A 57,671-nucleotide genomic window follows, 5' to 3' on the forward strand; every position below is an offset into this window, starting at 1 on the left:
AGCAAGGCCTAAACCTGTTCCACCGTGTTGACGACTTCTCGCTTTATCAACTCGGTAAAAGCGTTCCCCAAGATTCTCCAAATGCTCTATATCAATGCCAATTCCTGTATCTTTTATTTTCAATTCACAGTAATCATCGATTTGCTCTAAATTTATAACGATATTTCCGTTTTGATTTGTATACCGTATCGCATTATCTAACACATTATGAAGCACTTGTTGCATACGATCCTCATCAATCATGACAATGATCTCTGGATTTAAATTGGTTGAAATATGAAGTTCCTTTTCTATAAACTTAATCTCATACGTATCTAATACGTCTTCAATCAGCTGTGAAAAAACGATAGGTTGCTTCTTTAACGGAAAGTGCTCACCTTCTAATTGTGCTAAGTCTAACAAGTCATGAACGAGACGCTGCATACGACCTGCTTCTTTATGAATTAGCTGCGTTACTTTTTCCTGCTGCGGTCCCTTGGCAACGCCATCTAAAATAGCCTCGCTATACCCTTTTATATAACTAAGTGGTGTTCTAAGTTCATGCGAAACATTTGCTAAAAATTCCTTACGCTTTACATCTTCTGTTTCTAATGAATTGGCCATTTTATTAAATGCTTTTCCTAACCGTCCAATTTCATCCTCTGAAGAAACTGTAATCCGCTCCGAGAAATCTCCCGTAGCCAAATGATTTGCAACCCGTTCCATTTGCGAAAGTGGCTTCGTAATTGCAATTATAATTTTTCTTCCAACCCATATAGTAATTAAAATCATAGCAATTGCTAACGGTGCTAAAATAAGACCCATATCATAGATTAAATCTTTTATACTTTTTAAAGGAATATACGAATAGACAATTCCGACTAATTTTTTATTTTCCAATACAGGGATGACAACCCCCATAATATTACGGTCAAAATGTTCTTCATATCCTATTTTTGTCACAGTTTTCCCATCTAATAGCGTTTGCCTATCTCTTTCACTTATAAGGGAATGATGATGCACATCAAAAGGCAAACATGCACTTAAATCACGCGGATTAGACACGAAAATAACGTCTGAACTAGATATTTGATCAAACGATCTTACTTTCTCTTCAAAAGTTGATATTCCTTCGTGCTTATCATATTGGGCAGCAAGATTTTTTCCTTCCATTACTAATGAACCTTTTAAATTATCAACGTATAGTTTTTCATACGAGTATAAAGATACGAAATAAAGAAAGGACACTGTTACACATACTGCACATACTACTGTAAGCCAAAGTTTTTGTACCATTGTAAACATACGTTACACCTCGAATTTATAGCCTACACCCCAAACAGTTTGAATGTAGTTTCCACTTTCTCCAAGCTTCAAGCGCATCGTTTTCACGTGCGTATCTACTGTTCTTGTACTTCCGGCATAATCATATCCCCATACCTTTTCAAGTAATTGCTCCCGGCTAAATACTTGTCCTGTATGCTGGCAAAGAAAATATAGTAAATCAAACTCTTTTACAGTAAGAGAAATCGACTCACCATCCGCCTCGATTCTTCTACTTTTTTCATTGATAAGAATTGGTCCAAATTGAATCTCTTCTTGCTGTTCTTGTTTTGTATATCTTCTTAGCACAGCTTCCATACGGGCAACTAATTCACCCGGACTAAACGGTTTTACAATATAATCATCTGCTCCCATACGTAAGCCGTTCACCCTATTCCACTCTTCACCTTTTGCGGTTAAAAATATAATCGGCACATCTGACGTTTTTCTAATTTCTTTACAAACTGAAAGTCCATCCATTTCTGGCATCATTATATCTAATACAACGAAATCATAATGATCCGTTTCTAGTTTTTTAAGAGCCTCTTTTCCATTCTCAGCTTCTCCCCACTCATATCCAAAGTTATCCAAATACATTCCAACAAGCTGCCTCATATCACTTTCATCATCTACAACTAGTACTCTATATTTATTCATTGTCCTTCCCTTCCCTCTCTATGAGTTGAAACGGTCCTTTTCCGACTTTAATTGTTTGTTTTATTTTCAAATTCTTCATATCCATAACGCACACTTCATCACTATCATAACTTGCTACATATCCTTCTGCTCCGCTCTCCAAAAATGCAAATGGATTTGATCCTACTTCTACAGAAGCTATTTCTTTATATGTGCTAATATCAAACTTTCTAAGTGTATTCGACCCATGACTTAATGCATATACGTACTTACTATCCTTCGTTATATTCACAGGCATAAATGGAGCATGTAAAGAACGTACCATTTCTCCATCCTGCAAAGAATATACTAACACTTTCTCATTTACTTGATTTCCATCACCATGTCCGCCAATCCATATTTCTTTCCCATCAGGACTAATCGTTGCTCCTGTTGATGCTGGTGGAATCATAAAGGATTGAACAACCTCTTTTTTCTTCGTATCAATTGTCGTTAGTTTCGTATCATAAAAGTTTAATACAGATAACCGATTATGATACTCTACCATCGTTATAGGTCCTTTGCCTGTTGAAACATTTCCTGTCTCTTTCCCATTTATCGTAAAGAACCTTACCTTTTGAACATTTTGATCGGCAGCAAATAATTGTTTTTTATCTTCTGATACGACCACATTTACAATGCCCTTTCCAGTTTTATATTTTCCCACTTGCCTTCCTTCCGCTAGTGAATATACATACATATATTCTAATTGCTTACCGTATACAAGTATTTCCTCACCATTTGGAAGCAGTGTGATTCCGGCCATTGGCTCATTTAGTTCCCATGTCGTGATTAACTTTTTATCTTTTTTATCAATAAAACTAATACTGCCTTCTTTTATATTCGTTGTTATAATAACATTTTTATCTTTAGCAATTGGTGTATACGAACTTCCTTGACACCCTACTAATAGAAATAAAAAACAGAGAAGAAAAACATACTTTCTCAAAAGATTCCCTCCATCTTCGGATGATTTCGTTATAATTGTAAAATAACAAATAAATGTGTGGAAAGTGTGAAATTTTCCTTTCTTACTCAATTTACATATATAATGTACAACAAATAGAATTTGAGGTGTGTCAATTATGCTATTTCCTGATTTAGCGAATAAAATTGTACGAGAAGTACGCAGACTAATTACAGAAAATATTATTATCATTAATATAGAAGGCGTTATTATCGCAAGTACAGATACAGAAAGAATTGGTCAATTTCATGAAGGTGCACTCCGCTGCGCCAAACAAAAGAAAACCGTCATCATTACAAAAGAAGATGAAAGGCGATTGCAAGGTGTAAAGGCTGGGATGAATCTTCCTTTATTATTTCATGATGAAGTAATTGGTGTCATTGGAATTACAGGAGAACCTGAAAATATTTCACGCTACGGCGAAATATTGCGTAAGATGACCGAATTATTAATTCATGAAAACTACTTTTTAGAGCAACTAGAACTTGAGCACCGTTCTTATGAAGCTTTCGTCTTTGATTGGCTTCAAAATACAGAGTGGTCCCCGAGTTTTCTTGATCGCGCCAAAACACTTGGCATTGATTTATATAAGAAAAAACAACTTATTTTGTTTTCTATTGGCAAAAATGACACGATGCTCCAGCGTAAAATATGGCAACACATACGTAATATTTTAACAAAAGAGCATCTATTTGTTCGTTGGGGAAATGATCGTTTTATTTTATTTACAGCAACGAGCTCCAAAGAGCAAACTTATCAATTTTTAAAACGGTTAAAACAAGACTGCGAAACTTTATTTTCTATTCCTTTATATATCGGGATTGGACAAACAGTTACCTCAAACAATATGAACATATGTTACGAACAAGCATTACGCGCTCTTTCTGTATCATTGGAAACGAAAAAAATTGTATTTAATGAAGATTTACGTTTAGAAATGTGTTTACAAGATATTTCTGCCGAAACGCGTGAACAATTTCTAGAGCGTACCATCGAAAACTTATTATCATTTCCTGAGCTTATGCATACTTTGCGCTTATTTATCGATTATAACCAATCTTATAAACAGACGGCTAAACAATTACATATACACATTAACACATTACATTACAGGCTAAAAAAGATTGAAGAACATACAGGACTTGATCCAAAACAATTCAAAGACTTAAACGTTTTATACTTCGCACTCCTCCTATTAGATGATCATACAAAAAAGAACGATAAAACAGATTAATCTTTAGATGATTATACATAGAAAGAATCCCTCGACTTTTTTATCATTATAATGAAAGCACTGTTACCACGTTGTTTATTATAACTAAACACGTTAACAGTTTGAGGGGGATTTCCAATGTTAGAAAAACAAATTATTCATTCATTCGTATCTATTGTTGGCGAAGATAATGTAGATACATCCAATATGGGGCGTTTAACTTATAGTTATGATGCCACTCCAAACTTCCAAGCAATGCCTGATGCAGTCATTGCTCCTCGTAATACAAATGAAGTAGCTGAAGTGTTAAAAGTATGTAACACTCACAAAATCCCTGTATATGTGCGCGGGTCTGGAACAAACCTTTGCGCAGGTACATGTCCACTTGAAGGCGGTATCGTCCTTATTTTCCGCCATATGAACAATATTTTAGAAATTGATGAAGAAAACTTAACAATTACTGTACAAGCTGGAGTCATTACACTTGATATTATTAAAGCGGTAGAAGAAAAAGGTTTATTTTATCCACCAGATCCAAGCTCGATGAAAATTTCTACAATCGGCGGCAATATTAATGAAAACTCAGGTGGATTACGCGGTTTGAAATATGGCGTAACACGTGATTATGTAATGGGGCTTGAACTTGTCTTACCAAATGGCGATATTATTCGCACTGGTGGTAAATTAGCCAAAGATGTAGCTGGTTACGATTTAACTCGTTTATTTATCGGTTCTGAAGGAACACTTGGCGTGGTAACAGAAGCTATATTAAAACTTGTTCCTATGCCTGAAACAAAGAAAACAATGCTTGCATTATATGAAGATATTAATGAAGCTGCACGTGCTGTTTCTTCTATTATTGCAAATAAAATTATTCCAGCAACACTTGAGTTTTTAGACCAACCGACAATTGAAGTTGTAGAAGAGTTTGCACAAATCGGTTTACCAACTGACGTAAAAGCAATTTTATTAATCGAACAAGACGGCCCACCCGAAGTAGTCAATCGAGATATTGAAAACATGGCTAACGTTTGCCGCTCTATGAATGCAGTTGATGTTCGCATTGCAAAAGATGAAACAGAAGCAGATGCGCTTCGTACTGCTCGCCGTAGTGCTCTATCAGCGCTCGCACGATTAAAACCTACTACAATATTAGAAGATGCGACTGTACCACGTTCACAAATCGCTCCAATGGTTGAAGCTATTAATGCCATTGCAAAAAAATATAATATTCCTATTTGTACGTTTGGACACGCTGGTGATGGTAACTTACATCCAACTTGTATGACAGATGCTCGTAATGCAGAAGAAATGCACCGAGCTGAACAAGCTTTTGCTGAAATATTTGCGAAAGCAATTGAACTTGGTGGCACAATTACTGGTGAACATGGTGTTGGTGCAATGAAAGCTCCATATTTAGAAATGAAATTAGGTAAAGAAGGTATTGCAGCTATGCAAGGAATAAAGCAAGCTTTCGATCCAAACAACATTATGAACCCTGGAAAAATGTTCGCGAAAGACACTCGAAAAAGGGTGGTGGTTGAGCGATGACCACATTAAATAAAGAAAATATTCAAAAAGAATTTAAAGAACGATTAAGTGAAGATGAGCTACTTAACTGTATGCGATGCGGTTTTTGTTTACCTACTTGTCCTACCTACATTCAATCCGGATATAAAGAGTCACATTCACCGCGCGGACGTATCGCATTAATGAAAGCAGTCGTTGATGGTTTAATCGAACCAGATGAAGATGTTGAAAATACATTAAACGTTTGTCTTGGTTGCCGTGCTTGTGAGCCTGTTTGTCCATCTGGTGTAAATTATGGACATTTATTAGAAGAGGCTCGAGATATTATTAATCAAAATAAAAAATTCTCAATGCCAGTGAAAGCTGTTCGAAAAGTCGTTTTTGAAGGATTATTCCCCCATCAAAATCGAATGCGAACATTAACCGGACTAATCGGATTTTATCAACGTTCTGGTTTACAAACGCTAACACATAAAACAGGTATTATGAAGTTATTCCCTGAAACACTTACAACGATGGATCTCGTTTTACCAAAAGTCCCTAAAATGAAAGCAATGAAAGATCGTCCTTCATTTTTACCTGCAGAAAGTACAAAGAAAAAACAAGTTGCATTCTTCACAGGCTGCTTAATGGATACGATGTTTTTAGAAACAAATAACGCAACGCTGAAACTTCTTCAATTAGCTGGTTGTGATATTGTTATTCCGAAAACACAAAGTTGCTGCGGTGCATTGCATGGACATGCTGGTGAAAAGAGTGGAGCAAAAGAATTAGCAAAGCGAAATATAAAAGCATTCGAAGATTTAAACATCGACTATATTATTACGAATGCAGGGGGTTGCGGAGCTTACCTCGTAGACTATGATTATCTTTTAAAAGATGATCCGAATTGGGCTGAACGTGCTAAGCAGTTTGTTTCTAAGATTAAAGATGTTACTGCTATACTAGTAGAACTAGACTTCCATAAGCGAACTGACTTACGACTCACGCCGCAGGTTATTACGTATCAAGACTCTTGTCATTTACGCAATGTTATGCGCACATCTTCTGAACCTCGTATGTTACTAGAGGCTATCCAAGGTGCAACATATCGAGAAATGAAAGATGCGGACCGCTGCTGTGGCTCTGCTGGTATTTACAATATTGTTCATTCAGAGTTATCAATGGAATTTCTAGATTACAAAATGGACCGTGTGCATGAAACAGACGCAGCAACCATTGTTACTGCAAATCCAGGTTGTTTATTACAAATGAAATTGGGTATTGAGCGAGAAGAGCTTTCTCATAAAATGAGAGGAATTCACATTGTGGATTTATTATTAGAAGCAATTGAAACTAACTCGTAATAACTCGTAACATACGTAATATTAGGAAAACGGCTATCTCCTTCGTCTATGTAAAGAGATAGCCGCTTTTTTGTCTGCTACAACATTAAAAATATGTTACTTTATTATAAAAAAGAACAACAGAAACATTACAGTTTTGTAAAAATCAATCCATTATATTCCTCAAAAAATCGCTCAAACCATTGATACAATAGGATTCTTTATTTTCTATTTAGGTAAATTTATCCAAAAACCCCCTCTTAAAACCAAGTATAAAAACACTATAAATTCCTTTTATACTCTATATTTCTCTTATTTTTGCTCCCTTCTTCTCTTAGGATAAATTAGGTAATTTTAAAGTCTATGAATTTTTTTCCATCTTTTTTCTCGCAAATTGTATGCTACGATGAATTTGTCAGTCAGACAGGCTGTCAAAAACAAATCGTGTGAAAACAAATTAAAACTTTATATAGGGGGACACACATCATGAAAAAGCGTGTTTTATTATCTGTAGCTGCTGCAACAGCTCTTACTTTAGGAGTATCTTCTCTAGATGCACAAGCTGCAACAGTACAACCATCTAACATAAAGGTTCAAAATATTCAGCATTCAAAAGTGATGATGAAGCAAATGAGCCAACAAGAACTACAAGCATTCTTACAATCTATGGGAGTTGAATCATTAGCACAATGGCAACAAGGAAACTTCCAACCAAACTGCTTCATTCCTGGTCAACAACCTACTGAAAATGTTGTAACTGAGCAACCAACAGCTAAGCCAGAAACTCAAAAGCCTGCTGAGCAAAAACCTGCCGAGCAAAAGCCTGCTGAAGAAGTTCAAAAAACAGAAGCTCAAAAGCCTGCTGAAAACAACAATACGCAAAAACCTGCTGAACAAAAACCTGCTGAGCAAAAGCCTGCTGAAGAAGCAAAATCTTTAAGCGAGTTCGAACAACGTGTTGTTGAATTAACAAACGCTGAGCGTGCAAAACAAGGTTTACCAGCACTAAAAATCGATACTGAATTAAGCAAAGTAGCACGTATTAAGTCTGAAGACATGCAAAAAAACAACTACTTTGATCATAACAGCCCTACATACGGGTCTCCGTTTGACATGATGAAGAAATTTGGTATTTCTTATACATCTGCAGGTGAAAACATCGCTCAAGGCCAACGTACACCTGAAGAAGTGGTACAAGCTTGGATGAACAGCGCTGGACACCGTGCAAACATCTTAAATAACGGCTTCACTCACATCGGTGTTGGTTATGTAGAAAGCGGCAACTACTGGACACAACAATTTATTACAAAGTAAATAGATTAAAAGAGTCTTCTCATAATGAGAAGACTCTTTTTTAAGTTTCATAACTTTCTATTATGTATGAATAGAAAATATATAACATAAATAGCATAGATCCACAGCTTATTACACTAAGCAATACATAAAATCCCCACTCTAAGTTCAAAAACAATGAAAACAATATGCCACATGCCATCACTTGAAAAATCCGTCTACTTACTAAACGAATTTTTTGTAATTTAATTGGGTCTTTTTCTTTGCCTTTTATTTTCTTAAATTCTTTACTTAGCATAAAAAGAAACATACTAATCCCAATCGTTAATCCTGTTTGAAAGGATATCAAATCCTCAAAATTAATAAAGAGGATAAGCATATGAATAAACAACATAAATAACGTAATTTTCTTTATAAATCCGTCTATAATACCATGCTCTCTTTCATTAAACTTAAATATATTATGTGAAATAATATACAAAAATCCATATGAAAAAATAATAAAACAAGGAATAAATGCTACAACAACTTGTTTACTCATAAACTCGTTTGGCTCACCATTTACATTCCAATGTACTGCCATACGAGTTGGTAAATAGGGATAGAGACATAGAGTAACTAAAAGACAAGCGAAAAATATTCCAAGTACATACTTATATTTGATCAAGTGATTCTCACCTCTCTTTTCTCTTAACGGCTTCGCTCCTTTTAGAGAAATCCCTGCAAAAATCTACTTTTTTCAAATTAAAACTTATACTTTACGCATTTTCTTTTTGAAATTCTCTTATTTTATTATCTAACTTTGTAGGAAACGGCACATCAACTTCAATCGCTTCTTTCGTAATTGGATGCAAGAAATTTATCTTCATCGCATGCAATGCTTGACTAGACATATATTTTGTTTGTCCACCATATAATACATCCCCAACTAGTGGATTACCATTATGGCTCATATGAACACGAATTTGATGCGTTCTACCCGTTTCTAATTGTAACGTTACGAAAGTCGTGTTTTGCTTCTTAAAATACTTTTCTACTTTATAATATGTGATAGCTTGGTCACCTTTTGGAGAAATACGACGCCTTGTAGCATGATGGCGATCCCTTCCAATAGCAGCATCAATCGTTCCTTGTTTCTTCTTTACTTTCCCTTCAACGAGCGCTGCGTACGTCCTTTTAATTTTTCGTTCCATTAATAAACGATCCATAATTGCACCAGCAATTCTATGCTTAGCAAATACGACACCACCTGTCGTATCTTTATCTAAACGATGAATATGACGCACCTTCGCCTCTAAACCTTGCATTTGAAAATGAAAAGCAACAAGATTTGCAAGCGTCCCGGTTCCACCTTTTTCAGCAGGATGTGTGTCCATTTTCTCTGGTTTATTTACGATGAGTACGTGATCATCTTCGTATACTACATGCAATTCACCATATTCTGGATCCACACCGTACTCTTCCTCCGCAAACATATGAACTTGTAACTTATCGTTCTCTTTTAAAAGCTCATTCCATCTTCTTTGTTCTCCGTTAACCGTAACACCTTTTTCCATACGAAGCTGATGTAATAGCTTTTTCGGTATTTCCCATTCTACTTTTAATACCGATTCAATACTTATACCATTCCATTTAGCTGGAACGGTAATTTCACACCATTCGCCCTTTTTCTTTGTTTCCATACTGTTTATCACCTTATTTCTATTGATTCTCTCATTGTAACGGAAAACACACTTTGGTGCACCGTCAAAAATAGAGGACAGTCTTATAATAGACTGCCCCTCAAGCTCTAAGTCTTTTCATTTCTAACAATACTTCTTCAGCTTTTTGTTCATACGATAAATCTTTAAAGAAATCCGCCAACCTTTTATAGTCATTGTAAGCATCTAATAAATCGTCCATCCTTTCTATTTTCATCACTTGTTGTTTTTGTTTCATTTTTACTGGATAACGATAACCTGATACTTCTTGTATTTTGTAATACTCATCCTCTACTTGAACGACCTTTACAAGTTCTTCCTCCTCTGCATCCATCGTATACCCGTCAAATTCTCTAAGTAGTTCATAAATGATATGAGTCCATTCATCTTTTGGATAAAATCCCTTTTCTAACCGATAACCGACAATGCGATACATATGCCCATCGTTTTCTGCAAACTGTACTGTATCATTTAACTTAAACTTAAAATAACGAAACATTGCCTTCACCTACTTGTATGTAATGTTCTTATCACATACTATTTGCAAAATGTAGGTCTTGCTATTCATAAAAAAATGCTCATCAATATGATGAGCATTTTTTTACGATGATTTTTCTCGTTTTTTTCGAAATGGTAACCACCAATTCCAGTCTCCAAATAACTTCATTAAGCTTGGAACGAGCATAAGACGAATAATTGTTGCATCAAGAAATATTGCTAATGCCACGCCAAGCCCCATCTGCTTTACTGGTAAAATATCAGTAAATGCGAATGCACCCGTTACAACAATCATAATTAATGCAGCTGATGTAATGATTCTACTTGTTGAAACGAGCCCTTCTAACGTTGCTTGATCGTTATCTCCTGTTTCTTCATAGAGCTCGTGAATACGTGAAATAAGAAATACTTCATAATCCATACTAAGCCCAAATACGAGGCCAAAAATGAAGATTGGTAAGACAAACAGAACCGGACTCGCTTCTAAACCGAAATGACCACCTTCAAATAACCAAACAACAATTCCAATGGTTGCACTCAAACTAAGTATATTCATAATAATTGCCTTAATTGGAATGAGTATAGATCGGAATGCAAATAATAATATAACAAAGGTCGATCCAAATATAACAGACATACCAATTACAACTTTATCTTTAATTTCATCTTCTAATTCTTGTTGAAACGTCGTCATTCCGCCTAGATAATACGTAACATTCGTTTCTTTATAGTTCTTTTTAAAGTCACGCACCCACTGTTTTGCAGTCTCTGTACGTGGTTTTGTTTTCAAAAAAACTTCTATCGTCGTCTTATTCCCTTTTGTGTATGCTTCAAATACAGGAGTTAGTTTTGCTGCTTCTGGCGACTGCAATATTCCAGCAACTTGATCTGCTTTCATTCCAGTTAACCCGTCGTATAAACTTCTTACTTCATGTACTTTTTTATCATCTTTTAACTTTTGAATGACTTCTTCTATCTTTTGTAGACTTTCTTTTTCTTTCATATCTTTTTTCGTCTCTACAACTAACGTAACATCAGCGTGTGTTTTGACAGTTTTATTAAATGCTTCTTCATACTTTTCATATGCAATCCTTGTATCACTCTTTTCAGGTAAAGCTTCAACACTAGGGAACTGCAAATTAGCTGTACGTAACGGTAATAAGCAAATAACAATAAATGTTGTAACAACAACAATCATTGCAATTGGATGTTTCATCACAAATTGTGCAAATTTACGCCATGCATTTGCCGGCGTATGTGCTACTTGATTCTTTTTTAATATTTTTTTACCGATTAACGATAATAACGCTGGAAGAAGTGTGAGTGAGAATAAAATGCTCATAATCACAACAATCATTCCGCTAATTGCGACAGATTGAATATAATCTATCTTAAAGAAAAACAAACCGGATAACCCAACAAATACGCATAATCCTGAAAATACAATTGCACGTCCTGCCGTCTGATATGTAATTGCTATCGCTTCTTTTACCGTTCGTTTAGCAACTTCCTCTCGAAAACGGTTCACAAATAATAGCGCAAAATCAATAGATAGTGCAAGTCCAATCATCGGTGCAACGTTTAACACGAAAATAGATAGTTCTTTATCCACACCGATGAAATACAATATACCCATCGTGCTAATAACACTAAGCGCTCCATTCAAAATCGGTAAAATTGATGCCAAAAGGCTACCAAACGAAAATAGTAATACAAGAAACGCAATTGGTAATCCAATCATTTCTGCTACTTTTAAATCATTTTGCGTTCTTTCATTAATTTCTTGATTAATTTTCGGAAATCCTGTAGGTGTTACTTTTAATGCTACATTACTTTCTTTCTCAATCTCATTAGCAAATTGTAATGTCTTTTCCATTCTTTCTTTATTTGTTTTCCCGGAAAATAAAATTGTCGCATAACCGATGTCATCTTGTAGCATTTCTTTATTTTGGATTGGGTGATGGAAAGATTCATAGTTCTCTTTCTCTTGAACATTCTTTACAATTTCATCTATTCGCTTTTTAAATTCCTCATGCGAAGCATCTTTATTTTTCTCAAAAACGAGCAGAAGCGTATCTTGAGACTTCTTAAAATCTTTATCTAAAATTTCTTTTGTTTTTTGATAGTCTCCTTCCGTTTGGAAACCGTCACCACCTAATACTCCCGGTAGCTTTGGAGCAAAAATCCCAAGTGCGATTGCAAGCAACAGTAACGCTACAATTACTGTATAACGAAATTGATACAAAAAAGCTCCTAACTTCCCCCACTTATCAACTTTATGAACATTTGTCTTCACACATTTTCACCTACTTTAAATAATTCAATTGTCACTTATACTGTATCATATCTTTATACAAACAAAAAACGCCTAGGAACACTATAATGATAGTTTTTCCAGGCGTTTTTTCTATCTCTCTTTATTAAGCCCCAATCTCTCAGTAAGTAAACGATGATAGTAAATAGCGATAACTAACAAAATACCACCTACGCAGTAACCAGCTAAAATATCAGTTGGGTAATGTACATTTAAAATGACTCTACTTAATCCAATCGATAGGATTACTATACCCATCAAAATCGTTATGACACATTTCCCAGCTATGCTTTTCAAATTAGCAGCAATGATATAAGCAAGAAATCCAAATGTCATAATCGATAGCATTGCATGTCCACTAGGAAAACTATATCCAAGTGCATCTAACGCTTCATTTAATGATGGACGTTCTCTCTTTACAATCTCTTTTATCCCTTTATTCACAAGATGTGTTATTAAAATTCCCATTGGATACACAATCATCGCAGCATAATAACGCTGCTTCCAAAAAACAAGCAAACTTATAACGAGCGTAGCAGCTATCCCAATTGCTGACCCCAATTTTGTAAAGTACGAGAAAAATGTAAGGGAACTTTCCGTTTGTAGCCCTTTTACTAATCCGCGGACATATGTATCCATTACTGTAACGCCACCTGCATGTACGCGCCAAGCAACAATACTAAATACAGCAAATAATAAACCGATACATATTACCTCATACTGATGTAACTTCTTCTTCAAACGATTTCCTCCTACTATGAAAAAATGCGATTTCTACTTTAGAAACCGCATTTTCTTACTTATTTACCTTTTGTTTTTAGCTCTGTCCAGTAACGATCATAGTCTTTTAACTTATCGTCTACATCAACAAGCCATTCTGTACGATCTAACTCTTCTTTCGTTAAGAAAATCATGTGATTATCACGGTATTCTTTACTATGAAGAGGATGAGCTTTTTCATTTGGATTACTGTAACCAATTGACTCGTAGTTTTTCACACTTACTTTTTCATCAAGTAAGTAGTTCATAAACTTCTCAGCAAGCTCTTTATGTTTTGCACCTTTTGGAATTGCTAACGTATCAGCCCAAATTGTGCCGCCTTCTTTTGGTACAACGTATTCTACATCTTTATTATCTTTTGCGATAAATGCTGCATCTCCAGACCAAACTGTTCCGATCCAAGCATCTTCTGTAATGAATTTTTGTTTAATGTTATCTGTATCAAATGCTAATAAGTTTGGAAGCAGCTTCTTTAAATCATCTGCTGCTGTCTTTAACTCTGCATCTTCTTTCGTACTGTTTGAGAACCCGTGCTTCTTAAGACCCACTCCTAATACTTCACGAGAATCGTTTAATAACGTTACATGTCCTTTATATTTCTCATTCCATAAGTCAGCCCAGCTTGTAGGTGCTTCTTTCACATACTTTTTATTGTATGCAATCCCTGTTACACCCCAAGTGTACACTAAAGAATATTTATTCTCTGGATCAAACGCAGGTGTTTTGAAATTAGAAACCATGTTTTCGATATTTGGGATATTCTTTTTATCTAACGGCGCTAATAAATCCATTTTTGCCATTGTTTTAACCATGTAATCAGATGGTTGAATTAAATCATACTTTGCGCCACCAGCTTGTAATTTCGCAAGCATTTCTTCGTTACTTGCGTACTTATCATAGTTAATTTTCACATTATACTTCTTTTCAAAATCTCTTAGCACTTGCTCATCAAAATTGTCAGCCCAGCTATAAATATTTAATTCTTCTTTCTTTTCACCACAACCAGCAAGCACACCAGCAACAAGGCTAAAGCTAATTGCTGCGCCAGCTATTCTTTTCATTAATTTCATCGGTTTATTACCCCCTCGTACTTTCTATATCGTTCGTATTATAAAGGAAGGTGTCCTCCAGAGTTTTCTTCACCATCTGCACCTTTGTTACGGAAGATTTCAGATAGAACCATTAATCCTACGATAGCAACAATTAAAATTGTAGAAAGAGCATTAATTTCTGGTGATACTCCGCGCTTAACCATACTGTAAATGTATAATGGCAATGTTGTTGATCCTGGTCCTGATACGAAGAAACTAATTACAAAATCATCAATTGATAATGTGAATGTTAATAATGCTGCTGAAATAACTCCCGGTGCAATTGCTGGGAACGTTACAAAACGAAACGTTTGCCAAGGCGTTGCTCCTAAATCATTTGCAGCTTCTTCTAAGTCACGTCCCATACTTGAAAGACGCGCAGCTAAAATAACAACAACAAACGAAATACTAAATGTAATATGTGCAATAATAATCGTTGTTTGTCCAAGTTCCATTCCTAGCTGACTGAAAAGAATTAGTAAAGATAATCCCATTAAAATATCAGGAATTAAAATTGGTAAATATACAAGGCCATTAATAGCCCCTTCGAAACGATATTTATAACGATGTAAAGCAATCGCAAAGAATACACCAAGTACCGTTGTCACAATCGTTGTTATAACTGCAATCGTAATACTATTTACAAATGCATCAATAACATCTTGTTTTTGAAATAAATCTGTATACCAATGTAATGTAAAACCTTCCCACTCCGCATTAATGCGAGAGTCGTTGAAAGAATAGACCATTAAAACCATCATTGGAAAATACAAGAATAACAAAATTAACCAAGAATAAGAAACTAAAAACTTCTTCATCTTTGCCTATTCCCCTCCGTTCTCATTATATTTATATACTTTCGTTGCACGATAATATAAGTAAATTAACAGAACAGAGAATAGAACAACGATAATCGATAACGCAGATCCAAATGGCCAGTCACGTGCACCTAAGAATTGGTTTTGAATAACGTTTCCGATTAATGCTACTTTCGATCCGCCCATCACGTCTGATACAACAAACATTCCGATAGAAGAAACGAATACTAAAATAGAACCAGTCGCAATTCCTGACATTGTCATCGGCACTGTTATATTCCAAAATGCCTTTATTGGTGTTGCTCCTAAATCATAAGCCGCTTCTAGCTTACGCTTATCCAGCTGCTCAATCGCTGCATACACTGGTAAAATCATAAATGGTAATAAAGAATAGACCATTCCGAGTATTACAGAAGGCGTATTATATAATAAATTTAACGGTTCACTAATAATGCCGAGTTTTAATAACAACGTATTCACAAGACCTTGTGAACGTAAAATAACAATCCATGCGTATGAACGAACAAGAAAGTTAATCCAAAACGGGATCGTTGCCAATAATAAAAGAATAGAACGATATTTGCGGTCAACAATTGTAATTGTATACGCAAATGGATAACCAATTAATAAACATATTACTGTAGTAATAACTGCAATCTTAACAGTTTCCCATAACGTTCCTAAATACAATGGATCAAACACACGGGATATATTCTCCAGCGTAAATTGCATTTCTACTGTCCCGTAAGCTCCGCGCTGCATGAAGGCGAATCCTAATACGAATACGAGCGGGATTAGGAAGAAAATTAACAGCCACGCGACTGTAGGTAGTGCGAGTAATTTCCCTTTTTTCAATTTAAGGTCACCTCGTCCTCTTGCTCCCAGCCTACATATACATTATCTCCAATGCTCCACTGCGCTGCCTCTTCAGCAGTTTGATATGTCATTAGTAATTCTGATGTTTTCTCATCACGTACATAAAGCTTCTCCATATTTCCGACAAACTCGATATCTTCAATATGTCCAAGGTGGTATTCTTTTAAAATTGGTTCTTCAACCGAACGTACTTTCACATTTTCAGGGCGAATTGCTACATAGCCTTCCCCATTTTTCACAATATTATTTTCACCGATGAATGTCGCAACGAACAATGTTTTCGGCTTATTATAAATTTCTTTCGGCGTTCCAATTTGTTCGATATGTCCTTTATTCATAACGACGATACGATCGCTCATGCTCATTGCTTCTTCTTGATCGTGCGTTACGTATATAAACGTAATTCCTAAATTACGTTGTAAGTTTTTCAATTCACGTTGCAAGTCTTTTCGTAACTTAAAGTCAAGCGCTCCAAGTGGCTCATCTAATAGTAATACACGCGGATTATTTACAATCGCTCTTGCAATTGCAACACGCTGCTGTTGTCCACCAGAAAGCTTAGCAGGTTTACGATTACGGAACTCAAGTAACTGCGTTAAACGCATTGCCTCTTCAGCACGCTCTTTCTGCTCTGCTGCTGATACTTTCTGCATTTTCATACCAAAACAAATATTCTTCTCTACTGTCATATGTGGGAATAGTGCGTAATGTTGGAACACTAGGTTCATATGACGCTTATATGGCGGCAAATCGTTAATTCTTTCATCATCTAATAAAAGATTCCCTTTAGTTGGAGTTTCAAATCCTGCGATCATACGAAGTAAAGTCGTTTTCCCGCAGCCACTCGGCCCTAAAATTGTTAAAAACTCTCCCTCTTTAATATCTAAAGAAAGAGGTGGGATAATCACTTGATTTCCAAAATGTTTTTCAACTGCTTCAACTTTAATAATCTTTTTCATTTTCCCGTCCTATCTACCTTAAATTTTAAATTTTTATATTCATGAATAAATATTTATGTTCTATAGACTATTTTTTGTTTCGATCCAAACAAAAATGGTTATTTAGCAAGCGTTCGTTTCTATTCTTTATGTAGTATGTTTGATTCATTTTCGCATGATACATAACGTCGAACAGAAAAACCCCTTCCATCGCGAAGGGGCTATTATCATACGGCTACGCCTACTGATAAACACCATCATCATTTTAACAACTTTCGTATGAATTTTAAAGCACTTTTTGTAGAAGAGTAACGAATTTTCATGTCGAATGCTGTAGATTGGGCTAAAATGCTTTTATAATGTGAAAAAGTCCGAAAACTTTCTTTCCCATGATAACCCCCTAATCCACTACTTCCAACACCCCCAAAAGGTAAATATGGCGTGGCAAGATGGTAGACAACATCATTAATACAGCCTCCACCATATGAAATATTACTCGTCACTTTCTTTTGTACTTCTTTATCTTCCGAAAATACATATAACGCTAACGGCTTCGGATGTTGCTGGATTGTGCCAATTACATCTTCTATATTGTCGTACTCTATGATTGGTAAAATCGGACCAAAAATTTCATCTTCCATAACAGCATCTTGCCATGTAATATCCGCTAGCACTGTCGGTTCAATATGTAATGTATCTTTCTTATAGTTTCCACCAATTACGACTTGACCATCTTGTAAAAATCCACATAATCGTTCAAAATGACGCTCACTTACAATACGCACGTAATTTTCATTTTGCAAAGGTTCTTTACTATACTGCTCTGTGATTTCATGTCGCAGTGCCTCAACTAGCTGTTCTTTCACGGAAGAATGCACGTACATATAATCAGGCGCTACACATGTCTGCCCTGCATTTAAAAACTTACCCCAAACAATTCTTCTTGCTGTCATCTCTATCTTTGCATCTTTATGTACAATACAAGGACTTTTCCCGCCAAGTTCTAACGTAAGCGGCGTCAACTGTTTCGCTGCTGCTTCCATTACAACTTTTCCAACGCCAACACTACCAGTAAAGAAAATATAATCAATTGGTTCCCTCAGCAAAGATGTACTCTCTTCAACGCCACCTTCTACTACCGCTACAAGCTCTTCTGGGAATAATTCACCTAACATTCTCTTAAGCACTTTTGAAACGCTTGGCGTTAACTCTGACGGCTTTAAAACGATTGTATTTCCAGCTGCAAGTGCTCCTACAAGTGGTGCAATTGCTAATTGAAAAGGATAGTTCCACGGTGCAATAATAAGCGTCACACCATACGGCTCTGGCACTACTTTTCCTTTTGATCCAAAATGAGTGAGTGCTGTTCGAACTCGCTTCGGTTTACTCCACGATGACATATGTTTCAATTGAAAGGAAATTTCTTTTAATACATATCCAACTTCCGTTGTAAACGACTCGTGAACTGACTTATTTAAATCTAATTTCAATGCCTGAAATATTTCTTCTTCAAAACGCTGAATGCCTTCATAAAGCTTCTTCAAATTATTCTTTCTCATTTCGATGCTTCTCGTATGCCCTTTTAAAAAATATTCCTTTTGCCTACTTACAATAGAGGTAATACTCATTCACTCACCTTCTCCCACTATTTTTATCCAATTCTTTCATTATTTATATAGACTTCATATATAACAAATTTCTATTCTTAAAGTTACATTATATATGACTTTTTCAGCTATATAAAATTCATTGCTCACAAAAAAACTACCGAAAGAAAATCTCTCGGTAGTTTCACAGTATTAACGATATAAACGAACAGCACCTGCAGAATTATCATCAGCTTGTCCTACTACTTCAAACTTCAGACCAAGCTTCGGTAAAATACGTCCTGCATCTGGAATCTGTTGATTAATATACGTTTTCGAATCATCAAATTTCGGTACACCCGCTAAGCCATCATACGTATACGTTCCACGCGTTGGAGATACAACTTTCCAAGCTGGCGTTTTATCGAATGAGAATGCAGCATCAGCGATTTGGAATCGTGTACTACTTTCAATTGTCGGTTTACCATTTAAAGTCCCTACAATTGCTTCTGGATGAGAATCAACTACACCAAGGAAACCATGTCCTGGATGTAAACCAACCCAGTTATCTGCATAAGCTGAGTCTGCATACCATACAACCATACCTGAGTTATATTCTGGACCGCGAGCAAATTTCAATGCGCTATCTGATCCAGTATGGTTTCTCCACTCTACGTAGTAATTATGTTTTTTCTTCTCTGTTCCGCTAGATACAACGAAACCATCTAATTTTAATTGTGGTGTACCTTCTGCATCATCAGAGAATACTACTTTACCATCCACTGTTAATGAAGCATTATCAAGTAGGAAACCATTTAATGCTAAACCACCATCCGTAATGTACTCAAACGTTAATTTTACTTTTTTACCTTTGAATTGACTTAAATCATATGATTTGTCAATCCATTTTCCATTTGTCGAATCTGCATTTCCATTATTTGCTTTCTCGCCAAGTCTTTCAATTAACGTTTTTTGACCATCTTCTGTTACAGCATGTACTTCAAGGAAATCATACTCAGCTTCAATCTCATATAACGATTTGAAATCAAATTTCGCATTCGTTGCATTCGTTAAATCGAACAGTGGTGTTTCTAACGTTGTATGAAGATTGTCACCTTTTGTACTGTAGTAATACTGTTTACCAAATGCTGGTGCAATTGTTTTTACATCTTTATCTGGTAAGTTAACACGAATCATACCTGGACGGTTAGATTTCGTAACACTTTGATCTAAATATGTTGCTAGACCGATACCTTTATTTAATTTCTCGTAATCTACTTCTACGATATTTGCCCAGTTACCACCGATTGTTTTTTGGAAAAACTCTTTATTTTGTGGTGAGAAACTCGTCGGTGTTGTTCCAGCGATTTTACCCGCCCAGCTGCCGCCACTCATAACAGACCAAGCTTGAATTGGCTCACCATGACCCGTATAGTCTGTATCATACTCATCTGGAAGACCTAAATCATGACCATATTCATGCGCGAATACACCAACTGCGCCATCTTCTGGTTCAATTGTGTAGTCGAATGCTGCCATCTTTCCGCCCCAATATGGAACTTTCGCTTGTGTACCTTCAATTGCGAATGGTTTTGGTCCAACTGTCCAGCGATGTGACCAAATTGCATCATCACCTAATTTACCACCGCCAGCTTCTTGTCCAACACCCGCATGAATAATCATTAAATGATCGATTAAACCGTCAGGTTGATTTTGATTTCCATCACCATTTACATCGTATTGATCGAACTGATCAAACTGTGATAAATCAAGACCGCTATCTACAGCTGCCTTTAATGCATCTTTTACTAGATCACGTGGTCCTTTTGGTCCTTTATTATCATGACCTGTAGCAGCATCTGCACCGTAATCAGCAGCTTTACCAGGAACTGTTAACCATTTTGTAACTGTTCCGTCTACTGTATAACTACCGCCAGATTGCTCTTCGTAATATTGTTTAAACGTTTCGATTTTGCTACCATCCTCTAATGCGAATGGCTCATTACCAAATAACATTTTTTCATAATGTTCTTTGTTAAAATCGTCAGTATACATATAACCAGGTTCTTTATCAATATTGTTATGTTTAAAGTCAGCGTACTCTACAAGTAAAACGAGTACTTTATCTTTACGAACTTCACCGTTATATTCTTTTCCCTTTGCTGGAGAAGTTGGTACTTTACCATTTAGACCACCCTTAACTGGGCCTGTCGCTGCAGGTGTCCCTGTTGCTGGCTGATTTAGTTTTTCTTTCGTGTCTGCTTTCGCATCTTTCACTTTCTTTAAAAAGTCAGATGCTTCTTTCGTAAGTTGATCCCCATTTGTTGCTTCTTTCCCAGGATTTTCACCCTTTTTGTTCTCTACATACTTTTCAACAGCTTTCTTTGTTTCTTTCTCTGAAGCTGAAGAATCAATTACCCCACGTTTTTTCAGTGCATCTGCTAAACGTTCTTCTGGAATTAAATGATCATCGACTGGGCTCGTAGCTGTCTTATTCACAGGTGTTTCAGCATATGCAGATTGAGTGCCAGCTCCGAATGAAAGGCCTAATACAGCTGTTAAAGCGATTGATGACAAAACTTTGAACGGTTTCTTGTTCATCCCATATTTCCTCCCCTAATAAATAATATGTATTACAAATTGAATTTTATTAAAAATTCAATATTTTTTCAATATTTAGTCATATTATGTAATGTTTTTAATATATTTGTAAAAATTTCATAGTTAGCATACGAATATATCACAATTCAACAATGTTTTCTGAAAATATTGAAAGTTTTTATCGAACAATTTATAATTTCCATAGAGGGAGTTTAATGGGGATTTTATCTTTGTTTCATCTACAAAATATTTGATAATTCACTATATAAAACACAAAATCCGATTGCATTATCATGTATTCTGTAGCAGCAATTATGACCGATAATTAGGGAGGAATTACATTTGTACAAAGATAAGACAGACGCACTGGATCAAGAATGGATTGATTTAATACTTGAAGCTCTAGATGCCGGTATCGCCATGCAAGACATTGAGCAATTTTTCCAACGTATGAAGCCATCCAGTCAGGCTCAATAGGTTTGTTCTTTTTAACGAAGTTTATGTTATAATAATGACATCATAAGACAACTACATATTGATAGAAAGGTGCGCAAATATGATTGGAGAACGTATAAAACGCCTTCGTTTACAAAAAGGTATTTCATTAACTGAACTTGCCGAAAAAGCTGGCGTTGCTAAATCTTACATTAGTTCTATAGAACGAAATTTACAAAAAAACCCTTCCATTCAGTTTCTTGAAAAAATCGCAGCAGTTCTACAAATTCCAGTTGATACTTTACTTCATGATGAAACAACAAAGGAAACTAACCTAGACTCCGAATGGACACAACTCGTTAAAGATGCAATGAACTCTGGTGTCTCCAAAGAACAATTTCGTGAATTTCTTGAATTTACAAAGTGGAAGCAAAATCAAAAATAATAATAGAAAGAAGTGCTTACAACCAGCACTTCTTTTTCTTTATAAAAAAAAGCGGGAATACCCGCTTTTTTATTATTTTTCTTCCCCAGCTTCTTGGTTAGCATTGAATGTCCATTCTAAATTCAATGTATCACCTTGGAAGATATTTTGGTCTTTTCCGTCATCTACAAATTCAAATTGCACCCATAGATAATCCTCTGTACCAGCTGCTAATCCACCCTTTTCTCCCCACTCAGGAGCAAAGATGTCTTTAGCTAAAAGATCTGGATCCACATTTTGTAAGTCTGCTAAAGTTGTTTCGTATACAGGCTCACTTTGTTTATCCCAGTTCCAAAGGAATTTTACTTTAACGTGCTTACCAAAGTCTTCACCAGCATTATCACCTTTTGCATCTTTAACAGTATACTTTGTTGCTAATTTAACGTCTTTAATAGTTAACGAACCGCTGTTTTGTAATAAGAACTCTTTCTTAACAGAATCCCCTGGTTTTAAATCTTTAATATCTACAAGCGTCTTAGGGTTTAATGTAAGGTCTAACGTCCCAGCTGCAAATGTATTGTTTGATACTTCTTTATCGCTAAAGAATGCAAATGTTCCTCCACCAATTAAAGCTAACCCCAATGCTGCTGATGCAACTCCCATACCTAATTTCTTTTTCAGACTCACAATCAATTCCCCCTAGCTTTTTTTTATATTTTTATCACTTATTTTTCAATAAGAGATGTAAAGAAAACTATATTAGCTTAGCTAATATGTGTTCTTTTTTAAAAACCTTATGTTCATTATAACGAACAAACCTATATAAACACAACACATATTTATTAATATTTTCAGTTATTTTTATTTCTCAATATTATTTAGACTTTTCAGAAAAAAAGAATGATAATTTATTTATTTTTTCACACTCAAATCATTTAATACTATAAGAAAAAAGAAAAATAAAGAAGTGAGGGCTAACGTTCCCTCACACTCGTATAAATATTACTAGTCTTACTTATTCGTTCACTCTCTCTTACACCACATTCTTGTTTTCTGACTGTTTCACTAAAGCAGTTACTCCGCTTTCTTCTGCTCTTCTAGCTTTTTCTGTTCTTCCGCTTTCTTTTGCTCTTCTACTTTTTTCTGTTCTTCTACTTTCTTCTGTTCTTCGGCTTTCTTTTGTTCTTCTACTTTCTTCTGTTCTTCTACTTTCTTTTGTTCTTCTACTTTCTTTTGTTCTTCGGCTTTCTTCTGTTCTTCTACTTTCTTTTGTTCTTCTACTTTCTTTTGTTCTTCTACTTTCTTTTGTTCTTCTACTTTCTTTTGTTCTTCGGCTTTCTTCTGTTCTTCTACTTTCTTCTGTTCTTCTACTTTCTTTTGTTCTTCTACTTTCTTTTGTTCTTCTACTTTCTTTTGTTCTTCGGCTTTCTTCTGTTCTTCTACTTTCTTTTGTTCTTCTACTTTCTTTTGTTCTTCGGCTTTCTTTTGTCCTTCCGCTTCAATTGCAATGTTTAATTGTTGCTGAAGAGCCTGAATTTGCTCATCAATAGCTTTCAAGCTAATTTCTTTCTCAATATAGTCACGCTTCTCTTTGATACTGCGGAAGCCTTCATTTACATATATGGACACTTGCTGCATCGACTCATCTTTATTTACCTTTAATTCTTCTTGTATTTGATTGTAAGGAGCTTCTATTTCAGTATATACATTTTGCAGGGCTTCCTTCTCAGCAACAATTTTCTCACGCCCTTGTTGCCATACAGAAATCGCCTGTTTTATTTCTTCAATAGAAGTTGCTTTCGATTTTCCCTTCATCGTTCCATACTCACGCTCAATAAACTGTTTATGTTTCTCAGATTGCTCTTTTAACGTATTAACTGTTTTCGGAAATATAATTGCTGTAGAAAACGTCGCTTCTACTTTCGTTTCATGAATGAACGCCGCTTCTGTATGCGTCATAATTTGAGATCCTAAATAAAACGTAATAGAACACATACACGGCAATATAAGCATCTTTTTAAAATTACGCGGTCTTTTCAGCATCTTAATCTCTCCCATCGAACATTACGTTCTTTATACAGAACATTATCTATATTATAGTAAAGAACTATTAAAATTGATAGACAAATACTAGAAAAATAGAAAAAGGGCTATCCATGTGATAGCCCTTTTTGTTATTATCTTTCTTCACCTGCTGTTTGTTGTGCATCAAACGTCCAATTTAATTGTAACTTATCGCCTTGGAATTGATTTTGATCTTTTCCATTATCAACGAACTCAAATTTCACTTTGAATTTATCAGATTTACCTGCTGAAATACCTTTTTCATCCCAGAACCAAGCCGATAAATCATTATCTACAGCTGTAAGTGTGTCACCTTTTAATTTATCTAAAGTGGTTTGTTTCACAATTGTCTCATGCTTATCTACATTTTTTAAGAATGTTACTTTAATATGTTTACCAAAATCATCTTTATTATCTTTCTTTACATCTTCTACATTATAATCTGTTTTCAGTAAAACCTTTTTAATATCTAAAGAGCCTTTATTTTCTAGTTTAAATTCTTTTTCAATTGTATCCCCAGGTTTTAAATTCGATACGTTAACAACTGTTGATGGATTTAATGCTAAATCCAGTGTCCCAGCCGCAAATGTATTGTTTGACACTTCTTTATCACTGAAAAATGCAAATGTTCCTCCACCAACTAACGCTGCTCCTAGTACTGCTGATGTAATACCCATTCCTAATTTTTTCTTTAAAGTCATGTCCATATCCCCTTAATATATATATTTGTTAACTTCCTAAACGGAAAGTATAACCAAACGAACTAGACGGATTGTTCTACTTTTTTATCTTTCTTTTCTCCGTCAATGCTACGAATAGCCCCAAAAATAGAAATCGCGGAATATCCAAGTAAAAAGACTCCTGGAATAATAAGAAGTAATGCTGCTCCTGCTTTTGAATTCGCATAATTCAGTAAATAACCAACGTACGGAACTGTAATATCTGCATACTTTCCAACTACATTTTCTGCAAGTACTGGCTCTAAATCTGGTCCGTTGTTGTTATCCCCTTTTGTTTCATACATTACTTTTCCATTTGTATCTTTCACACCGATAATACGGTGAGTGATAATTTTTTGATCTTTCTCTTTAAAGGTAATAACATCACCTTTTTGATATTTAGAACCACCTTTGTTTGGTTCTATTGCAATGATTGATCCTGTTAAAAACGTCGGCTCCATTGATCCTGAAAGAACGCTCTTAAATTGATATCCCATCACTGTCGGATCACCACCGCTCGCTTTTGAAGAAATAACTACAAAAGCTAAAAAAACCATCAATGCAAATAAAACAAATGAGATCGCGTTGCTAATTACCTTCCAAATTAATTTCATCGTCTCTCTCCCTCTCCGTTGTTTTATATTATTTGAAGTATGCAATATCCATTACGTTCTTTAACAAGAACACAAGTAAATGATATAACGAACTTTAAGTTATTGCAATAAGAAAATTTACAATTATTAGTTATTTAAAGTATAAAAAAAAGACTGTGCCAAAATTTTACACAATCTTTTTATTAGTAATTTATTTACCTTCTGATTTCATTCCTTTTGTATTTCGGCGCAACACTACATATAAAATTGCTCCAAATAATACAATCGCACCTATCCCAACACTTATTACTTTAACATTTGAGTCTTTTACTTCAGGCATAGTTGTATCTTTTTTAGGCATCGCAAAAGTGACATCTTCTGTTGAAAGAACATTTACCGTCGCAATTGTTTGATTATTTTTCGTAATATCAACTGCACCAACTACCTCACCACGATGTATTCCTTTATGATATAAAGATTCTTTATCTAATGAAGCCGCCCGGAAAATAGTTTTCACATTTTTCCCTTCATCTTTCTTAAGCATAAGCTCCGCACTTTGTTCCAACTCAGAATTAACATCTTTATTTAAATATGTTGTTTTTTGATGCCAATTATGTTTATCCAACACCATTTGCTTCGTAAATTGACCGAAAGAATATTCCGCCATCAGCTTCAAATCTTCATAAATTTCAGGTCTTTGAGAAGCCATTACTACGCTTATAATACGGTTTCCATCTTTCTCATTTAATAAAACAAGTGTATTACGCGCTTCATTCGTAAACCCTGTCTTACCGCCAATGCTATATGGATTTTCAAAAAAATTAGATTTATTAAAAATAGACACCGTCTGCCTAGACGTCGTAACTGTCGTTCTTTTCGTATTCATCGCTTGTAAAATTTCAGGATACTTTTGCACACCCTTCGTAATCATAGCCATATCATACGGCGTCGTATAATGGTTCGGATCATGCAGTCCATTCGGTGTTACAAAGTGGCTATCTTTCGCCCCTAATTGCTTCGCTTTCTCATTCATCATATTAGCAAAATTCTCAACACTCCCGCCAATCCGCTCCGCAATCGCATACGACACATCATTCGCACTCAGCACCATTAAAATCATAAGCGCAGTATTTCTATTAATTGTCTCTCCAGGTTGAAACTCAATTTGATAATTACTCTTCTCTTGATCTAACGCTAATTGTGAAAATGTAAATTGATCCTCTGGCTTTGTATGCTCCATGAGTAAAATCGCTGTTAACACCTTCGTCGTACTAGCAGGATATGCTCGGTGATATGCGTTTTTGTCATACAAAACATCTCCTGTTTTCGCATCAATTGTCGTTGCAAACTGACTAAAAACATTCGGTCCTTCTGCAGGTGGTGGTGCAACTTGTTCTGGATTTACTCCAATATTCGTCTCAGCACGCAATGTCATAGGTGTCAATAAAAACAAACAAATAACTGTAATAAAAACCAAAATTTTCTTAAAATTTGCCATATGGCTCTCCCTTTTCCATTTACTCCTCTAACAAAATAAGAAATCTACCAATCATATGTAATTTGTATTAAACTGGAAGAATTTTCACTATTTTTTACTATATCATATTTTTACGATAAAGAACATAAATATACAATAAAAATAAGAAGGAATTACTCTTTCTTATCCTTCTCATCTATCAACGAATCTATTAACTTTTGACTAGCTTCCTCGGGCGTAATCTCATCGGTTATCCCCATAAACGACCAACCTTTAGAATCAACCCACTCAACAAACTCTTGTAAAAATTCATCATGTGTAACATCCACATCAAGAATCGAGCCATTAATCGAAATCGTTCTATTTTTAGACACGCGCATCTTGAACGTTTTTCTTACCATTACAACTTTTCTCCCTCTACTTCTGAATATTTATAAAGTGAAACTTTCATCAACCCTCACCAATCGGACTTTTACGGCCATCCCGACCCCAACCTAACTTCTTTACTTTTGCTAAATTTCGAGGTAAGGGATCTTACTGCCCGCAAATAGCGAGATAAAATAATCATGTATCTCTGTTATACATGATTTTCAGTAAATTGTAAAAAGGATATATTGGCCAATTGGCATATTGAAACTGAAAATCTATCATTCTGCAAAAATATCAAATGATATGTAATTGTTCATAAATGACTAAATAGATTCACATAAAAATAAAACAACTTACATTTTACCACACCAAATACAAATGACTTTCTTACAATGGAATGGAGTATACTAGAAGAAAACTTAAAATGAGGAGGAACCTCATGACGCGTTGTACGTATTGTAAAACGAAGTGAACAATAAAAGATGTATGGGCAATACTCGTGACATTTGAAAAGGATTGTCCGTATTGTTTTATGAGACAATATCTATCAAAGAAAACGGTGAACGCTATGCCAGAACTTATAAGCTTACCTTTACATTTCTTACTCCCTTTTCTTGTTGATTTGAGTGCTGAAGGTCCTTTGGATTGGTATCGTAAATAATATAACCACTACATCCAAAGACTACTTTCTACTGAATTCGCTTCTCATCATTATTCCTTCATACATTACTAGCATAATCGCTTATACTTTCCCTTTTGAAGATTCTGTAGCTCAGCAGGAAGAGCGTCCCCTGAACAAGGTTTATCAATTATGACTTTAATAAACGATGATATATGCATACTGTTAAGCATAAAAAATTAGCATTAAGTTCCACTCAAATATTAATTGAAACCCAACACTCCATTTAATCTGTAATCTAGAATACAAGCAGTGTTTTTTATTATGCATTTTTGCATACAGTATTATTTTCTCTTGTAAATAGATAATAATGTTATATAATAAAACCAATGTTTTACCAATAAAAGGTAATAAGAAGTAGTGGAATAAGTAAATAACCAAAGCGTATTAACAGATTTGTTCTATGTAAATCATGATACATATATGGAATCAAAACTATGAAATTTTATGTAGTGATTAGATTACTACAAGATGAAAGATTCATAGCGAATACACTTAAGGAAAAAACGTTCCATTAGATTAATGTGATATCTATCGAACGAATTGAGAATATACTTAGGGGGAATTTCAAGTGAAAACATTTGGTAAAGTATTATTAACTGGCGCATTAGCTTTAGGCGGTTTAACGGTTATGAACATTGAAACACCAAAAGCACATGCTGACGAATGGGATGGTTGTCATTACATTTGTGGTCCTGGTGAAACGGTGAACGGTGTTACAGTTCAGGTACACTCTACACAAGTTACTTTTGGTAACAGCGTAATTGCAAGAATTACAAATGACCGAGCTGAAGAAATTCATTACAATGTCAGCCTTGAAAAGAAATATGGCGATAGATGGGGAGAATTTGAAACCAACTTCCGTTGGCAAAATCAATGGGTCCCAGCTGGAAGCAATGATGAAATTGCAACTTTCACAGGATATGGCGATGATATTTATGAGGATGGAACATATCGTTATAAAGTCGAAATAAAAGGCGCTGACGGTTCTATTGATACAATTTACACAGCAGGAATGACAGTTACAGGACGATAGCTTATGAACAAGCTCCATTATTTATGATTGTATTTTTGAAAATATCATTGATAATTGCGTTGATATTATTATTAAAATAAGCTCTTCGGGGCTTATTTTTTTATACAAAAATTAGAATATGAACATTCAGAAAATTACACCTTTACACCATTAAAGTTTGTTGCTATTATAGGAATACATCAAATGTTACAATACTCAACAAATTGTACAAATTCTCCGATTACACGAATGAAATGAAAATACATTGCTGATGGTAACATTTATAGTTGGGATCCCGTAGCTCAGCAGGGAGAGCGCCACCTTGACAGGGTGGAGGTCGTGAGTTCGAGCCTCTCCGGGGTCATAAAAAAGAGACACCATATCAACCTTCTACGTGATATGGTGTCTCTTTTTATCTAATTCAATTACTTCCCACCAAACATCTTCTCCAAAGACTTCGCATTGGCAAACAATACTTCTTTCAAGTTATCGTCAGCAACGATTTTATAATCGCCATCTTTGTCTTTCTTTAAGTTCAATGTAACTTCGCGAGTTGCCATTGCTGCATCTTTATCTGCTAAGTTTTTGACGATAGTTGATGTCATTGTTTTTTCGATTGCTTTTTCAGATTGTTCTTTGTCTTCACTAAAGGCACTAGCGAACGCCATTGGCATAACTTCTCCCACTGCTTTTGTTACAGCAACGGATAGATCTGCAGATGTAATTTTCACTTTCACTTCTGCTTTGTCATCCTTTTTCGATACTTCTTCTAGCTTTTCAAATTTAAAGTTCTTTGTAATTGCACTTAGCATTGCTTTTGCCTCAGCATCATCTGTTTTTTCATTTAGTTTATTAAATTCCTTGTCACTCTCAACAAATGTACGAGCCTTTTCTACATCACCTTTTTGTATCGCTGTTAAAAATTCTTCTGTAGTATCTTTCGGATTTGCACACCCCGCTAAAACACCTGCTGTTAATCCTACTACCATCATTAATAGCAATAATTTCTTTATCTTTTGCACGTTCATTCACCTCTTATCTTTTCTAGTAAGTCAGCATCATACAATATTATGAAACTGACATTACAAACATTTTTTAGTATAGCATTTATATGATTCGTTTTCTATTAATTCCCAAAAGATAAGGGGCCTTGCAGCATTCCTACAAGGCCCCTCTTCTATCAATCTGTATCCGTAGCACAAATGAACCACATTTTACGCTCCCTACTATCTAACACCATCCAAGTAGCATCCCATGCAACATCGTAAAACCAATCTGTCCAAGGGCAATAGCTTTTGAACACTTTAATATCTTCATAGCGATCTTGGAACATATATTGACATACATTCACGGCTAATTGTTTTGCGATAACTGGTCGTTCCTTAAATCCTTCATATGCTCCGCCCGACAAAATTTGAGCGGCAATGCTACCATCAAGCATGACTGCCCATTGCTCTTTAAAATGCAACTTATATTTTTCTGACGTATGTATTTTTAACTCTTCTAAGCTATTGATTATATCTAAAGAGTTAAAGATTCTTCTAAAGAAGTGCTCGTGTCCATCTTTCCAATATGGTATTTCTTTAAAAAAATTTTCGTTATGTACTTTAAAACAGCTTATAACCACTCCGCCATTTACGTTTTGTTCCTTAAATGTATGTATGAGTTTCTCAATAGATGAGTCATTCGTTTCTATTTTTTCAAACGTTCCTGCTTTCCATCTCATAACGCCCACTACTCTCTATTCAAAATTTGTTTCTTAATTATAAATATCAAAATAAAACCCAGCAACTTTAAGATTGCTGGATTATCTCTTATTTATATTTAAAAAAACAATAACAATTGCTCCAATTATATAATGCCCTGCTACCATCCACATACTCCGATCAAAAATCATAAGCGATAACCAGAGTGATATATTCATAGTAGCAAATAATAAATATAAAATGTAATCTCTCTTTTGTATTGCTCCTCTATTCATCAAAATGTAAGCGGCACCGATAGGAGGAAAAAGACAAATATTTTTCTTAACGACTACGGATGCGGAGTTAGTGTCTGCATATGAACCTCCTTTTCATCATAATACTTGCTTCAACATCGGCCTCACTACCCTATATTCATCACTATAAGCTTCCTTTATGATTAAAGACGGGTAATCACTTTTTTCTTCCTCAATCATTATGAATACTTCTGTTTTCTCTTGTAATGTATTAGATTCTCTATTTTTAGTAGGTTTTTTACTTGTTTTAATTTTCTTTGTTACTTCGCCAAGTTTTTGCCCAACTTCTTCTACTTTGGCAGGTTCATTCGTAACATAGTATTCTTGTTCGTCCCATACTAATATAGGTGGCACTTGTTCTCTTTTGTTACATATTATATAAGTAGTACTAGCTACAAGTAGTATACAAGTTAATAAATAGAAGATAGTTTTTTTATTCATATACTACACTCCTTATCTATCATTTCATTGGATTATATAACACAATTTATTTTCAGAAAATGGATTTGGTGGTAATTTTCAGGTTGAACAATAAAGAAAAACCTTACCAAAGTAAGGTTCCGTTTTTACATTCTATAGTGACTGATTAATTAATACGATCATTACAATAATTGCTATAAGCATAACAACTAAACAGCCGATTAATTTATAAAATCCTCGCTTCGTTAATGTCCCACCTTGAACGTCTTTACGAATAAATAAGAATACGGCTAAAAATAATACAAGCCCAATGCCAAAAGCATACATCATTTGCATATGTTAATCTTCCTTTCTCTCCTCCATCTTAATATCTTTTTGCTAAAACAACAAATGAGATAAAGACGGTACTCATTGTAAGTGCCATAAGTATATTCAATAATATAGAAGAAACTTTTTTAAATTTCAGCACGTCTATTTTGAAGCGAAACACGGAACACTGTAAATAACTGTTACTATATCTCCTCACTTCTTTTTTTAAAATTTAATATCTCCATATTTGTTTTATCCTTTTAAAATATTTCATTTATTTCTTTATTTCACGAAATGCGTTATTTGTTTTACGGTGTTTTTCGTCATATTTATAGAAACTAACTGTTTATGGAGCATTTTTTATGTTTAGCAACTTTTTTTGTAGAAATCCTTCACTTTCCTTTCAATATTTAACACTATCTAAATAAAGTTTACGATAAATTCATAATTTTTTATTTTTTATACTATATTCCGTTATATTGTTGTATAATATCTATGAAAGCGCTTATTATTTCAATATACATAATTCAAACTGTTTTTATCGAAACATTCTAACTATTATACCTATATTTAAATGCAACAATTATAGCTATTAGTATAGGCATACCAAATATATCCACCCCATTTTTCTGTAAAATTACTTTATAACATGAAAGATTAACTTGGGTGATAAGTTATTGTGAATGTTTTTTTACAAAACAGATAAGTAATAGTGTTTGGTATTATGTAAATTATTGTAATAACATAAGAGTAAAGAAAAACATTTACATTGATTATTGATTCATTACTTATTGAAAAAGAGCAAAATGCACCTTTGTATGGAAAAGGATTATATGCATTGGGAGGTTTAAACAAATGACGAGGAAGAATACAACGACAAACCCTTGGGCCAAGTTCCACGGTCCGAACCTTGGTTATGTTATTGAGCAGTATGATCTTTACGTAACTGGAGCAGGTTCTGTTGATCCGGAATTACAAGAGCTTTTTGAAATTTTTGGAGCTCCTTCGTTTCAAGATGATGTCGTAACAGGGGACAACACAGCAACACATTTTTCTCCTCAAAACACAGGTAACATTGAAAAAATTCTTAAAGTCGTTCAACTTGTTGAGCAGATTCGTTCTTTCGGGCACACGTTGGCTCACATCAACCCGATGGAAGATGCTGCAAATGGACAATCTCTTCTTGAGAAAGCAATGAACGAACTGAGCGATGCTGACTTGAAAGCGTTTCCAGCGAAAACGGTATGGCAAGATGCACCAGAAGGTATTCACACTGCACTTGATGTAATTCATAGATTAAAAGACGTTTATACAAAATCTTTAGCTTATGAATTTTCTCATATACAAGATAGTGAAGAACGCGCGTGGTTGCATCAAATGGTGGAATCAAATTCATTGCGTCAACCACTATCAAATAAAAAACGAACTGCTCTTTTAAAACGTTTAACAGCTGTTGAAGGTTTCGAGCAATTCTTGCATAAAACATTCGTTGGGCAAAAACGTTTCTCTATCGAGGGCGTTGATATGCTTGTACCTGTTTTAGATGAAATTGTTCTAGAAGGTGCTAAGAACGGCGTAGAGGATGTCATGATTGGTATGGCTCACCGCGGTCGCCTAAGCGTACTTGCTCACGTATTAGAAAAACCATATAGCCACATGTTTGCTGAGTTCAAACATGCAAAAATAGAAGGCGCAGTGGCTAATTCTGGCTGGACTGGCGACGTGAAATACCATTTAGGTAGAGAACAAGTCGTTAGTAACGAAGAAGTTAGTACTCGCGTTACATTAGCAAATAACCCGAGTCATCTTGAGTTCGTGAATCCTGTAGTAGAAGGTTTCGCACGTGCGGCTCAAGAGAATCGTAAAAAATCTGGTCTTCCAGATCAAGATACTTCAAAATCATTCGTAATTTTAGTTCATGGTGATGCTGCATTCCCTGGTCAAGGTATTGTGTCTGAGACACTCAACTTAAGCAGATTGAACGCGTACCAAACAGGCGGAACGATTCATGTTATCGCAAACAATGCAGTTGGTTTTACGACTGATAGCTATGATTCTCGTTCTACGAAATATTCAAGTGACCTTGCAAAAGGTTTCGATATTCCGATTGTTCACGTGAATGCTGATGATCCGGAAGCTTGTCTTGCAGCTGCTAACCTTGCGATTCAATATCGCATGTTGTTCAAAAAAGACTTCTTAATCGATTTAATTGGTTACCGCCGCTACGGTCATAACGAAATGGATGACCCGGCAGTTACGCAACCACAAGTGTACAAAAAAATTAAAAACCATCCAACTGTAAGAGCAATTTATGCAGATCAATTACAAGCTGCTGGTGTTCTAAATGCAGATGAGGTTGAAACAATTACACAGTTTATACAAGAGCAATTAAAATCCGACTATGCACAAGTACCACCAGCTGATACGAGTGATGCAACAATTCACGTTAAAGTGCCAGATGTTGTTGCAAAAGGTATTCAGTCAATTGATACTGGCGTTGAGATTGACTCACTTCGTGCAATTAATGAAGGTCTACTATCTTGGCCAGAAGGCTTTAACGTATATCCGAAAGTGAAGAAAATTCTTGAGCGCCGTAAAGATGCTCTTGAAGAGAACGGCAAAATTGAATGGGCACTTGCTGAATCATTAGCATTCGCTTCTATTTTACAAGAAGGTACGCCAATTCGTTTAACTGGTCAAGATTCACAGCGTGGTACATTCGCACACCGTCATATCGTATTACACGATACTGATACAAATGAAACATATTCACCATTACATCGCTTACCAAACATTAATGCTTCATTCTCTGTTCATAACAGTCCGTTATCAGAGGCTGCTGTTGTTGGTTACGAATATGGTTATAACGTATTCGCTCCAGAAACTCTTGTTATGTGGGAAGCGCAATATGGTGACTTCTCAAATACTGCGCAAGCATTATTTGATCAATATGTTTCAGCTGGAAGAGCAAAATGGGGTCAAAAATCTGGTTTAGTTCTTCTATTACCACACGGTTATGAAGGTCAAGGACCAGAGCACTCTAGTGCACGTCCAGAGCGTTTCTTACAGTTAGCTGCTGAGAATAACTGGACAGTTGCAAACTTAACAAGCGCGGCACAATACTTCCATATCCTGCGTCGTCAAGCATCTATCTTAGGAACAGAAGCTGTTCGACCATTAGTACTGATGACGCCGAAGAGTTTATTACGTCACCCACTTACGCTTTCAACTGCTAGTCAGTTAAGCGAAGGACGATTCCAACCTGCTTTAGAACAAGAAAACCTTGGTATGAAACCAAATAAAGTAAAACGTCTTGTTTTAAGTACAGGTAAAATGGCGATTGACTTAGCAGCAGAAATCGAGTCTGGTAAACATGAGTACAACTTAGACGAAGTTCATGTCGTTCGTATTGAGCAATTGTACCCATTCCCTGCTGAGAAAGTTCAATCTATTATTAAACGCTTTAAAAACTTAGAAGAAATCATTTGGGTTCAAGAAGAACCTCGTAATATGGGTGCATGGCATTACATGGCTCCAATTCTGTTCGAACTTGCTGGAGATAAAGTGAAAACAGGTTACATTGGACGTCCTGATCGCTCTAGTCCATCTGGAGGCGATCCATTCGCTCACAAAGCTGAGCAAGAACTAATTGTTGCACATGCTTTAGATGTGAAGTATAACTTCCGTCAAGATAAACAAGAAATTGAAGTTTACAGCAACTAAAAAGTAACAATGAAGGTTTCTAGCTTGTTCCTTGGGCAGAATATCTGCCCAAGGCCAGGCTAACAAATGGAGATTACCGAAGACAAAAGAAGAAAAAACACACCGTTAGGCAAATAAGGGGAGGACATTTAAAATGATCGAAATTAAAGTACCTGAGCTTGCAGAATCTATTACCGAAGGAACTATTTCACAATGGCTTATCAACGTAGGCGACAAAGTTGAGAAAGGTGGCAGCGTTGTTGAGCTTGAAACTGATAAAGTCAATGTAGAAATCATTGCAGAAGATTCAGGTATTGTATCGAAGTTACTAGGCGAACCTGGGGATACAGTTGAAGTTGGCGCAACTATCGCAATTTTAGATGCTAATGGAGCACCAGTTGCAGTAAGTACACCTGCTCCAGCTGCTGAGCAACCAAAACAAGAAACAGCTGAAGCACCGAAAGCTGCGGCTCCAAATGCTGAACAAACTACGGGTCTACAAGGCTTACCAAATACGAACCGTCCTATCGCATCACCAGCTGCTAGAAAAATGGCTCGTGAATTAGGAATCGACTTAAACGACGTACGTAGCACAGATCCACTTGGACGCGTGAGACCACATGATGTACAAGCTCATGCTGCAGCACCAAAAGAAGCACCAGCTGCTCCAAAGAGCCCAGCTCCTGCTCCAGTTGCAAAAACTGAATTCGAAAAACCAGTTGAGCGCGTGAAAATGTCCCGCCGCCGTCAAACAATTGCAAAACGTCTTGTAGAAGTTCAACAAACATCTGCAATGTTAACAACATTTAACGAAGTTGATATGAGTGCGATCATGGAATTACGTAAAGAACGCAAAGATGCTTTCGAGAAAAAACATGATGTACGTCTTGGTTTCATGTCATTCTTCACAAAAGCAGTTGTTGCAGCATTAAAACAATTCCCATTATTAAATGCTGAAATTCAAGGTGACGAGCTTATCATCAAAAAATTCTATGATATCGGTATTGCAGTAGCAGCTCCAGATGGATTAGTTGTTCCAGTTGTACGTGATGCTAACCAATTAAACTTCGCTGAAATCGAAAGCGAAATTCGTAATTTAGGTATGAAAGCACGTGATAACAAACTTTCATTAAAAGAACTACAAGGTGGTACATTTACAATTACAAACGGTGGTGTATTCGGTTCTCTAATGTCAACACCAATCCTAAACAGCCCACAAGTAGGTATTTTAGGAATGCATAAAATCCAAGTACGCCCAGTTGCAATTGATAACGAGCGTATGGAAAACCGCCCAATGATGTACATTGCTTTATCTTACGATCACCGTATTGTTGATGGTAAAGAAGCAGTTAGCTTCCTTGTTGCTGTTAAAGATATGCTTGAAGATCCAAAATCATTATTATTAGAAGGTTGATAGATTTTCAACCTATTAAAGGCTGTAGAATGAATCATTCTACAGCCTTTTTTTATTGTGTTCATACGGGACAAATTTCATGACATAAAGTATTAATGTATGCCTAAACGTAAGGAGGATTAAAATGAATAACCTTCCAATTCATGCAAAACTTAAAGTAAATAAGGATACTTTCTTCCTCCCCGATTCAAACGGGGGTGTCTATTTTCGAAATAACGCCAGTTCATTTCGCATGGACGGTGATGGAATTTATGACTGGATTGAAAAATTAATGCCAATGTTTAACGGTAATTATTCTTTAGCAGAAATAACTGAGGGTCTCCCTCTCCCCTATCAAAATCGTGTATTTGAAATTGGAGAGGTTTTATATGAAAATGGTTTCGTTCGCGATGCAAATCAAGATGCACCTCATGAATTAAACAGTTCATTACTCGACAGATATGCTTCACAAATTGAATTTTTAGAAGCTGATTCTCATTCAGGTGCTTTAAAATTTGAAACGTACCGCGGAGCAAATGTCCTTGTACTTGGCTCCGGAGATATGCTTACTTCTTTAGTTTCTTCTTTATTAGAATCTGGTTTACCTACATTTCATTACCTCGTTACAGATCGGGTTGAAACAAACTATGACAGAATACATGAGCTAATAGAACGTGCATATGAAGTTGATAACAATGTACTCCTTCAAGAAATCGATACTACAATTGACCGTCCCTTGCATGAAGTATTCGAACCTTTTGATTGGATTTTATATGTTTCTCAAAACGGAGACATTGACGGTTTAAAAACAGTTCACACTATTTGTAGAGAAACGAAAAAGAATTTCATACCAGCTATTTGTTTATCAACACTCGGTATAGCTGGACCTGTCGTAACAGAAAATCGTGATGAATGCTGGGAATCCGCATGGCATCGGCTACATGAAACGACTTTGCAAAATGAAAATTCATCGGATTCCTTCTCACCAATTACATCTGCAATGTTAACAAATGTAATCGTTTTTGAATTGTTTAAACATGTCGCGGATGATTCATATCGTGAAAAAGAATCACAATTCTTTTTATTAAACTATGAAACACTTGAAGGAACGTGGCATCCTTTTATAAAACACCCTCTTGCAGCTGATGAAAGTTTTACAATTGATACGATAGAAAATCTTTCTGAAAAACTTGAGCATCGGTCCAACCAACATACTTCAACTGATGTATTCCGATTTTTTGACTCATTAACTTCTAAAGAAGCCGGTATATTCCATGTATGGGATGAACAAGATTCATATCAATTACCGTTATCACAGTGCTATATTCAAGTAGCCACTCCACTATCAGATGGCCCAGCTCCCCTTCTGCCTCTTATGACTCGCAGTGGATTGACTCATAATGAAGCACGCCGAGAAGCTGGTTTAACAGGAATTGAAACATATGTAGCAGAAATCATTCACCGCCTTATTCCTGAACATAATGATATCGGTATCGGTGCTGGAGAAACGATGACAGAAGGATTTTACCGGGCACTACAACAACATTTAAATAATAAATTGTATGAGCGGCAGTCACATATGCTAGAAGAACTTACAACGATTGATTTAACTGATATTCACGATAAACATTGTAGATTTTATTACGATGCCCTCGCTACAATTCATGAAACACCTAAAATCGCAATGAGTGAAGAGATTCTCAGTTTTCCAGTCGTTTGGGTTGGTATAAATGATAGATGGTACGGTGCATCTAATATTAATATGACGTTAGCGTTACGAAACGCACTACAACTATCACTCTTTCACATTCAAAATGAAGAAATTCCTTACAGAGCTAATATTTTGTATGACTCATCTATTATTTTATATGACACTGATTCTCTTAGAGTGGAAATACAACCAGAAGAAGAAATTCCAAGCGTACAATCTTTACAACTCGCCTTACAACATTTAGAAGAACATAATTTTTATCCTTTCGTGTTTGATTTAGCAATCGAACCCTTTTTGAAAGAAAACTTAGACGGTGTGTATGGGGTATTAATTGCAAAGGAGGACGGTTTATGATTCAAAATATATTGCTTATAGGAGATGGCCTTCTTGCAGACTATGTACATGATCAATTATGCAAACAATATTCCATCATTCGTCAGCATACCCTTACAGAAGAACTTCCTGAAAATATTCATCTTGCTCTCGTATTACATGATGGATCTCCTTCTACTATTCATCATGATGCTGAGCTAATTTTTCGGTCAAATCATATTCCGTGGCTACGTGGTTTTACTTCATTTGGCGAAGGTATTATCGGTCCTTACATTCATCCTCTTACGCCCGGATGTTCCCATTGTTCTGATGGACGCCGTTTTATCGCTGGCTTTGATCAAAAAGAAATGTGGGAACTACAGCGGAAATATGCCTTTAAAGCAGATAATGTAACGAGGCGTGATGTACGTGCCACCCAAAATGGAATGTTACAAATGTGCCATCTTATTTGCGCAGAAACAGAAAAAATATTAACTCATAACCATTCTTCTTTAGAAAATGAACTTATTTTACTCAACTTACAAACATTACAATGTACGCGGCATTCTTTTCTTCCAGATCCTCTCTGTCCTGTATGTAGTAATTTACCTGATGATACTGCGGATGCGGCGGAAGTTTCTTTACAACCGAGTTTAAAAGTAAGCACCGAAACGTATCGCTGCCGTTCCATTCATGAATTAAACACATTTTTAACGAGAGACTATTTAGATTATCGGGTCGGTATGTTGAACGGCAAAATGCAGCATTCTTTATTACCATTCGCTGACGTCATTATAAACATGCCATTAATGTTCGGAAATGAAGGTGTTGCAGGCCGAACTCATTCATTTGTAGTGAGTGAAGCAACTGCTATTTTAGAAGGTTTAGAACGATATTGCGGTATGTCGCCTCGCGGGAAGAAGACAAATGTGCATGGTAGTTTTCATGATTTAGAGGAACATGCACTAAATCCCCTTACACTCGGTGTACATACAAATGAACATTACAATCGTGATAATTTTCCATTCAAGCCGTTTGATCCTGATTATGAGCAAAACTGGGTATGGGGATATTCTTTATCACAAGACAGACCGCTTTTAGTTCCTGAATCAATTGCTTATTATAGCCTCGGTCATCGAGATGCTTTCGTGTATGAAACATCAAATGGATGTGCAATTGGCGGTAGTTTAGAAGAAGCGATTTTTCACGGTATTTTAGAAATTGTAGAGCGTGATGCCTTCTTACTCACTTGGTATGCCGAATTACCTCTTCCCCGCCTTGATCTGAGTTCAGCAAATGATACAGAATTACAATTAATGATTCAGCGGTTACGTACGATTACCGGATATGAATTACACGCTTTTAATGCGACGATGGAACACGGCATCCCGAGCTTATGGGTAATTGCAAAAAATACACGTGAAAATGGAATGAACGTTGTTTGTGCGGGAGGCGCTCATTTAGATCCTATTCGAGCTTTAAAAAGTGCCATTCAAGAAATAGCAGGCATGTTACTTATAACAGACGATGAGCTCGAGCACAAAAGAGAATACTACGAAAAGTGCTTACAAGATCCTTATTTTGTTAATAAAATGGAAGACCATAGTATGCTGTATGGATTGAAAGAAACGGAAGAACGTCTTCACTTCCTTTTACGAGAAGATGCACCGGTGCAAACGTTCCAAGAAATGAATGTATCACAATCATTTGATATGGATTTAACTTCCGATCTCCACCAACTTTTAGATCGTTTGCATCAATCTGACCTTGAAGTAATCGTTGTAGATCAAACTGTTCCCCTTATAGAAAAGAACGGACTACACTGTGTAAAAGTCATTATTCCAGGCATGCTACCGATGACGTTCGGTCACCATCTCACTCGGGTTACAGGACTGGACCGGGTATATACTGTACCAATGACACTTGGATATACAGACGAACCTTTAACGAATGAAAGATTAAATCCACATCCACATCCGTTTCCATAGTAAAGGAGGGATTTCATGCAGCTAGATACTTTTCTACATCATCTCCATTTCTCTATTGATGAAATTATGCCGAATCATGAGGTGGACTGGAAAGACGCACCGCTTCCTTATAAATTATATCGAAATGTACCTACCATCCCGCTCTCCTTAGAAATCCCGTTATCTTTATCGAACTCTTCTACTACACCTACTCTAAATGAGATTGGTCACTACCTTTGGTATTCATTTGGTGTAACACAATTATGTCAGCTAAATAGCGAGAGAAATGTATTACGCAGATCCATTCCTTCAGGCGGTGCTTTATATCCGAATGAATTGTATATCTATTTAAAGATTGACGATTATCCAGACGGCATTTACCATTATGACGCCGCGCATCACCGACTTATTTTACTTCGCGAAGGAAATTTCGATTCTTATTTAGCAGACGCACTCGGTAATCGCTGTAATATACATGATTGTTTCGGTGCCGCATTCGTATCCACTATGTTTTGGAAAAACTTCTTTAAATACAATAACTTTTCATATCGCCTTCAAGGATTAGATAGCGGGGTTCTCATTGGACAATTACTAGAATGTGCAAAACAGTTCGGTTATACGAACGGCGTATACTTTCAATTTCTAGACCGTGCACTGAACCATTTACTCGGATTGTCAGAAGGTGAAGAAAGTGTGTATGCCGTTATTCCTTTAAGTACAGAGCCAGAAACTAATTGGTTTCACAATGATTACCGTGAAAATAAAACAGTTACTTCTCATGAGTTGTTGCAACAAATTCCGCCGTTAGCACATGAACATTTCGTTCGCTCAAAACATGTAAATGAACATCCGATGATAACAAAAATAAATGAAGCTTCTATGATTGAATCGACAGAACACTTCCAAACACTACATCATGAAGAGCACTATCAACATAATACGTACGCTGTACAGCTACCGAAAGTAGAACGGTTATCGTATGATTTCCTACAACTTTGTAAAAAACGATATTCTCCTGATGCGGACTTTATTTTAACGAAATGGGATGCAGCTGAGCTCGCTACTTTACTACAAGAAGCGAGCCTCTCCTTCCCCTATTACAACGACCTTGATGGTAAGTATGTAAATGAAAATGCGCGCGTCTCCTTATATGGATGTTTTTATAACGTGAAAAATATTGAAAACGGGGCTTACGCTTATAACAGTAAAACACATTCCATACAACCAATTCGATATGGAGACCTTCGCTACCCACTTCAGTCTAGTATGACGATGGATAACGTAAACCTTTTTCAAGTACCACTTTGCTTACATGTAGTCGGAAAGAAAGATTATTATACAAATGCATTAGGCTATAGAGGGTACCGTATTCATCAAATGGAAGCAGGTATACTCGTTCATAAACTCGTTTTTGCATCGACCGCGATGGGGATGGGCGGGCATCCTTTACTTAGTTTTGATACAAATTCATGTGATCAATTGTACGGAATAGATGCTGGGAATGAAACGTCTCTTATTCAAGTTCCAGTTGGGGCGTATCGGGCGCGGAATTGGTTAAAAGGGGCTTTGCATAATTAGAAGCACGCCGGTAGACGGCGTGCTTTTTTTAAAGGACTTAATTTATAAAAAGCGAAATGAGTATATATTCTTACATAAAAGGAGAATGTAACTTGAACATTTTACAACGATTAATTCAGCAAGCAAAAAACCCTCGCGGGACAATTGGTTCTTCCATGCTTTGTATTATGAACGCTGCACATATGAGACTAACAAATTGGGGATTACAAAAAATACATATACGTAAAGATGCAATTACTTTAGATATTGGTTGTGGCGGCGGCAAAACAATACATACTCTTTCAAAACGAATTCCATTTGGGAAAATATATGGAATTGATTATTCAGATCAAGCTGTTGAAAACTCAAAGAAAGCCAATATACAGGACGTAAAAAAAGGAAAAGTAATCATTCATCAGGCAAGTGTCTCCTCTATTCCTTACAATACAAACTTCTTCGATCTCATAACCGCTTTTCAAACACACTACTTTTGGCCCGATGTGGAACAAGATATAAAAGAAATATTTCGCGTCTTACAACCGAATGGATCTTTTTTATTAGTAGCTGAAACTTTCAAAATTCAATATCATATGGAGAAATGGAAAACGAATGAAGAATTAATAAACCTATTTTATAAAACAGGATTTACAAGTGTGAAATGCTATGAAGAAGGAGGTTGCCTTTGTGTAATAGGAATTAAGTAAAAAGCAGACCCTTTGAGGTCTGCTTTTTACTAGATTAACTTAAAAATACTCTTAATTTGTCTAGCAAATAACCAATTTTTCGTACCGTAGTTATCATTTAAACTATCTAAATTGATAGATTGTCCGTTAGCAAACTTTAATTCTAACGTTGTATTTTTGTCATTTGTTTTTAAATTATTATTTGTAATGTCATCATACTTTAATTTTTCAATCTCAATATATTCGTCTTTTTCTTTTCCAATCACGACATGGTCTTGGAAGAAGAAAAATACTTCTACTTTTTTACCGAAACAAAATACATTTTTCGTATAAATTAATGTCGCGTTATCAAGTCCGACACATACTTCTTTCATTTCTTCCACAACGTGTCCAAAGTCTTCTTCATGTCTTGTATTTGATTCAACAATCCATTCTTCGATTGTTTTCATATTAATTGCCATACTGCGCCCCCTGGTTCGTTCATTGCTTCGTTTAAAAAATAAATACTATATGAAAATATAAGCGATTAGTAATATGTTTTCAAGGGGGAACGGTATATTCAAAATAAAGTGAAACTTTAATCAATAGGGGTCTTCATCCCCACTGATTATTAGTTGAACCAATCGGGCTTTTACGGGCAGTTGATCACCCACCTAACTTCTTTGCTTTCGCTGGATTTTGAGATGGGGGTCTTACTGCCCGCAAATAGCGGGATAAAGTTAAATTTCAAAGTAATATATAAGGAACACCAATTCCATTAAAATTTAAACGTTTGAACGAGACATTCTTCATCATCAATTAGCTGCGCTCTCTCATCAAATTCAATGTTTAGTTCTTTATATACTTTCTTCCAAAACGACACTGCTGGTACATTTTTTAGAAGTTCGATAACGAAATATTGTCCTCTTTTCTCTTCTAGTAAATTCTCAACAGCTTGTTTACCGATTCCTTTTCCTTTATATTGATTCAATATGAAAATATCATTAATACCAAAATCATTTTCCTTCTTCAAAAACGGACGTTCCAGTAGTAATAAGAATCCTACAATACTATGATCAACTTTTATAAAATACGGCGTGATTCCGTCATTTTTCCAAAATATATGCAAATCTTCGTATTCAAAAAATCCGTTCGCTCCGATAGTTATATTCATAGTGAACTTAGAAAGGTCATGAAGATATAAAGCGTACAAATTACGTAATATTTCTTTTTCTGATTCTTGAACTTTTTGAAGTGCTACAATCATAAAAAAACTCCCCTTCCTCATATGTAACTATTTCCCGATCCTCTTCATTCGACAAAAATGATAATTCCCCTTTAACAAAAAAATAGCACTTTAAAAAGTGCTATTCTGCTCTCCTTGCCGCTTGCTGAATTGGATCCCAAACGCTGTTATATGGTGGTGCGTAACTTAAGTCAACGTCTTCTAAATCATGAATGCTCATTTTATTGAAAAGCGCCATCGCGATCACATCAATACGTTTATCTACGCCTTCTTCTCCAATTACTTGCCCGCCCAATAATTGTTTCGTATCGGAGCGATATAGTAATTTCAAGTAAAGTGGTTTTGCATTTGGATAATAGCCCGCCATATTTGTAGAATCTACTTTGACCGTTTTATACGGAATGTGTAGCCCTTTTGCTTCTTTTTCATTTAAGCCTGTTCTTGCGAGTGTCAAATCCATAAATTTAATAATGCCTGTGCCTAACGTACCTTTAAAAGCTCTTCGTTTATCAAGCATATTCAGTCCAGCAAGTCGCCCTTGTTTATTGGCTGTCGTTCCGAGCGGGATATGATCATGAATTTCCTTTATAACGTGGTAATGTGTTGCGCAATCACCGGCTGCATATACGTCTTGCACATTTGTTTGCATATATGCATTTATTTCGATTGCTCCTTTATGATTCTTACGTATATTTGTCCCTTCAAGAAAATCAGTATTTGGCTTCACTCCAACCGACACTAAAACAAGATCTGCTTTATACGTACCTTTATCCGTTTCGATTGCTTCTACTCGTTCATTTCCTTTAAATGCTTTTACATTTTCATTCGTTAAAATTTCAATATTGTGTTTATCTGCTTCTTTATGTATATATTCAGCCATATCTGCATCATAAATCGTACCGATATGATCATTTCGCTCAATCATTCTTACTTTCTTACCAAGTTCGACGAATGTTTCTGCCATCTCCAGTCCAATCGCACCGCCGCCAATAATGGTTACATCTTCAACTTTATTCGTTTCTAACGTTTTTAATATGCGCTCAGCATCCGGAATTGTTTTTAAAAGATGAACGCCTTGTAATTCCCTTCCTTCCCATTCTGGCATAACAGGACGTACTCCAGTCGCAATTAATAATCGATCATATGGAAATTCAAAGACATCCTTCGTCTTCGTATGCTCTGCGTACACCATTTTCTTTTCCGTATCTACTTTCGTTACTTCATGACGCACTTTCGCATCAATTCCATATTTCTCACGAAACGTCTTTACGTTGCGCGCGATTAACTTTTCAGTTGAAGCGATAGCACCACTAATGACATACGGTAATCCACACTGAGCGTATGAATAAATTTCACCTTTTTCTAAAGTTACAACATTTGCATTTTCATCGTTTCTAACAATTTGCATAGCTGCACTCATACCAGCTGCATCTCCGCCAATAATGACATAGTTCACTTTACCACTCCTTCTTTTTTACATACTCTTTACGTTTTCCATATTTTATAGAAATAACACCTACTTCCATTGTAAAGAAAGAGAATTTCATCTTCAAATTTGGTGCACAAACTTATGTATGAATAGGTAACTGTCGTGTCTTATAAACAACATGTTTAATATGCTATAACAGTAACCAATTGAAAGTAGGTGAAATATACATGTGCGCTGGTCTTCTCGCTCAGTTTCCAGAGGAACCGAAAGAACCAAAACCCGCCTTGTCGCTTGATCAAGAATTTTCTATTAACGCAACCATTTATAGTGCTCGTGCTTGGTTATCTAATGATGAAACTTTTCCACAAACGATTTGGAAAGGCTCTCACTTTGCTTCAGCATCACACGCTGGCAAGTCCATCTTACCAATCGGTACTGTAAAAATTTTGAACTTATCTGATGATACAATAACAGTTACTGCATCATCAGAATCAGATGATACTCTCAAAATAGTCGTACCCCCTCATTCTGAAGGTGTTTTAACATCTAACGCATTATCTGACGTGCAAGCAAGTACATCAGGAGGAGCAAGTAAAGTCACATTCCTCTTTCATATCTTTTTCTCAAGGGATCCTGGTTCAGATAAAAAACCATAAAAAAGGTACAGTTATGCACTGTACCTTTTTCCATGTGTTCTATTCTCTTGATTTAATCAGTTCAATATTATAAGTTTCGATATCTGTTAACGTTCCTGTAAAATAAGGGTTTTCTCTATACCAAGACTGTTTTGCAAAATACGCTTGCATATCTTTCGTTTGAAAAATATGTCCATGCCTTGCATATATTTCATTTCTAGCAATTTTTAACTGCTCTTTCGATAAATATGTTAAATCTGCGCTCGTTAATTTTCGAATATCACTATCAGGAAAGATGAAACCATTATATACATACCCAGTCGTAGGTGGCGGGATAACATTATAAACAACTGTTTTTTCTGTACTTTTCTTTTGGAATGGAAGATTATAAGACGAAAGTGCCGTTACCGTCTCTACTTGTGTCGTTTCTCGTCCGCTTTCTCCATTTCGTTCTAAATAAATCGTCGCACTTCCATCAGTCGCTACTGGCCCCCATGTAATTTCTTCTCCTATCAGCGCTGTAACCGGTTTTTGATTTACGTACAATGTTGCACCAGGCGCGTTCGTTTGAACTGTAATATATTGACCTTGCAACGTTAAATCTATCGTTACGTTATTTTGGCTTTGTTTCATAAGTACAACCTTTTCCTCACGCGATAGTTTTACATAATCATTTTTATATTCTGATTGAAACACTTGATTGCCTGGAAGAAACGGCCCATATTGCTTCTCAAACTTTTTGTCATCTGTCTTATCAATTTCTTTTCCGTTCATTTTTAACGCTACGCCTTTTTCATTTGTAAGCAAAGTTGTATAGTACGTCTTCGCTTTCAATTTATACCGATCAAATATAAAGAAATACTTTCCGTCTTTCGTTAATGAAAAATCAGCTCTTTCTATTCCGTCCCGTTGTTTTTCACCTTGTCTCAAATATTCTTTTAATTCATTTACGTAAGATGGATTTTCTTTTATATATGAAAATAGAGGCGTTACACTCTCTCTCGTTATCATAACCGATGGATCATCTGCCGTAACGATCTCAGCTAATTTCTCTCCGTCCCGCTCTTGTAAAATCGTAATCATCCGGTCTACTTGTGCCACCTGCGTATAATACGATGATCCGTACAAATACAATCCAATAATCGCTATAACAAATAGTGCTAACAGTGTAATGCCAACTTTTGTACCACTGCTCATGTTCTTCTTTACTACAGGACTTCCCCTCTTCATCCCGCAGTTTTGACAAAATTGTACACCATCTTCAAACTGAACTCCGCACTTTGTACATACATTCATTCAGTCAACCACCTTTTCATTAGAAGCCAGTTATTCCCTGTGTTAAGGCTTGAATTATCGTGCTAATGTAAGACCAAAGTACAATGAACGTTGCAATTCCAATTAAAACATTTGCAATAATAAGTGTGTAAACGAGATCTAATCCGCCATTGTCTAGTTTTAATACGGCTACAGTTATACTAATCCCTATATAAGTTGCAACTACCGATAATAATATCGGTAAGAAAAAGATTAATAAAAAACTAAAAAGAAAAGAAAGAACTAATATGACAATAGCCGGCGTCGCTATCGTTCCCCATATACCAAATACTTCAAGAAACGAAAAAGATGATTTCATCATCTTACCACTTACAAAAATAATAAATCCGACAAATAAAGTTAAAATTAATAAAAAGAAAAAGACCGTTATAGATTCTCCAAAAAACGTGGGAGTAGATATATCTGGTGCAAATGTTCTCGTAACTGCTGATGCTGCACTCATCATTCTATAAAAAATACATGCTCCTAAAAAACAAATAAGAACAAGACTTACAATTCCATTTCGCACTTCAATAGTGCCGCTTTTCATAATCGCTGTCGGTGCTTGTAATGCATGTTTAAAAAATTGAAAATAGCCGCTCGCAAACCGCTTCGCTTGTTCTACCGTTTCATTTGGACGCGTTTCCTTTTCTTGTGCCGCGCGCGCTTGTTCCTGCCCTTCTTCTTTGCCACTACTTGCCACTACTTCTTCCGTTAACGAATGTCCACAATTCCCGCAAAACTTTGCCTCTACTGCATGTTCTGTATGACATGACGGACATTTCATTCTCTTATCCCTCCTTAAGCATATACCTTATAGGGTGTTACAAGTTCAATATATGAATTTGTACATAAAACATGACTACAAGAAAAAGATTCTGAAATCCTTCTTCCGAAAGAAAATATATGTGCTAGCAATCTTGAAAAAAAATGCTATTATGAAACAGAATAAATAATATTTTTAACAGATTGGATGAAAGAAAATGGAATTGGTAAACTCAATTTTTCAAATACTCCTTACAAGCGTAATCCAATTATTATCTTTAATTGGCGTTATCATTGTAATTGGATTTCTATTAGGCTATTTAGAATCTCTCACACGCATGTATTGGTCGAGAGCTTTTGGAAGAAAAGGATTCCTATTAACGGCTTGGATCGGTGTTCCGATTCACGAACTTGGACATGCCATTATGTGCGTACTGTTCCGTCATAAAATTGTGGCGACTCAGTTCTTCCCAACAGATACAAGTCAAGGGGCTTTAGGTTATATACAACATCAATACAATCAAAAAAGTGTGTATCAACGAATTGGGAATTTCTTTATCGGTATTGGGCCTATTATTTCTGGTATTACTGCATTAATCCTTTTAATGCGCTATTTCGTACCAGAATCATATTTTTTATTTAATACAACTCTCGAAAAAACGATTGCTTCTACTTCTATTAATGTAGAAATGATTCAAAACATGCTCTTGTCGACGTTTGTATTATTGAAAAGCTTATTTACAATCGGCAATTTATTGAATCCTTCCTTTTGGTTATTTTTATTTATCGCCATTTGCATTTCCGCACATATCGCTTTAAGTAAACCAGACATTAAAGGATCAATAGACGGTGTTGTCGTCATGTTTATCGTGTTATTTTTATTCAACATAATAGCAGGACTGTTTCAATACAACAGTAATCAGCTAATTGGACAGGTTATGAAATATAATATGTATCTCATTGCGTTTTCTAGTGTGGCACTGCTGTTCTCTTGTCTTTCTACACTCGTTAGTTTTTCGTTTTATAAAATAAGAAGAGGGCGTTCTTTTTGAACGCCCTCTTCTTATTAATTATTCCCCTTATAATCACAATGCTCAACCGGAACACGAGCATGCCCCTCTTCATCGGTACACCATGACTGTGATTGGAAGGCAAGAAAGATACCAATCCATTCTTCTTCCTTTTCAAAGTGAATGAGTATTCCTCCGTCTTGCCATATACCATTATCAGCTTTCCATTTCTCTACATTCCCTTGATTCATGTGAATATCATGTATACCGTTTCCTGGTTTGAAATGAAAATAGGAATCTGGTGTATTTTCTTCTGGTCCCCATCTTTCGCCAAACGCGTAAATAATTGCTTTTTCTTCCATCGCTCGCTTTATATAACGTTCTATTTTTTCGTTTAAATCATTATCTGCACCTGCTTTTTCGGGAGGCAAAGGAATCATTTGTTTTGAGTCAAATAGATTTCCTCTTACATAATCTAAAGCTACTTTCGGCTCATTATTTTTTACTTCCGTAAAACCAAATGGTAATGTCGGTAAAATATGAATCGCCTCTGACCTAATATTGTTACTCGCAAAATATAAAACTTCTGACGGATAACTTTGCGACTTTACGTTAATAGCAATACGATAATCTACTCCAGTCTCGCCCTGTAAATGAACTTGATAATGAGGTGTTTTCCCTTTTCCAATCTTTGATTGTATAACTGTACCTTTTAACACACCGTAGTTTTTTAGGGGCATACATTTCATCTCCTATTCATTTAGTAGAAGCTATTCATATTTAAATCATTATCCACTCATAAAAAAAATCCTCCTATTTTAGGAGGATTTTTAATTTCTCAACATATACCAAACGATAACTTCTACCATTACAAGCAAAACCGCACCAAAGATCATTAACGTCGTCTTCTTTAACAGTTCATTTTCACGGTAAGGGATATTACATAAGTAAGCACCTAGTGTAATCCGTGACGGGCAAGCGATTGTTGCTACTGATGATGCGGTGTTTTGCAGTGTTGTGACGTATTGCCACGGGAGTGCTACGTTTTGTGCGGTTTGCATTTGTAGTTTTATAAACATTGCATTTGATCCTGCGTTACTACCTGTTAAAAATCCACCAATAGCACCAATAAACGGAGCAACGAAAACGAAAAATGTTCCAAATGTATCACCAGCTGTCTTTGCGAGTAATGAATGCATGCCTGATGCACCCATTAGTTCTGAAATGGCGATAAACATTGTCGTCGTAATCGCAAAAGGAATCCATTGTTTGATCGTTTGCGAGAGTGATTGTTTAATAATATTAGACGGGATGCGGAAGAAAATAATAGTAAATAAGCAAGTCATACCGAGCCAAAATCCTGGTGAATATAGTAACTCTAGTTTGTAAGAGTATGATTTCAAATCAAGAACCGCATATGATCTGAACAAATCATGTAATGCTGGAACGAGGCGAGAAAGTAAAATACAAACTGTTAGAAATATATAAGGGCTAATAATTTTTATAATGGATACTTCTCTCTCCGTTGCAGCCGCATGTTCTGTTATAAGATTTTGCCCACTTTTTCCTTTTAATTTAATGATAAGAAAGCCAAATGTAATCGTAACGATAGAACTTAATATCCCGGCTAGTTCAACACTTACGTACGCATTAGAAAGATAGATTCCGAGAGAAAATAATAGAAAGAATCCTACTCCTTCTTTCCACTTTTCTATAACCGCTTGCCAGCCGCCAACAACGTATAAAGAAAGAATAACAAAGTAAGCAAACATCGGAATACTTAATAGCGCTGTATTTGTACCAAGTGTTGTAAGAGGCATATTTATTAGCTGCGAACCGATAATCGTACCAGTTGCCATTGCGCCCCATGAACTAGCTAGTAAGCCGATGAATGAGAGCAGTACAGCTTGAAATGGTTTATATCCTAGTGAAAGAAAAATAGGTGCTGCAACCATGAAGCCGATACCGAATCCACTTACTGATTCAATAAGCGGGCAAATGCCAAAACACATAAGCAGCATTTGTAATAAGCGATCCTGAGTAACTTCTTCTAGAAAACGTGCTACTTGATCGATGTACCCCATTTTGTTCATGAGGTGAAATAAAAAAATACCGAAAAATAAAACGTACCCGACAATAAAACAAATTAACCACCCTTTAATCGTTGCGTGCACAGTTTCACTTATCCCTAATTGAAACGTTGGCGAGAGTAAAACGATTCCAACACATACAGCATAAGAAATTAACGAAGACCTTAATGACGTTTGTTTAAATAAAAATAAACAAATGAAAATCATCATAATTGGGATAAGTGCCAACAATATGGCCATGTTATCATCTCATTTCGTTTAAAATACAATTTTTAACTATTATATAACAGATGTTGTAATTTTCAATTGTTTTTAAAACAGATTTAAAAAAGGAGGCAAACGGCCCCTTTTCATTCACTCCCATTTTCTATTATCCTGAAAAACTGTCTGCTGTCCGATTATTTTTTTCAACACAACAAACACAATGTAAGTACATATTGCTTGCAATGCAATATTCCAAAATTTCATTAATGTAAATGAATGAATCCGTAGAAATAATTCGTTTAATAATACAATCGAAACGATACTAAATAATTCTATACTAATCGAAAATAGACATATTTCTAAAATAGACTGTTCTTGAATGCGATTTAAGTTGGAAAAGATAAATACATATCCTAAAAATAGAGCCATTAACTCTATTTTCGTCATGCTAATGAGCCAAGCGTATAGCGGTACAGTTAAAAATAGATATAGTAGTTTACGTCTTAGCATGCCTTCTCACCCTCTAAATTATATGTATTTTCTGTATATTTTAACATTTATTACGCAAAACAAAAAGAAGAGACTACGCCTCTTCTTTTTGTTTTGTTGCATATATTAATTCACATATTTCTTCTTGCTTTTCATTTTCTAAAAGCTCAATGATCTTACTTCCAACGACAACTCCGTCGCATATTGTAACCATTTCTTCTACATGTTCTTTTGTTGAGATGCCAAATCCAGCGACTACTGGTAAGTTGACGTGTGATTTTACTTTTTCTAAGTAACTATGAATCTCCTCTTTAAAGTTTTGACGTACTCCCGTTACGCCCGCTACTGTAACAGCATAAACGAACCCTTCTGATTCACTCGTAATTTTTTCAATTCTTTCAATAGGACTCGTTACGGTAACGAGTGGAATGAGCGCAATGTTTGCCTCTCGAAGTAACGGCGCAATAATATTTTGTTCTTCATACGGTAAGTCTGGAACGATGATGCCGTCTACACCTGCTTCTATACAGTTCTCAATGAATCTCTCTTTTCCGAATGCAAGTACCGGATTTAAATATGTCATAAGAACAAAAGGCATTTGTACTTCTTTCCTTACCTCTGCTAACGCTTGAAAAATGCCTTTTAATGTTACGCCGCTATCTAGCGCTCGCTTTCCTGCTCTTTGAATCGTTGGGCCGTCCGCGACTGGATCTGAAAACGGAATACCAATTTCAACGATGCTTGCTCCAGCTTCATCTAGAAAACGAATTCTTTCTTTTAATTTTTCAAGGCCGCCATCTCCGCCCATTACGTACGGAATAAATACTTTCTTGCCATTTTCAAACGCTGCTTTAATTTTTTCTACTCCCATTTTTTACACCTCTTCCATATAACGTTTTATACTCTCTACATCTTTATCACCACGGCCAGATAAACAAATAACAAGTCCTTCATCTTCCTTCATTTTCGGAGCTAATTTTAATGCGTATGCGACAGCATGTGAACTTTCTAACGCCGGGATAATGCCTTCTTTTTTCGTTAATAATTGAAATGCTTCTAATGCTTCTTCGTCTGTTATCGAATGATAAGAAACGCGGCCAATATCTTTTAGCAAGCTATGTTCTGGACCAACACCTGGATAATCAAGTCCTGCTGAAATAGAGTGTGCTTCTTGAATTTGCCCTTCTTCATTTTGCAGAAGATACATCATTGATCCGTGTAAAACACCGACGCTTCCTTTCGTTAAAGTTGCTGCATGCTTTTCTGTATGAACGCCTTTTCCAGCTGCTTCTACGCCGTAAAGAGCAACTTCTTCATCGTGTACGAACGGATAAAACATCCCCATCGCATTACTACCACCGCCAATACAAGCAACGACTGCTTCTGGTAACTTTCCTTCTAACGCCTCATATTGTTTTTTCGTTTCATTTCCAATTACACTTTGGAAATCACGGACAATTTGCGGGAATGGATGTGGTCCGAGAACAGATCCCATAATGTAGTGCGTATCATGCACATGTGAAACCCAGTAACGAAGCGCCTCGTTTACCGCATCTTTTAATGTACCGCTACCTGCCGCTACACTTTCTACTTTCGCTCCGAGTAATTCCATTCGGAACACATTTAATTTTTGACGTCTTACATCTTCTTCTCCCATAAAAATGACGCATTCTAACCCGAGAAGAGCACATACAGTAGCTGTTGCAACTCCGTGTTGTCCAGCTCCTGTTTCAGCGACAACTTTTTTCTTACCCATTCGCACCGCAAGTAGTGCCTGACCAATTGTATTGTTAATTTTATGAGCTCCTGTATGATTCAAATCTTCACGTTTTAAATAAATCTTTGCACCTCCGCAATACTTCGTCAGATTTTCAGCGAAATAAAGCGGTGTTTCTCTTCCGACGTACGTTTTTAAATAATGATTTAATTCCTTTTGAAATGCCTCATCTTGCATCGCTTCTTTATATGCTTCTTCTAGTTCTAGTACAGATTGCATTAACGTTTCTGGAACGTATCGTCCTCCGTATATACCGTAATGTCCTTTTTCATCTGGATATGCGTAGTTCATTTGGAACACTCCTTCGCTTTTATAATAAATTGTTTTATTTTCTCTACATCTTTCTTTCCTTCTGTCTCTACTCCGCTGCTCACATCAACCATATAAGGCCGAACAATTCGAATTGCTTCTTCTATATTAAGAGCGTTTAATCCACCAGCTAATATCGTTTTCTTTCGCAATTCTTTTGGTATATGCCCAAGTAGTTCCCATGAAAATGTCTTTCCATTTCCTCCATGAAACTTTTCTTTCGGGCTATCAAATAATATATAATCCGCTTCATACCCTTGGGCGTTTTTCATATCACTCTCTGAAGTTACTCCTAGCGATTTTACAGACGGAATATTCAATCTTCTAATTTGATGATTGTCTTCATCCCCATGTAGTTGTACATGTGTTAACCCACACTCATCTGCAATTTTCTGGATCACTTCTACTGATTCATTTACGAAAACACCGATTTTTAACACGTTGGCTGGAAGCTCCTGAATGATTTCTTTCGCTCTCTTTGGAGTGATTTTCCGTTTACTTTCTGCAAAAACAAATCCGAGTGCATCTGCGCCATATTCGCACGCACTTTTCGCTGTTTCCACATCAGTGATGCCGCAAATTTTCACTTTCATATATTCACCTTACAATCTTCAAAAAAACTACTAATAGAAGATGATGTCATAAGCGCCTCTCCAACTAATACACCTTTGGCTCCAGCTCTTTTAACACGAATAATATCTTCTTTTGAATGAATGCCACTTTCACTAATCCAAAGTAGTTTCTCCTCATTCAATCTTTTTCCAAGCTTTTCAGTTTGGCTTAAATCTACTTCGAACGTTTTTAAATTACGATTATTAATGCCAATAACGTGCGGATTTAATACAATCGCAGTTTCTAATTCCTGTTCATCATGAACTTCAACAATCGCTTCCAATCCTTTTTCTAACACGTAGCTATACAACTCTTTTAACTTCTCTTTCGTTAACGCTGCTACGATTAGTAAAATAATATCTGCTCCCGCTTCATACGCTCTATCGATTTGAATCTTATCGATTATGAAATCTTTACATAAAAGCGGAATGTTACTTTCTTCTCTTGCTGTTTGTAAATCTTGAAACGATCCTTTAAAAAATTGACCATCTGTTAAAACAGATACTGCTCCTGCACCACATTTCTCATATGTTCCCACTTGTTTTCGTACGTCAACGTGTAAATTGATATCTCCTTTTGATGGTGATGCTCGCTTTACTTCTGCAATGACAGTAAACTGCTGTAACGCTTCTACAAGTGAATGTGTCTTTCTTTTTGTTTTTACTGGTGTATATATTTCATATAACTCCGCAACTTCCTTTTTCTTCTGTTCTACAATTTTATCTAAAATCGTCCCCACTTTAGTTCACCCTTTCTAATTTTTCGTTGCTTGCTACAATTAATAAGTTTAATTTGGCTAATGCTTTTCCAGAGTCAATGCTATGTGCCGCGAGTTTAATTCCTTCTTCAATCGTTTCCGTTTTTCCATTTGCGAAAAGAGCTAGACCTGCATTTAATAAAACTGTATCGCGATAAACACTCTTTTCTCCGCTCAATACGCCGACTGTAATCTTTGCATTTTCTTTTGAATTCCCCCCTCTAATTTCTTCATTTTTCACTCTTGAAAAACCATACTTTTCTGGATCAATACTCATTTCCACTATTTCATTATCTTTTAAAAGGACTACATGATTTTCCCCTTGTAATGATGCTTCATCTAAAAAACCACTTCCATTTACGACAAGCGCTTGTTTCCGGCCTAATTTTTGTAATACTTGTGCAACTGGTAATAACATATCTCGTTTATAAATACCGACAAATTGTGTTTCTAAATTCACTGGATTTGTTAAAGGGCCAATTAAGTTAAAGATCGTCGGTACGTTTAATTCTTTTCTTATTTTCATAATGCGCCTTAGTGCTGGATGCATCGCTGGTGCAAATAAAAATGCAATACCTACATGCTCTAGTAAATAATCAATTTCGCTTGGCGTACTACTAATATTTACACCTAGTTCTTCTAATAAGTCTGCACTTCCTGTTTTACTAGAAACAGCACGATTACCATGTTTTGCAACCTTTACACCTGCTCCTGCCAGTACGAATGCTGATGTTGTGCTAATATTAAACGTTTGAGCACCGTCACCACCCGTCCCGCAATTGTCCATTGCTCCTTGTATATGGTTCGAAAATGGTAGTGCCTTTTCGCGAAGAGCTCGAACAAGGCCGTATATTTCTTCTGCAGTTTCACCTTTCGCTTTCAGTAAGACTAAGAAAGCTGCAATTTCACTTTCTAATATGTTTTCACTTAATAAAAGTAGTCCTGCTTTATACATTTCCTCTTCTGTTAAATGTTGACCCTCCACTAATTTACGAAGATAGTTATTCATACTCTTTCCTCCTCTTTTACTTCTGTTAAAAAGGCACGTATTAACTTTCCGCCTTCTTCTGTTGCGATTGATTCCGGATGAAACTGTAATCCGAAGAGCGGATAATAATTGTGACGGACTGCCATTATTTCTCCATCGTCCATCGCTGTCGCTAATATGTCAAAACACTTTGGCAAGCTCGTGTGCTCTGCAACAAGGGAATGATAGCGCATCGCCGTTAGCGGCTGTGTAGCGTATGAAAAGATTGACGTTCCGTTATGTTTCACACGCGATGTTTTTCCGTGTTTAATACGTTCTGCTCTAACAATGTCTCCTCCAAATGCAGCTATGATCGCTTGGTGGCCTAGACAAATCCCTAATATGGGAACGTTCTTATAAAAATGGCGGATGACGTCGATACAAATGCCGGCATCCTCTGGTTTTCCTGGTCCTGGTGAAAGTACAATTCCTCTTGGATTCATCTCTTCTAACTGTTCTATCGTTATTTCATCATTTCTTACAACTACAATTTCTTCTTCATGTTCGCCTAACAGTTGGTACAAGTTATATGTGAACGAATCGTAATTATCGATAAGTACAATCATTTCATAACCTCCAAAAGCGCTCTCGCTTTATTTAATGTTTCTTCATATTCAGCTACTGGATCTGAATCGTAAACGACTCCTGCTCCTGCTTGAACGTATGCTTTTTCATCCTTTACGACCATCGTTC

Annotated in this window: 55 protein-coding genes, 1 tRNA gene and 1 pseudogene (2 of these 57 running past the window's edge); 17 read left to right on the forward strand and 40 right to left on the reverse strand. The window is 35.9% G+C overall.

Annotation, left to right across the window (positions count from 1 at the left end):
• The 3 genes in view from BUA87_RS11035 to BUA87_RS11045 are tightly spaced (at most 3 nt apart) and all read right to left on the reverse strand, a layout consistent with a single transcriptional unit that may run on beyond the window.
• Positions 1-1,284 carry the 5' portion of a sensor histidine kinase gene (locus tag BUA87_RS11035; RefSeq protein ID WP_072939661.1) on the reverse strand. 117 nt of this gene lie to the left of the window's left edge, so the window shows 1,284 of its 1,401 coding nt (coding positions 1-1,284); it begins with the start codon at positions 1,282-1,284; the stop codon falls past the left edge of the window.
• Between the two features lie 3 nt (positions 1,285-1,287).
• On the reverse strand, positions 1,288-1,959 hold the full coding sequence (locus tag BUA87_RS11040; protein ID WP_001046397.1) for a response regulator transcription factor: 672 nt from the start codon (positions 1,957-1,959) through the stop codon (positions 1,288-1,290).
• The gene (locus BUA87_RS11045) at positions 1,952-2,926 is read right to left on the reverse strand and encodes a YncE family protein (RefSeq protein WP_001234155.1); all 975 of its coding nucleotides are present in this window, start codon (positions 2,924-2,926) and stop codon (positions 1,952-1,954) included. Before BUA87_RS11045 ends, BUA87_RS11040 begins: the two co-directional genes overlap by 8 nt.
• Before the next feature lie 136 nt (positions 2,927-3,062).
• Between BUA87_RS11045 and BUA87_RS11050 the strand changes: the two genes are divergently transcribed.
• The 4 genes from BUA87_RS11050 (at position 3,063) to BUA87_RS11065 (ending at position 8,326) form a co-directional block, all read left to right on the forward strand.
• Entirely contained in the window at positions 3,063-4,178 is a 1,116-nt protein-coding gene (locus BUA87_RS11050) for a CdaR family transcriptional regulator (RefSeq protein WP_000898640.1), read from the forward strand.
• A gap of 117 nt (positions 4,179-4,295) precedes the next feature.
• Positions 4,296-5,708 carry a glycolate oxidase subunit GlcD gene (glcD, locus tag BUA87_RS11055; protein WP_000890756.1) on the forward strand — a complete coding sequence of 471 codons (1,413 nt, stop codon included), beginning with the start codon at positions 4,296-4,298 and terminating at the stop codon, positions 5,706-5,708.
• A complete protein-coding gene (locus BUA87_RS11060) occupies positions 5,705-7,033 on the forward strand; it encodes a (Fe-S)-binding protein (RefSeq protein ID WP_016513121.1) in 1,329 nt (442 codons plus the stop codon). The genes glcD and BUA87_RS11060 overlap by 4 nt, the downstream gene beginning before the upstream one ends.
• Positions 7,034-7,498: 465 nt before the next feature.
• A complete protein-coding gene (locus BUA87_RS11065) occupies positions 7,499-8,326 on the forward strand; it encodes a CAP domain-containing protein (RefSeq protein ID WP_072939664.1) in 828 nt (275 codons plus the stop codon).
• 40 nt (positions 8,327-8,366) lie between these two features.
• Here the strand turns inward: BUA87_RS11065 and BUA87_RS11070 are convergent, their stop codons facing one another.
• The 11 genes from BUA87_RS11070 to inhA1 all read right to left on the reverse strand — a co-directional run bounded on the left by BUA87_RS11070 (position 8,367) and on the right by inhA1 (position 21,507).
• Positions 8,367-8,972, reverse strand: a complete 606-nt coding sequence (locus BUA87_RS11070) for a DUF1648 domain-containing protein (protein WP_000599010.1) — start codon at positions 8,970-8,972, stop codon at positions 8,367-8,369.
• A 91-nt stretch (positions 8,973-9,063) separates the two neighbouring features.
• Complete coding sequence (locus tag BUA87_RS11075; RefSeq protein WP_000448347.1) at positions 9,064-9,987, reverse strand: RluA family pseudouridine synthase; 924 nt, start codon at positions 9,985-9,987, stop codon at positions 9,064-9,066.
• Positions 9,988-10,087: 100 nt separating this feature from the next.
• Positions 10,088-10,504 (reverse strand): hypothetical protein, encoded by a 417-nt coding sequence (locus BUA87_RS11080; RefSeq protein WP_000490302.1) that lies wholly within the window; start codon positions 10,502-10,504, stop codon positions 10,088-10,090.
• Positions 10,505-10,606: 102 nt separating this feature from the next.
• The gene (locus BUA87_RS11085; RefSeq protein ID WP_000856403.1) at positions 10,607-12,799 is read right to left on the reverse strand and encodes an MMPL family transporter; all 2,193 of its coding nucleotides are present in this window, start codon (positions 12,797-12,799) and stop codon (positions 10,607-10,609) included.
• Between the two features lie 111 nt (positions 12,800-12,910).
• Positions 12,911-13,558 carry a phosphatase PAP2 family protein gene (locus BUA87_RS11090; RefSeq protein ID WP_016513124.1) on the reverse strand — a complete coding sequence of 216 codons (648 nt, stop codon included), beginning with the start codon at positions 13,556-13,558 and terminating at the stop codon, positions 12,911-12,913.
• A 59-nt stretch (positions 13,559-13,617) separates the two neighbouring features.
• Positions 13,618-14,667 carry a spermidine/putrescine ABC transporter substrate-binding protein PotD gene (gene potD, locus BUA87_RS11095; protein ID WP_000772490.1) on the reverse strand — a complete coding sequence of 350 codons (1,050 nt, stop codon included), beginning with the start codon at positions 14,665-14,667 and terminating at the stop codon, positions 13,618-13,620.
• A gap of 38 nt (positions 14,668-14,705) precedes the next feature.
• The gene (gene potC / locus BUA87_RS11100; protein WP_061660518.1) at positions 14,706-15,506 is read right to left on the reverse strand and encodes a spermidine/putrescine ABC transporter permease PotC; all 801 of its coding nucleotides are present in this window, start codon (positions 15,504-15,506) and stop codon (positions 14,706-14,708) included.
• 6 nt (positions 15,507-15,512) lie between these two features.
• Positions 15,513-16,361 carry a spermidine/putrescine ABC transporter permease PotB gene (gene potB, locus BUA87_RS11105; RefSeq protein ID WP_000715500.1) on the reverse strand — a complete coding sequence of 283 codons (849 nt, stop codon included), beginning with the start codon at positions 16,359-16,361 and terminating at the stop codon, positions 15,513-15,515.
• A complete protein-coding gene (gene potA / locus BUA87_RS11110) occupies positions 16,358-17,341 on the reverse strand; it encodes a spermidine/putrescine ABC transporter ATP-binding protein PotA (RefSeq protein WP_000720335.1) in 984 nt (327 codons plus the stop codon). Before potA ends, potB begins: the two co-directional genes overlap by 4 nt.
• Positions 17,342-17,580: 239 nt before the next feature.
• Positions 17,581-18,948 carry an aldehyde dehydrogenase gene (locus BUA87_RS11115; RefSeq protein ID WP_061660517.1) on the reverse strand — a complete coding sequence of 456 codons (1,368 nt, stop codon included), beginning with the start codon at positions 18,946-18,948 and terminating at the stop codon, positions 17,581-17,583.
• A gap of 171 nt (positions 18,949-19,119) precedes the next feature.
• Positions 19,120-21,507 (reverse strand): M6 family metalloprotease immune inhibitor InhA1, encoded by a 2,388-nt coding sequence (gene inhA1, locus BUA87_RS11120; RefSeq protein WP_061660516.1) that lies wholly within the window; start codon positions 21,505-21,507, stop codon positions 19,120-19,122.
• Between the two features lie 342 nt (positions 21,508-21,849).
• Between inhA1 and BUA87_RS11125 the strand changes: the two genes are divergently transcribed.
• Positions 21,850-21,984, forward strand: coding sequence for an anti-repressor SinI family protein (locus tag BUA87_RS11125; RefSeq protein ID WP_000276219.1), 135 nt, complete (start codon positions 21,850-21,852; stop codon positions 21,982-21,984).
• A gap of 79 nt (positions 21,985-22,063) precedes the next feature.
• Complete coding sequence (locus tag BUA87_RS11130) at positions 22,064-22,387, forward strand: helix-turn-helix domain-containing protein (RefSeq protein ID WP_000578885.1); 324 nt, start codon at positions 22,064-22,066, stop codon at positions 22,385-22,387.
• 72 nt (positions 22,388-22,459) lie between these two features.
• On the opposite strand, the gene calY is transcribed toward BUA87_RS11130, so the two are convergent.
• From calY to BUA87_RS11160, 6 genes are all read right to left on the reverse strand, one after another.
• Positions 22,460-23,053 carry a biofilm matrix protein CalY gene (gene calY, locus BUA87_RS11135; protein WP_000053715.1) on the reverse strand — a complete coding sequence of 198 codons (594 nt, stop codon included), beginning with the start codon at positions 23,051-23,053 and terminating at the stop codon, positions 22,460-22,462.
• Positions 23,054-23,440: 387 nt separating this feature from the next.
• A complete protein-coding gene (locus BUA87_RS11140; RefSeq protein ID WP_142953281.1) occupies positions 23,441-24,409 on the reverse strand; it encodes a DUF4047 domain-containing protein in 969 nt (322 codons plus the stop codon).
• 134 nt (positions 24,410-24,543) lie between these two features.
• Complete coding sequence (locus tag BUA87_RS11145; protein WP_000172852.1) at positions 24,544-25,131, reverse strand: CalY family protein; 588 nt, start codon at positions 25,129-25,131, stop codon at positions 24,544-24,546.
• 62 nt (positions 25,132-25,193) lie between these two features.
• Positions 25,194-25,763, reverse strand: a complete 570-nt coding sequence (locus tag BUA87_RS11150; protein WP_072939666.1) for a signal peptidase I SipW — start codon at positions 25,761-25,763, stop codon at positions 25,194-25,196.
• 190 nt (positions 25,764-25,953) lie between these two features.
• Positions 25,954-27,240 (reverse strand): D-alanyl-D-alanine carboxypeptidase family protein, encoded by a 1,287-nt coding sequence (locus tag BUA87_RS11155; RefSeq protein ID WP_072939669.1) that lies wholly within the window; start codon positions 27,238-27,240, stop codon positions 25,954-25,956.
• Positions 27,241-27,392: 152 nt separating this feature from the next.
• Positions 27,393-27,620: a hypothetical protein gene (locus BUA87_RS11160; protein WP_000251856.1), complete on the reverse strand. Its 228-nt coding sequence runs from the start codon at positions 27,618-27,620 to the stop codon at positions 27,393-27,395.
• A 443-nt stretch (positions 27,621-28,063) separates the two neighbouring features.
• Here BUA87_RS11160 and BUA87_RS11165 point away from each other — a divergent pair, with 443 nt between their 5' ends.
• The 3 genes from BUA87_RS11165 to BUA87_RS11175 all read left to right on the forward strand — a co-directional run bounded on the left by BUA87_RS11165 (position 28,064) and on the right by BUA87_RS11175 (position 29,646).
• Positions 28,064-28,249, forward strand: coding sequence for a hypothetical protein (locus tag BUA87_RS11165; RefSeq protein WP_255285295.1), 186 nt, complete (start codon positions 28,064-28,066; stop codon positions 28,247-28,249).
• Positions 28,250-28,838: 589 nt separating this feature from the next.
• Positions 28,839-29,303: a hypothetical protein gene (locus BUA87_RS11170; RefSeq protein ID WP_000846655.1), complete on the forward strand. Its 465-nt coding sequence runs from the start codon at positions 28,839-28,841 to the stop codon at positions 29,301-29,303.
• Positions 29,304-29,573: 270 nt separating this feature from the next.
• A tRNA-Val gene (locus tag BUA87_RS11175) sits at positions 29,574-29,646 on the forward strand.
• Between the two features lie 61 nt (positions 29,647-29,707).
• Here BUA87_RS11175 and BUA87_RS11180 read toward each other — a convergent pair.
• The 5 genes and pseudogenes from BUA87_RS11180 to BUA87_RS11195 form a co-directional block, all read right to left on the reverse strand.
• A complete protein-coding gene (locus BUA87_RS11180) occupies positions 29,708-30,304 on the reverse strand; it encodes a DUF4878 domain-containing protein (protein WP_001169482.1) in 597 nt (198 codons plus the stop codon).
• A 158-nt stretch (positions 30,305-30,462) separates the two neighbouring features.
• Positions 30,463-31,008, reverse strand: a complete 546-nt coding sequence (locus BUA87_RS11185; RefSeq protein WP_001267321.1) for a hypothetical protein — start codon at positions 31,006-31,008, stop codon at positions 30,463-30,465.
• A gap of 81 nt (positions 31,009-31,089) precedes the next feature.
• Positions 31,090-31,304 (reverse strand): annotated as a pseudogene (locus BUA87_RS32140) (hypothetical protein).
• A 55-nt stretch (positions 31,305-31,359) separates the two neighbouring features.
• Positions 31,360-31,722, reverse strand: coding sequence for a hypothetical protein (locus BUA87_RS11190; protein WP_072939673.1), 363 nt, complete (start codon positions 31,720-31,722; stop codon positions 31,360-31,362).
• Between the two features lie 132 nt (positions 31,723-31,854).
• The gene (locus tag BUA87_RS11195; RefSeq protein ID WP_001178294.1) at positions 31,855-32,037 is read right to left on the reverse strand and encodes a DUF3976 domain-containing protein; all 183 of its coding nucleotides are present in this window, start codon (positions 32,035-32,037) and stop codon (positions 31,855-31,857) included.
• Between the two features lie 828 nt (positions 32,038-32,865).
• Between BUA87_RS11195 and odhA the strand changes: the two genes are divergently transcribed.
• The 6 genes from odhA to BUA87_RS11225 all read left to right on the forward strand — a co-directional run bounded on the left by odhA (position 32,866) and on the right by BUA87_RS11225 (position 43,356).
• Positions 32,866-35,733 carry a 2-oxoglutarate dehydrogenase E1 component gene (odhA, locus tag BUA87_RS11200; protein ID WP_072939677.1) on the forward strand — a complete coding sequence of 956 codons (2,868 nt, stop codon included), beginning with the start codon at positions 32,866-32,868 and terminating at the stop codon, positions 35,731-35,733.
• Positions 35,734-35,866: 133 nt separating this feature from the next.
• Complete coding sequence (gene odhB / locus BUA87_RS11205; protein ID WP_000569893.1) at positions 35,867-37,126, forward strand: 2-oxoglutarate dehydrogenase complex dihydrolipoyllysine-residue succinyltransferase; 1,260 nt, start codon at positions 35,867-35,869, stop codon at positions 37,124-37,126.
• A 124-nt stretch (positions 37,127-37,250) separates the two neighbouring features.
• Positions 37,251-39,170 (forward strand): putative thiazole-containing bacteriocin maturation protein, encoded by a 1,920-nt coding sequence (locus BUA87_RS11210; RefSeq protein ID WP_072939680.1) that lies wholly within the window; start codon positions 37,251-37,253, stop codon positions 39,168-39,170.
• A complete protein-coding gene (locus tag BUA87_RS11215) occupies positions 39,167-41,116 on the forward strand; it encodes a TOMM precursor leader peptide-binding protein (protein WP_000615603.1) in 1,950 nt (649 codons plus the stop codon). The genes BUA87_RS11210 and BUA87_RS11215 overlap by 4 nt, the downstream gene beginning before the upstream one ends.
• A 15-nt stretch (positions 41,117-41,131) precedes the next feature.
• Positions 41,132-42,673 carry a SagB family peptide dehydrogenase gene (locus BUA87_RS11220; protein ID WP_072939683.1) on the forward strand — a complete coding sequence of 514 codons (1,542 nt, stop codon included), beginning with the start codon at positions 41,132-41,134 and terminating at the stop codon, positions 42,671-42,673.
• 92 nt (positions 42,674-42,765) lie between these two features.
• On the forward strand, positions 42,766-43,356 hold the full coding sequence (locus tag BUA87_RS11225) for a class I SAM-dependent methyltransferase (RefSeq protein WP_072939686.1): 591 nt from the start codon (positions 42,766-42,768) through the stop codon (positions 43,354-43,356).
• Positions 43,357-43,385: 29 nt separating this feature from the next.
• Here BUA87_RS11225 and BUA87_RS11230 read toward each other — a convergent pair whose 3' ends face one another.
• The 3 genes from BUA87_RS11230 to BUA87_RS11240 all read right to left on the reverse strand — a co-directional run bounded on the left by BUA87_RS11230 (position 43,386) and on the right by BUA87_RS11240 (position 46,016).
• Positions 43,386-43,796 (reverse strand): DUF3908 family protein, encoded by a 411-nt coding sequence (locus BUA87_RS11230; protein ID WP_072939689.1) that lies wholly within the window; start codon positions 43,794-43,796, stop codon positions 43,386-43,388.
• Between the two features lie 296 nt (positions 43,797-44,092).
• The gene (locus BUA87_RS11235; protein WP_072939692.1) at positions 44,093-44,581 is read right to left on the reverse strand and encodes a GNAT family N-acetyltransferase; all 489 of its coding nucleotides are present in this window, start codon (positions 44,579-44,581) and stop codon (positions 44,093-44,095) included.
• Positions 44,582-44,681: 100 nt separating this feature from the next.
• Positions 44,682-46,016 carry a CoA-disulfide reductase gene (locus BUA87_RS11240; protein WP_001110233.1) on the reverse strand — a complete coding sequence of 445 codons (1,335 nt, stop codon included), beginning with the start codon at positions 46,014-46,016 and terminating at the stop codon, positions 44,682-44,684.
• 200 nt (positions 46,017-46,216) lie between these two features.
• On the opposite strand from BUA87_RS11240, the gene BUA87_RS11245 reads away from it, so the two are divergent.
• Positions 46,217-46,645, forward strand: coding sequence for a hypothetical protein (locus tag BUA87_RS11245; protein WP_000332398.1), 429 nt, complete (start codon positions 46,217-46,219; stop codon positions 46,643-46,645).
• Between the two features lie 39 nt (positions 46,646-46,684).
• On the opposite strand, the gene BUA87_RS11250 is transcribed toward BUA87_RS11245, so the two are convergent.
• Positions 46,685-47,920: a TcaA 3rd/4th domain-containing protein gene (locus BUA87_RS11250; RefSeq protein ID WP_001099936.1), complete on the reverse strand. Its 1,236-nt coding sequence runs from the start codon at positions 47,918-47,920 to the stop codon at positions 46,685-46,687.
• 19 nt (positions 47,921-47,939) lie between these two features.
• Positions 47,940-48,725, reverse strand: coding sequence for a zinc ribbon domain-containing protein (locus BUA87_RS11255; RefSeq protein ID WP_000650084.1), 786 nt, complete (start codon positions 48,723-48,725; stop codon positions 47,940-47,942).
• Positions 48,726-48,921: 196 nt separating this feature from the next.
• Here BUA87_RS11255 and BUA87_RS11260 point away from each other — a divergent pair, with 196 nt between their 5' ends.
• Complete coding sequence (locus tag BUA87_RS11260) at positions 48,922-49,755, forward strand: hypothetical protein (RefSeq protein WP_000424523.1); 834 nt, start codon at positions 48,922-48,924, stop codon at positions 49,753-49,755.
• Positions 49,756-49,769: 14 nt separating this feature from the next.
• Here the strand turns inward: BUA87_RS11260 and BUA87_RS11265 are convergent, their stop codons facing one another.
• The 10 genes from BUA87_RS11265 to trpE form a co-directional block, all read right to left on the reverse strand.
• On the reverse strand, positions 49,770-50,453 hold the full coding sequence (locus BUA87_RS11265; RefSeq protein ID WP_001128610.1) for a DUF2278 family protein: 684 nt from the start codon (positions 50,451-50,453) through the stop codon (positions 49,770-49,772).
• A gap of 90 nt (positions 50,454-50,543) precedes the next feature.
• Positions 50,544-52,043, reverse strand: coding sequence for an L-lactate permease (locus BUA87_RS11270; RefSeq protein WP_072939694.1), 1,500 nt, complete (start codon positions 52,041-52,043; stop codon positions 50,544-50,546).
• Between the two features lie 114 nt (positions 52,044-52,157).
• A complete protein-coding gene (locus BUA87_RS11275) occupies positions 52,158-52,517 on the reverse strand; it encodes a DUF4029 domain-containing protein (RefSeq protein WP_053564990.1) in 360 nt (119 codons plus the stop codon).
• Positions 52,518-52,590: 73 nt separating this feature from the next.
• Positions 52,591-53,367, reverse strand: coding sequence for a tryptophan synthase subunit alpha (gene trpA / locus BUA87_RS11280; RefSeq protein WP_072939697.1), 777 nt, complete (start codon positions 53,365-53,367; stop codon positions 52,591-52,593).
• 3 nt (positions 53,368-53,370) lie between these two features.
• Positions 53,371-54,564, reverse strand: coding sequence for a tryptophan synthase subunit beta (gene trpB / locus BUA87_RS11285; RefSeq protein WP_001105015.1), 1,194 nt, complete (start codon positions 54,562-54,564; stop codon positions 53,371-53,373).
• Entirely contained in the window at positions 54,561-55,175 is a 615-nt protein-coding gene (locus BUA87_RS11290; RefSeq protein WP_000865144.1) for a phosphoribosylanthranilate isomerase, read from the reverse strand. The genes trpB and BUA87_RS11290 overlap by 4 nt, the downstream gene beginning before the upstream one ends.
• Complete coding sequence (gene trpC, locus BUA87_RS11295; protein WP_000536702.1) at positions 55,172-55,933, reverse strand: indole-3-glycerol phosphate synthase TrpC; 762 nt, start codon at positions 55,931-55,933, stop codon at positions 55,172-55,174. Before trpC ends, BUA87_RS11290 begins: the two co-directional genes overlap by 4 nt.
• Position 55,934: 1 nt before the next feature.
• Positions 55,935-56,960 (reverse strand): anthranilate phosphoribosyltransferase, encoded by a 1,026-nt coding sequence (gene trpD / locus BUA87_RS11300; RefSeq protein ID WP_001067370.1) that lies wholly within the window; start codon positions 56,958-56,960, stop codon positions 55,935-55,937.
• Positions 56,957-57,544 (reverse strand): aminodeoxychorismate/anthranilate synthase component II, encoded by a 588-nt coding sequence (locus BUA87_RS11305; RefSeq protein WP_000636319.1) that lies wholly within the window; start codon positions 57,542-57,544, stop codon positions 56,957-56,959. The genes trpD and BUA87_RS11305 overlap by 4 nt, the downstream gene beginning before the upstream one ends.
• Positions 57,541-57,671 carry the 3' portion of an anthranilate synthase component I gene (gene trpE, locus BUA87_RS11310; RefSeq protein ID WP_002093911.1) on the reverse strand. It continues 1,288 nt past the right edge of the window, so the window shows 131 of its 1,419 coding nt (coding positions 1,289-1,419); the start codon falls outside the window, past its right edge — the gene reads right to left on this strand; the stop codon is at positions 57,541-57,543. Before trpE ends, BUA87_RS11305 begins: the two co-directional genes overlap by 4 nt.

Origin of the sequence: Bacillus sp. bc15 (genome assembly GCF_900142585.1) — a bacterium.
In the GTDB taxonomy this organism is placed as follows: Bacteria; Bacillota; Bacilli; order Bacillales; family Bacillaceae_G; genus Bacillus_A; species Bacillus_A cereus.

What these genes read in the sequence shown, in the direction of transcription:
- BUA87_RS11040 (WP_001046397.1), bottom strand. Translation starts at nt 1,959, where the DNA reads ATGAATAAATATAGAGTACTAGTTGTAGATGATGAAAGTGATATGAGG.
- BUA87_RS11050 (WP_000898640.1), top strand. Translation starts at nt 3,063, where the DNA reads ATGCTATTTCCTGATTTAGCGAATAAAATTGTACGAGAAGTACGCAGA.
- glcD (WP_000890756.1), top strand. Translation starts at nt 4,296, where the DNA reads ATGTTAGAAAAACAAATTATTCATTCATTCGTATCTATTGTTGGCGAA.
- BUA87_RS11060 (WP_016513121.1), top strand. Translation starts at nt 5,705, where the DNA reads ATGACCACATTAAATAAAGAAAATATTCAAAAAGAATTTAAAGAACGA.
- BUA87_RS11065 (WP_072939664.1), top strand. Translation starts at nt 7,499, where the DNA reads ATGAAAAAGCGTGTTTTATTATCTGTAGCTGCTGCAACAGCTCTTACT.
- BUA87_RS11075 (WP_000448347.1), bottom strand. Translation starts at nt 9,987, where the DNA reads ATGGAAACAAAGAAAAAGGGCGAATGGTGTGAAATTACCGTTCCAGCT.
- BUA87_RS11080 (WP_000490302.1), bottom strand. Translation starts at nt 10,504, where the DNA reads ATGTTTCGTTATTTTAAGTTTAAGTTAAATGATACAGTACAGTTTGCA.
- potD (WP_000772490.1), bottom strand. Translation starts at nt 14,667, where the DNA reads ATGAAATTAATGAAAAGAATAGCTGGCGCAGCAATTAGCTTTAGCCTT.
- potC (WP_061660518.1), bottom strand. Translation starts at nt 15,506, where the DNA reads ATGAAGAAGTTTTTAGTTTCTTATTCTTGGTTAATTTTGTTATTCTTG.
- potA (WP_000720335.1), bottom strand. Translation starts at nt 17,341, where the DNA reads ATGAAAAAGATTATTAAAGTTGAAGCAGTTGAAAAACATTTTGGAAAT.
- BUA87_RS11115 (WP_061660517.1), bottom strand. Translation starts at nt 18,948, where the DNA reads ATGAGTATTACCTCTATTGTAAGTAGGCAAAAGGAATATTTTTTAAAA.
- inhA1 (WP_061660516.1), bottom strand. Translation starts at nt 21,507, where the DNA reads ATGAACAAGAAACCGTTCAAAGTTTTGTCATCAATCGCTTTAACAGCT.
- BUA87_RS11130 (WP_000578885.1), top strand. Translation starts at nt 22,064, where the DNA reads ATGATTGGAGAACGTATAAAACGCCTTCGTTTACAAAAAGGTATTTCA.
- BUA87_RS11140 (WP_142953281.1), bottom strand. Translation starts at nt 24,409, where the DNA reads ATGCTGAAAAGACCGCGTAATTTTAAAAAGATGCTTATATTGCCGTGT.
- BUA87_RS11145 (WP_000172852.1), bottom strand. Translation starts at nt 25,131, where the DNA reads ATGACTTTAAAGAAAAAATTAGGAATGGGTATTACATCAGCAGTACTA.
- BUA87_RS11150 (WP_072939666.1), bottom strand. Translation starts at nt 25,763, where the DNA reads ATGAAATTAATTTGGAAGGTAATTAGCAACGCGATCTCATTTGTTTTA.
- BUA87_RS11155 (WP_072939669.1), bottom strand. Translation starts at nt 27,240, where the DNA reads ATGGCAAATTTTAAGAAAATTTTGGTTTTTATTACAGTTATTTGTTTG.
- BUA87_RS11160 (WP_000251856.1), bottom strand. Translation starts at nt 27,620, where the DNA reads ATGGTAAGAAAAACGTTCAAGATGCGCGTGTCTAAAAATAGAACGATT.
- BUA87_RS11185 (WP_001267321.1), bottom strand. Translation starts at nt 31,008, where the DNA reads ATGAGATGGAAAGCAGGAACGTTTGAAAAAATAGAAACGAATGACTCA.
- BUA87_RS11190 (WP_072939673.1), bottom strand. Translation starts at nt 31,722, where the DNA reads ATGAATAAAAAAACTATCTTCTATTTATTAACTTGTATACTACTTGTA.
- BUA87_RS11195 (WP_001178294.1), bottom strand. Translation starts at nt 32,037, where the DNA reads ATGCAAATGATGTATGCTTTTGGCATTGGGCTTGTATTATTTTTAGCC.
- odhA (WP_072939677.1), top strand. Translation starts at nt 32,866, where the DNA reads ATGACGAGGAAGAATACAACGACAAACCCTTGGGCCAAGTTCCACGGT.
- odhB (WP_000569893.1), top strand. Translation starts at nt 35,867, where the DNA reads ATGATCGAAATTAAAGTACCTGAGCTTGCAGAATCTATTACCGAAGGA.
- BUA87_RS11210 (WP_072939680.1), top strand. Translation starts at nt 37,251, where the DNA reads ATGAATAACCTTCCAATTCATGCAAAACTTAAAGTAAATAAGGATACT.
- BUA87_RS11215 (WP_000615603.1), top strand. Translation starts at nt 39,167, where the DNA reads ATGATTCAAAATATATTGCTTATAGGAGATGGCCTTCTTGCAGACTAT.
- BUA87_RS11220 (WP_072939683.1), top strand. Translation starts at nt 41,132, where the DNA reads ATGCAGCTAGATACTTTTCTACATCATCTCCATTTCTCTATTGATGAA.
- BUA87_RS11230 (WP_072939689.1), bottom strand. Translation starts at nt 43,796, where the DNA reads ATGGCAATTAATATGAAAACAATCGAAGAATGGATTGTTGAATCAAAT.
- BUA87_RS11235 (WP_072939692.1), bottom strand. Translation starts at nt 44,581, where the DNA reads ATGATTGTAGCACTTCAAAAAGTTCAAGAATCAGAAAAAGAAATATTA.
- BUA87_RS11245 (WP_000332398.1), top strand. Translation starts at nt 46,217, where the DNA reads ATGTGCGCTGGTCTTCTCGCTCAGTTTCCAGAGGAACCGAAAGAACCA.
- BUA87_RS11250 (WP_001099936.1), bottom strand. Translation starts at nt 47,920, where the DNA reads ATGAATGTATGTACAAAGTGCGGAGTTCAGTTTGAAGATGGTGTACAA.
- BUA87_RS11255 (WP_000650084.1), bottom strand. Translation starts at nt 48,725, where the DNA reads ATGAAATGTCCGTCATGTCATACAGAACATGCAGTAGAGGCAAAGTTT.
- BUA87_RS11260 (WP_000424523.1), top strand. Translation starts at nt 48,922, where the DNA reads ATGGAATTGGTAAACTCAATTTTTCAAATACTCCTTACAAGCGTAATC.
- BUA87_RS11265 (WP_001128610.1), bottom strand. Translation starts at nt 50,453, where the DNA reads ATGCCCCTAAAAAACTACGGTGTGTTAAAAGGTACAGTTATACAATCA.
- BUA87_RS11270 (WP_072939694.1), bottom strand. Translation starts at nt 52,043, where the DNA reads ATGGCCATATTGTTGGCACTTATCCCAATTATGATGATTTTCATTTGT.
- BUA87_RS11275 (WP_053564990.1), bottom strand. Translation starts at nt 52,517, where the DNA reads ATGCTAAGACGTAAACTACTATATCTATTTTTAACTGTACCGCTATAC.
- trpA (WP_072939697.1), bottom strand. Translation starts at nt 53,367, where the DNA reads ATGGGAGTAGAAAAAATTAAAGCAGCGTTTGAAAATGGCAAGAAAGTA.
- trpB (WP_001105015.1), bottom strand. Translation starts at nt 54,564, where the DNA reads ATGAACTACGCATATCCAGATGAAAAAGGACATTACGGTATATACGGA.
- BUA87_RS11290 (WP_000865144.1), bottom strand. Translation starts at nt 55,175, where the DNA reads ATGAAAGTGAAAATTTGCGGCATCACTGATGTGGAAACAGCGAAAAGT.
- trpD (WP_001067370.1), bottom strand. Translation starts at nt 56,960, where the DNA reads ATGAATAACTATCTTCGTAAATTAGTGGAGGGTCAACATTTAACAGAA.
- BUA87_RS11305 (WP_000636319.1), bottom strand. Translation starts at nt 57,544, where the DNA reads ATGATTGTACTTATCGATAATTACGATTCGTTCACATATAACTTGTAC.